This window comes from Micromonospora zingiberis (assembly GCF_004331455.1).
Lineage (GTDB): Bacteria > Actinomycetota > Actinomycetes > Mycobacteriales > Micromonosporaceae > Micromonospora > Micromonospora zingiberis.
The window spans coordinates 1-56,526 of sequence record NZ_SJJR01000017.1; the positions used below are offsets into that span (position 1 = coordinate 1).

The 56,526-nt window shown below is 72.1% G+C and carries 53 protein-coding genes; 20 read left to right on the forward strand and 33 right to left on the reverse strand.

Translation table 11 applies throughout. From position 1 onward, the window contains the following. Together E0H26_RS30080 and E0H26_RS21520 are read right to left on the reverse strand one after the other, a co-directional pair. On the reverse strand, window positions 1–283 hold a 283-nt coding region (locus E0H26_RS30080; RefSeq protein ID WP_131306558.1), incomplete at its 3' end, for a hypothetical protein. 181 nt (window positions 284–464) lie between these two features. Continuing rightward, window positions 465–1,841, reverse strand: coding sequence for an MFS transporter (locus E0H26_RS21520; RefSeq protein ID WP_165521947.1), 1,377 nt, complete (start codon window positions 1,839–1,841; stop codon window positions 465–467). A gap of 100 nt (window positions 1,842–1,941) precedes the next feature. Here E0H26_RS21520 and E0H26_RS21525 point away from each other — a divergent pair, with 100 nt between their 5' ends. Next, window positions 1,942–2,679, forward strand: coding sequence for a PIG-L deacetylase family protein (locus tag E0H26_RS21525; RefSeq protein WP_240742302.1), 738 nt, complete (start codon window positions 1,942–1,944; stop codon window positions 2,677–2,679). 54 nt (window positions 2,680–2,733) lie between these two features. On the opposite strand, the gene E0H26_RS21530 is transcribed toward E0H26_RS21525, so the two are convergent. The 7 genes from E0H26_RS21530 to E0H26_RS21565 all read right to left on the reverse strand — a co-directional run bounded on the left by E0H26_RS21530 (window position 2,734) and on the right by E0H26_RS21565 (window position 7,368). Further along, entirely contained in the window at window positions 2,734–3,162 is a 429-nt protein-coding gene (locus tag E0H26_RS21530; protein WP_131306564.1) for a DUF2267 domain-containing protein, read from the reverse strand. A gap of 404 nt (window positions 3,163–3,566) precedes the next feature. Next, window positions 3,567–3,965, reverse strand: coding sequence for a TraR/DksA family transcriptional regulator (locus E0H26_RS21540; protein ID WP_131306568.1), 399 nt, complete (start codon window positions 3,963–3,965; stop codon window positions 3,567–3,569). A 122-nt stretch (window positions 3,966–4,087) separates the two neighbouring features. Continuing rightward, window positions 4,088–4,729: a nucleoside/nucleotide kinase family protein gene (locus tag E0H26_RS21545; RefSeq protein WP_131306570.1), complete on the reverse strand. Its 642-nt coding sequence runs from the start codon at window positions 4,727–4,729 to the stop codon at window positions 4,088–4,090. A gap of 116 nt (window positions 4,730–4,845) precedes the next feature. After that, entirely contained in the window at window positions 4,846–5,457 is a 612-nt protein-coding gene (locus tag E0H26_RS21550) for a winged helix-turn-helix domain-containing protein (protein ID WP_131306572.1), read from the reverse strand. A 342-nt stretch (window positions 5,458–5,799) separates the two neighbouring features. Then, entirely contained in the window at window positions 5,800–6,327 is a 528-nt protein-coding gene (locus E0H26_RS21555; protein WP_131306574.1) for a winged helix-turn-helix domain-containing protein, read from the reverse strand. Between the two features lie 44 nt (window positions 6,328–6,371). Next, window positions 6,372–6,863 (reverse strand): rhodanese-like domain-containing protein, encoded by a 492-nt coding sequence (locus E0H26_RS21560; RefSeq protein ID WP_131306576.1) that lies wholly within the window; start codon window positions 6,861–6,863, stop codon window positions 6,372–6,374. A 43-nt stretch (window positions 6,864–6,906) separates the two neighbouring features. Continuing rightward, on the reverse strand, window positions 6,907–7,368 hold the full coding sequence (locus tag E0H26_RS21565; protein WP_131306578.1) for a cysteine dioxygenase: 462 nt from the start codon (window positions 7,366–7,368) through the stop codon (window positions 6,907–6,909). Between the two features lie 207 nt (window positions 7,369–7,575). On the opposite strand from E0H26_RS21565, the gene E0H26_RS21570 reads away from it, so the two are divergent. Beyond that, complete coding sequence (locus E0H26_RS21570) at window positions 7,576–7,971, forward strand: ankyrin repeat domain-containing protein (protein WP_131306580.1); 396 nt, start codon at window positions 7,576–7,578, stop codon at window positions 7,969–7,971. Window positions 7,972–8,001: 30 nt separating this feature from the next. Here the strand turns inward: E0H26_RS21570 and E0H26_RS21575 are convergent, their stop codons facing one another. The 5 genes from E0H26_RS21575 to E0H26_RS21595 form a co-directional block, all read right to left on the reverse strand. Next, window positions 8,002–8,502, reverse strand: a complete 501-nt coding sequence (locus tag E0H26_RS21575) for a DUF2231 domain-containing protein (RefSeq protein WP_131306583.1) — start codon at window positions 8,500–8,502, stop codon at window positions 8,002–8,004. Window positions 8,503–8,696: 194 nt separating this feature from the next. Further along, window positions 8,697–9,437: a GAF and ANTAR domain-containing protein gene (locus tag E0H26_RS21580; RefSeq protein WP_131306585.1), complete on the reverse strand. Its 741-nt coding sequence runs from the start codon at window positions 9,435–9,437 to the stop codon at window positions 8,697–8,699. A gap of 206 nt (window positions 9,438–9,643) precedes the next feature. After that, window positions 9,644–11,938 (reverse strand): accessory Sec system translocase SecA2, encoded by a 2,295-nt coding sequence (secA2, locus tag E0H26_RS21585; RefSeq protein WP_131306587.1) that lies wholly within the window; start codon window positions 11,936–11,938, stop codon window positions 9,644–9,646. An 86-nt stretch (window positions 11,939–12,024) separates the two neighbouring features. After that, window positions 12,025–13,113, reverse strand: coding sequence for a zinc-binding dehydrogenase (locus E0H26_RS21590; RefSeq protein ID WP_131306589.1), 1,089 nt, complete (start codon window positions 13,111–13,113; stop codon window positions 12,025–12,027). Further along, window positions 13,106–14,113 (reverse strand): Gfo/Idh/MocA family protein, encoded by a 1,008-nt coding sequence (locus E0H26_RS21595; protein WP_131306591.1) that lies wholly within the window; start codon window positions 14,111–14,113, stop codon window positions 13,106–13,108. The genes E0H26_RS21590 and E0H26_RS21595 overlap by 8 nt, the downstream gene beginning before the upstream one ends. Before the next feature lie 275 nt (window positions 14,114–14,388). Here E0H26_RS21595 and E0H26_RS21600 point away from each other — a divergent pair, with 275 nt between their 5' ends. The 4 genes from E0H26_RS21600 to ctaD all read left to right on the forward strand — a co-directional run bounded on the left by E0H26_RS21600 (window position 14,389) and on the right by ctaD (window position 19,418). Next, window positions 14,389–15,315, forward strand: coding sequence for a glucosyl-3-phosphoglycerate synthase (locus E0H26_RS21600; protein ID WP_420812864.1), 927 nt, complete (start codon window positions 14,389–14,391; stop codon window positions 15,313–15,315). Window positions 15,316–15,346: 31 nt separating this feature from the next. Then, on the forward strand, window positions 15,347–16,507 hold the full coding sequence (locus tag E0H26_RS21605) for a glycosyltransferase (RefSeq protein ID WP_131306594.1): 1,161 nt from the start codon (window positions 15,347–15,349) through the stop codon (window positions 16,505–16,507). A gap of 92 nt (window positions 16,508–16,599) precedes the next feature. Continuing rightward, window positions 16,600–17,328: an ATP-binding protein gene (locus tag E0H26_RS21610; protein ID WP_131306596.1), complete on the forward strand. Its 729-nt coding sequence runs from the start codon at window positions 16,600–16,602 to the stop codon at window positions 17,326–17,328. Between the two features lie 86 nt (window positions 17,329–17,414). After that, window positions 17,415–19,418 (forward strand): aa3-type cytochrome oxidase subunit I, encoded by a 2,004-nt coding sequence (gene ctaD, locus E0H26_RS21615; RefSeq protein WP_131306598.1) that lies wholly within the window; start codon window positions 17,415–17,417, stop codon window positions 19,416–19,418. 59 nt (window positions 19,419–19,477) lie between these two features. Here ctaD and E0H26_RS21620 read toward each other — a convergent pair whose 3' ends face one another. From E0H26_RS21620 to E0H26_RS21640, 4 genes are all read right to left on the reverse strand, one after another. Then, window positions 19,478–20,356 carry a SigB/SigF/SigG family RNA polymerase sigma factor gene (locus E0H26_RS21620; protein ID WP_131306600.1) on the reverse strand — a complete coding sequence of 293 codons (879 nt, stop codon included), beginning with the start codon at window positions 20,354–20,356 and terminating at the stop codon, window positions 19,478–19,480. A gap of 221 nt (window positions 20,357–20,577) precedes the next feature. Continuing rightward, on the reverse strand, window positions 20,578–21,990 hold the full coding sequence (locus E0H26_RS21625; protein WP_131306602.1) for a hypothetical protein: 1,413 nt from the start codon (window positions 21,988–21,990) through the stop codon (window positions 20,578–20,580). Between the two features lie 429 nt (window positions 21,991–22,419). Continuing rightward, window positions 22,420–23,652: a thiamine pyrophosphate-binding protein gene (locus tag E0H26_RS21635; protein WP_165521948.1), complete on the reverse strand. Its 1,233-nt coding sequence runs from the start codon at window positions 23,650–23,652 to the stop codon at window positions 22,420–22,422. Beyond that, window positions 23,645–24,763, reverse strand: a complete 1,119-nt coding sequence (locus tag E0H26_RS21640) for a baeRF2 domain-containing protein (RefSeq protein WP_131306604.1) — start codon at window positions 24,761–24,763, stop codon at window positions 23,645–23,647. The genes E0H26_RS21635 and E0H26_RS21640 overlap by 8 nt, the downstream gene beginning before the upstream one ends. Window positions 24,764–24,911: 148 nt before the next feature. Between E0H26_RS21640 and E0H26_RS21645 the strand changes: the two genes are divergently transcribed. After that, window positions 24,912–25,451, forward strand: a complete 540-nt coding sequence (locus tag E0H26_RS21645; protein WP_131306606.1) for a hypothetical protein — start codon at window positions 24,912–24,914, stop codon at window positions 25,449–25,451. Window positions 25,452–25,525: 74 nt separating this feature from the next. Continuing rightward, complete coding sequence (locus tag E0H26_RS21650) at window positions 25,526–26,107, forward strand: alpha/beta fold hydrolase (RefSeq protein WP_240742303.1); 582 nt, start codon at window positions 25,526–25,528, stop codon at window positions 26,105–26,107. On the opposite strand, the gene E0H26_RS21655 is transcribed toward E0H26_RS21650, so the two are convergent. Continuing rightward, the gene (locus E0H26_RS21655) at window positions 26,070–26,414 is read right to left on the reverse strand and encodes a DUF3817 domain-containing protein (protein ID WP_131306608.1); all 345 of its coding nucleotides are present in this window, start codon (window positions 26,412–26,414) and stop codon (window positions 26,070–26,072) included. The two genes, E0H26_RS21650 and E0H26_RS21655, sit on opposite strands and share 38 nt — an antisense overlap. 154 nt (window positions 26,415–26,568) lie before the next feature. On the opposite strand from E0H26_RS21655, the gene E0H26_RS21660 reads away from it, so the two are divergent. Beyond that, a complete protein-coding gene (locus E0H26_RS21660) occupies window positions 26,569–28,047 on the forward strand; it encodes a glutamate-cysteine ligase family protein (RefSeq protein ID WP_131306610.1) in 1,479 nt (492 codons plus the stop codon). Window positions 28,048–28,132: 85 nt separating this feature from the next. Further along, the gene (locus E0H26_RS21665) at window positions 28,133–29,206 is read left to right on the forward strand and encodes a carboxypeptidase-like regulatory domain-containing protein (RefSeq protein WP_131306612.1); all 1,074 of its coding nucleotides are present in this window, start codon (window positions 28,133–28,135) and stop codon (window positions 29,204–29,206) included. A gap of 30 nt (window positions 29,207–29,236) precedes the next feature. On the opposite strand, the gene E0H26_RS21670 is transcribed toward E0H26_RS21665, so the two are convergent. From E0H26_RS21670 to E0H26_RS21680, 3 genes are read right to left on the reverse strand one after another with little or no spacing between them, the layout of a single operon-like run. Beyond that, window positions 29,237–30,880, reverse strand: a complete 1,644-nt coding sequence (locus tag E0H26_RS21670) for a CotH kinase family protein (protein ID WP_131306614.1) — start codon at window positions 30,878–30,880, stop codon at window positions 29,237–29,239. Then, window positions 30,880–31,557, reverse strand: a complete 678-nt coding sequence (locus tag E0H26_RS21675) for a DUF4956 domain-containing protein (RefSeq protein ID WP_131306616.1) — start codon at window positions 31,555–31,557, stop codon at window positions 30,880–30,882. The genes E0H26_RS21670 and E0H26_RS21675 overlap by 1 nt, the downstream gene beginning before the upstream one ends. Before the next feature lie 2 nt (window positions 31,558–31,559). Further along, a complete protein-coding gene (locus E0H26_RS21680; protein WP_240742304.1) occupies window positions 31,560–32,384 on the reverse strand; it encodes a polyphosphate polymerase domain-containing protein in 825 nt (274 codons plus the stop codon). Window positions 32,385–32,706: 322 nt separating this feature from the next. Here E0H26_RS21680 and E0H26_RS21685 point away from each other — a divergent pair, with 322 nt between their 5' ends. From E0H26_RS21685 to E0H26_RS21695, 3 genes are read left to right on the forward strand one after another with little or no spacing between them, the layout of a single operon-like run. Beyond that, window positions 32,707–33,135: a hypothetical protein gene (locus E0H26_RS21685; protein WP_131306620.1), complete on the forward strand. Its 429-nt coding sequence runs from the start codon at window positions 32,707–32,709 to the stop codon at window positions 33,133–33,135. Next, window positions 33,129–33,362, forward strand: coding sequence for a helix-turn-helix transcriptional regulator (locus tag E0H26_RS21690; RefSeq protein WP_131306622.1), 234 nt, complete (start codon window positions 33,129–33,131; stop codon window positions 33,360–33,362). Before E0H26_RS21685 ends, E0H26_RS21690 begins: the two co-directional genes overlap by 7 nt. Next, entirely contained in the window at window positions 33,359–34,336 is a 978-nt protein-coding gene (locus E0H26_RS21695) for an NAD(P)-dependent alcohol dehydrogenase (protein ID WP_131306624.1), read from the forward strand. Before E0H26_RS21690 ends, E0H26_RS21695 begins: the two co-directional genes overlap by 4 nt. A 98-nt stretch (window positions 34,337–34,434) precedes the next feature. Here E0H26_RS21695 and argG read toward each other — a convergent pair whose 3' ends face one another. Then, window positions 34,435–35,886 carry an argininosuccinate synthase gene (gene argG, locus E0H26_RS21700; RefSeq protein ID WP_131306626.1) on the reverse strand — a complete coding sequence of 484 codons (1,452 nt, stop codon included), beginning with the start codon at window positions 35,884–35,886 and terminating at the stop codon, window positions 34,435–34,437. A 226-nt stretch (window positions 35,887–36,112) separates the two neighbouring features. Here argG and E0H26_RS21705 point away from each other — a divergent pair, with 226 nt between their 5' ends. Continuing rightward, window positions 36,113–36,694 (forward strand): hypothetical protein, encoded by a 582-nt coding sequence (locus E0H26_RS21705; RefSeq protein WP_131306628.1) that lies wholly within the window; start codon window positions 36,113–36,115, stop codon window positions 36,692–36,694. Window positions 36,695–36,814: 120 nt separating this feature from the next. On the opposite strand, the gene E0H26_RS21710 is transcribed toward E0H26_RS21705, so the two are convergent. From E0H26_RS21710 to E0H26_RS21720, 3 genes are read right to left on the reverse strand one after another with little or no spacing between them, the layout of a single operon-like run. Beyond that, window positions 36,815–38,032, reverse strand: coding sequence for an ABC transporter permease (locus E0H26_RS21710; protein WP_131306630.1), 1,218 nt, complete (start codon window positions 38,030–38,032; stop codon window positions 36,815–36,817). Then, window positions 38,029–38,709 (reverse strand): ABC transporter ATP-binding protein, encoded by a 681-nt coding sequence (locus E0H26_RS21715; RefSeq protein WP_131306774.1) that lies wholly within the window; start codon window positions 38,707–38,709, stop codon window positions 38,029–38,031. The genes E0H26_RS21710 and E0H26_RS21715 overlap by 4 nt, the downstream gene beginning before the upstream one ends. A gap of 35 nt (window positions 38,710–38,744) precedes the next feature. Then, a complete protein-coding gene (locus E0H26_RS21720; RefSeq protein ID WP_131306632.1) occupies window positions 38,745–39,962 on the reverse strand; it encodes an efflux RND transporter periplasmic adaptor subunit in 1,218 nt (405 codons plus the stop codon). 90 nt (window positions 39,963–40,052) lie between these two features. On the opposite strand from E0H26_RS21720, the gene E0H26_RS21725 reads away from it, so the two are divergent. From E0H26_RS21725 to E0H26_RS21740, 4 genes are all read left to right on the forward strand, one after another. Beyond that, on the forward strand, window positions 40,053–40,754 hold the full coding sequence (locus tag E0H26_RS21725) for a response regulator transcription factor (RefSeq protein WP_131306634.1): 702 nt from the start codon (window positions 40,053–40,055) through the stop codon (window positions 40,752–40,754). Continuing rightward, on the forward strand, window positions 40,751–42,559 hold the full coding sequence (locus E0H26_RS21730; RefSeq protein WP_240742305.1) for a sensor histidine kinase: 1,809 nt from the start codon (window positions 40,751–40,753) through the stop codon (window positions 42,557–42,559). Before E0H26_RS21725 ends, E0H26_RS21730 begins: the two co-directional genes overlap by 4 nt. Window positions 42,560–42,696: 137 nt before the next feature. Then, window positions 42,697–43,695, forward strand: coding sequence for a hypothetical protein (locus E0H26_RS21735; protein WP_131306636.1), 999 nt, complete (start codon window positions 42,697–42,699; stop codon window positions 43,693–43,695). Between the two features lie 93 nt (window positions 43,696–43,788). Next, window positions 43,789–44,337, forward strand: a complete 549-nt coding sequence (locus tag E0H26_RS21740; RefSeq protein ID WP_131306638.1) for a hypothetical protein — start codon at window positions 43,789–43,791, stop codon at window positions 44,335–44,337. Between the two features lie 10 nt (window positions 44,338–44,347). Here the strand turns inward: E0H26_RS21740 and E0H26_RS21745 are convergent, their stop codons facing one another. After that, window positions 44,348–44,923 (reverse strand): hypothetical protein, encoded by a 576-nt coding sequence (locus tag E0H26_RS21745; protein WP_131306640.1) that lies wholly within the window; start codon window positions 44,921–44,923, stop codon window positions 44,348–44,350. 225 nt (window positions 44,924–45,148) lie between these two features. Between E0H26_RS21745 and E0H26_RS21750 the strand changes: the two genes are divergently transcribed. Further along, a complete protein-coding gene (locus E0H26_RS21750; protein WP_131306642.1) occupies window positions 45,149–45,499 on the forward strand; it encodes a UBP-type zinc finger domain-containing protein in 351 nt (116 codons plus the stop codon). 63 nt (window positions 45,500–45,562) lie between these two features. On the opposite strand, the gene E0H26_RS21755 is transcribed toward E0H26_RS21750, so the two are convergent. The 6 genes from E0H26_RS21755 to glgX all read right to left on the reverse strand — a co-directional run bounded on the left by E0H26_RS21755 (window position 45,563) and on the right by glgX (window position 54,502). After that, window positions 45,563–46,717: a helix-turn-helix domain-containing protein gene (locus E0H26_RS21755; RefSeq protein ID WP_131306644.1), complete on the reverse strand. Its 1,155-nt coding sequence runs from the start codon at window positions 46,715–46,717 to the stop codon at window positions 45,563–45,565. Further along, window positions 46,701–46,871 carry a hypothetical protein gene (locus E0H26_RS29405; RefSeq protein WP_165521950.1) on the reverse strand — a complete coding sequence of 57 codons (171 nt, stop codon included), beginning with the start codon at window positions 46,869–46,871 and terminating at the stop codon, window positions 46,701–46,703. The genes E0H26_RS21755 and E0H26_RS29405 overlap by 17 nt, the downstream gene beginning before the upstream one ends. A 133-nt stretch (window positions 46,872–47,004) precedes the next feature. Further along, the gene (locus E0H26_RS21760) at window positions 47,005–48,198 is read right to left on the reverse strand and encodes a helix-turn-helix domain-containing protein (protein WP_131306646.1); all 1,194 of its coding nucleotides are present in this window, start codon (window positions 48,196–48,198) and stop codon (window positions 47,005–47,007) included. 158 nt (window positions 48,199–48,356) lie between these two features. Continuing rightward, the gene (gene treZ, locus E0H26_RS21765) at window positions 48,357–50,081 is read right to left on the reverse strand and encodes a malto-oligosyltrehalose trehalohydrolase (RefSeq protein ID WP_131306648.1); all 1,725 of its coding nucleotides are present in this window, start codon (window positions 50,079–50,081) and stop codon (window positions 48,357–48,359) included. A gap of 16 nt (window positions 50,082–50,097) precedes the next feature. Continuing rightward, a complete protein-coding gene (treY, locus tag E0H26_RS21770) occupies window positions 50,098–52,383 on the reverse strand; it encodes a malto-oligosyltrehalose synthase (protein WP_131306650.1) in 2,286 nt (761 codons plus the stop codon). Window position 52,384: 1 nt separating this feature from the next. After that, window positions 52,385–54,502: a glycogen debranching protein GlgX gene (glgX, locus tag E0H26_RS21775; RefSeq protein ID WP_131306652.1), complete on the reverse strand. Its 2,118-nt coding sequence runs from the start codon at window positions 54,500–54,502 to the stop codon at window positions 52,385–52,387. Between the two features lie 398 nt (window positions 54,503–54,900). Between glgX and E0H26_RS21780 the strand changes: the two genes are divergently transcribed. Next, the gene (locus tag E0H26_RS21780) at window positions 54,901–56,304 is read left to right on the forward strand and encodes a glycosyltransferase family 4 protein (protein ID WP_131306654.1); all 1,404 of its coding nucleotides are present in this window, start codon (window positions 54,901–54,903) and stop codon (window positions 56,302–56,304) included. Window positions 56,305–56,526 lie beyond the last annotated feature (222 nt).

Consider the following 56,526-nt stretch of genomic DNA (forward strand, 5'->3'; position numbering starts at 1 on the left):
CACCGTCGTGCTGACCGGGCGTCGCGCCGCCGTCAGCCGGGCCCTCGGCACTACCGTCAGCGCCACCGTCGTGCTGACCGGGCGTCGCGCCGCCGTCAGCCGGGCCCTCGGCACTACCGTCAGCGCCACCGTCGTGCTGACCGGGCGTCGCGCCGCCGTCAGCCGGGCCCTCGGCACTACCGTCAGCGCCGCCATCGTGCTGACCGGGGGTCGCGCCGCCGTCGGCCGGGCCTTCCAGCCGGCCGCCGCTGGTGCTCTGGATGTCGTCGTCGTTGAGTGGCATCGTGCTCCCTCGGATGGACCCGCCCCCGCCGTCGGTGGGGTGCGTCGTGTCGCGGGTGGTACCCCGCGCCCGATCTTCTCTAACCACTGCACCCCACCGTAGACGTCCGCGCCGACCGACACGCCGGTTCGCCGCCCCACCGCCGGCACGTCGGCGCTGAGGGCGGCCGGCGGCCACCTGCTCAGCGGCGCCGGCCGGGTCGGGGGACGATCAGGACGGCGGCGGCTCCGGCGAGGACGGCGGCGGCCAGGAAGGTGGTTCCAGCTGAGCTGGCCGGGTGGAGCGGACCGAACAGCAGGGGCGCGCCGAACTGGCCGGTGAATCCGGCGGTGGCCAGCAACGCGATGGCCTGCGCCCGCCGTCCGGGTGGCGCGTGATCGGCGGTCAGTACGGTCAGAGCCGGCACGGCCAGGCCCATGCCGAGGCCGAACAGGGGCGGCGCGGCGAGCAGCAGCACCGGCACGTCGACAAGGGCCAGCACCAGCAGCGCGACGGCCCACGCGGTGAAGGCGTGCCGGAGCAGCGCGGGTGGGGCCAGCCGGGCTCGAAGGTGGACGTACCCGAACCCGGCCGCGCTCATGGCCAGCGACAGGCTGGCGGCGACCGCCGCCACGACGGCCGTGTTGGTGATGTCCAGCTCGGCGAGCCGGACCGGCAGGAAGACCAGGACGACATAGAGCAGCATGGTGGCGAGGAACTGGAGGGCGTAGACCCCCAGGAGCCGCCGGCCGTCGGTGACCAACACCGCCAGCCGGCGCGGCGCGGTCCTCCCATCAGGTCCAGCCGGCGCGGCCAGCCCGGTCGAGGCGTCGGCCCCGGCCGGCGAGTCCGACCCAGCCGGCGCGGCCAGCCCAGCCGAGGCATCGGCCCCGGCCGGCGAGTCCGGCCCAGCCGGCGCGGCCCGCCCGGTCGAGGCGTCGGCGCCGGCCGGCGCGTCCGGCCCAGCCGGCGCGCCGGGCCCAGCCGCAGGGCCCGGCGCGGTTGGCGGACGGGGTTCGTCGGGTAGGCGCAGCGCGAGCAGGGCGAGCGGAATGCCGAGCAGGTACACCAGGAACGGCGCCCGCCAGGAGAGCACCCCCAACACCCCGCCGATCAGCGGCCACACCACCCCGCCCAGGCTGATGGCGGTGGACCGCCAGCCCATCACCCGGTCCCGGGCCGGGCCGGCGTACCGGTCGAGCAGCCCGACGGTGGTGCCGGTGAAGACCAGCGCGGCGCCGACGCCGAAGACCAGCCGGGTGGCGATCAGGAGCGGGTACGACTCGACGATCGCTCCGGCGCCGCCGGCCAACCCGTAGAGCAGCAGCCCGATGGCCAGCGGCCGGCGGACTCCGTACCGGTCCACGAGGTGGCCGGTGGCCGGGGCGGCCACCGCCAGGGAGATCCCGTGCACGGTCACGACCAGGCCGGCGGCGGTGGCGGTGAGCTGCCGCTCGGTGATGAGCAACTGCACCACCGGGGTCAGTACCGCGCCCGCCAGCACGGTCAGCGTGGAGCCGATCAGCAGGACGGTGAGTTCGGGAGCCCGGCGAGTGTCGGACGAGAGCGTCGACGTCACCCGGCCAGCATCGAACCTCAACCATGGTTGAGGTCAACGGTCCGGTGCCGTACGGCGGGTAGTGACAGGATGGGGTGGACGCAAGCAGACGGAGGTGGCGATGACCGAACCGCTGGAGCCGGTGACCGAGGACTGGCAGCGGGCCCTGGCGATCGTGGCCCACCCCGACGACCTCGAATTCGGTGCGGCCGCCGCCATCGCCCGCTGGACCGGGCAGGGCAAACAGGTGGTCTACTGCCTGGTCACCAGCGGCGAGGCCGGCATCGACGGGATGGCACCACCGCAGGCCCGGGAGGTACGCGAGCAGGAGCAGCGGGACTCCGCGGCGCTGGTCGGGGTGGACACGGTGGAGTTCCTCGGCCTGCCCGACGGGGTGCTGGAGTACGGCGTGGCACTGCGCCGGGAACTGGCCGCGGTGGTCCGCCGGCACCGACCGGAGATCGTCATCACGAACAACTTCCGGGAAACCTGGGACGGGGCGCTCGCCCTCAACCAGGCCGACCACATCGCGGTCGGGCGGGCCACCCTGGACGCGGTCCGCGACGCCGGCAACCGGTGGATCTTCCCAGAGCAGCTCACCGACGGCGTCGCGCCGTGGGGCGGCGTACGCCAGGTCTGGGCGGCCTCCTCCCCCCGCTCCGCGCACGGGGTGGACACCACCGAGACGTTCGACAAGGGGGTGGCGTCGCTGCTGGCGCACGAGGCGTACCTGACCGGGTTGGGCGACGGCAGCTTCGACGCGGAGGAGTTCCTGGAGGGCGGCGCCCGCCCGGTCGGCACCCGGCTGGGCGTACGCTATGGCACCTCGTTCGAGGTGTTCCACTTCGATCTCTGGTAGGCCCGCGCGGGGCCCGTCCCACCGGTGGCGGGACGGGCCGGGAACACGCGACGGTCAGGGCATGATCTGGGCGAGGTCGGCCGGCATGGTGTCCTTCACGTCATCCCATTCGCCCTGGGTGATGTGCCGGCGCAGGGTGTCCAGGACCACCTGGACCACCCGTTCCGGGCCACCCTGGACGTCGTAGGGGAAGCCCTGACGGACCTCGTAGAGGAAGTCGTCCCGGTTGAGCTTGATCGGGACGTTCTGCGGCTGCCAGCCGTCGAAGTAGATGCCCCGCACCAGCATCGGCAGTTGCGCGGAGAACTCCACGCTCTCCTGCACCGGCATCCGGTCGCGCAGCAGGTGCAACACGGTACGCAGCGCCGCGTACGACTGGTTGCGCTGTTGCTTCGGCCAGCCGTACGCCTGCTCGATGTCCTTGAGAATGAGGTTGGTCTTGTCCACCGAGGACTCAATTGCCGACTCGAACTGCTCAGCCATCTGTCCACCCCCGTAGGTCGGTCTCCCACCGTCGGTCGTCGTGACGTCCCGGCGGACCCACCGGGCCCCGCCGTGACCGGATCGGGCTGGCCCGCCCGACACGTGGTGCCCGCCGGGCCTGGTCGCGGGCGCCGACGACGTGCAGGACGCCCTCCCGCCGCCGGTGCAGTACCACCGTCATCGCCAACCACCCCCCGTGGTGTCGCCCCCACACTCCGCACGCCCAGGGTGAACCCCCCTCACCCCCACCGGGCGAAATACCACCCGGCAGCGCCGGCACCCGCCCCCCTCGCCGCTGATCAAGAAGTTTGAGCGCGTATCCGGGCCGTTCCCAGACCAAAACCTCTTGATCAACCCCAGCCTGGGTGGGCCTGGGTGGGGTGGGTGGGTGGGTGGGTGGTGGGTTAGGCGGCTCGGCGTTCGCGGGTTTGTTTGCAGGTTACGCAGGTGGTGGCGGAGGGGAAGATTTCCAGCCGTTCCACCGGGATGGGTGCCGAGCAGCCCTCGCAGAAGCCGTAGGTGCCCTCGTCGAGCCGGGTCAGCGCGTGCTCGTACTGGGCGCGCCGGTCGAGGATGGTGCGCAGCAGCGACTGGGCGGTGTCCCGCTCGGCGGTCTTGGTGCCGCTGTCGGCCTGGTCGTCGCCCGCGGTGTCGCCGACCTCGACCAGCCGGAGCACCTGGCTCTGCTGCACGGCCTGCTCGTACTCCTCGGACAGTTCGGCGTACCGGTCCTGGAGGGAGAGTCGGATCTGGTCGATCTCCGCCTGGGATCGGCCCGTGCCGACTGTGTCGTGGACGAGCATGGCTGCCTGCCTTTCCTGGGCCTCATCGTCATCGCGGGTGGGGCCTCCCCACCCGGTCATACCGCCCAGGTGGTGATCACCAGGACGCTGTGAGCCCCGCGATTACCCTCCTGCCCCGGGGATCAAACCGGGTCGTCCACGGATTCCACGATCGCCGGGCGGCGCGGGTCGTCCACCCGGACCACCAGGTCGGCGAAGGTGGCGGGGGCGACCTCGGCGGCGTACCGGGCGTACGCGGGCAGCGTCCAGGCCAGATCGGGGGCGGTGTGCCGGCTCAGCGCGGCGGCGGACAGTTCCAGGTGCACGGTGACGTCGAACGGTAGTCCGCCGCCGAGCAGGAACGCTCCGCTGACCAGGACCACGCCCCCGGATGGCAACTCGACGTACCCGGCCCGGCTGGCCCGGTCCGCCCGGGCGTCCCACAGCGAGGGCAGTATCCGGCCGGTGCCCGCCGGCCCCGCCGGGTCGAGGACCTCCCGGCGCAGCCCGGCCTCGTCGACCCAGCCTTCGTAGTACGCGTCCGGGTTGGTCCGGCCACGCTCCAGGCGCACGGATGCGGGACGCAGGAAGTCCTCGGCCCGGATGTGCCGGGCCGGACGGCCCAGGGCCCGCAGCGGGTCGACCAGGGCGGCGGCCAACTGGTCGGGGCGGGCGGCGGCAGGACCGTCCACGGCGACCCGCAGCCGCCCGGCCGACTCCGTCCGGGCCAACCGCTGCGTCAGCTCGGTGACCAGCCGCTGCGGTGAGATGGGACGCACGCGCATCCGACCATCGTGCCCGGTGCCCGACGGATGCCGCCGCCGACCACCGGGGTACGCGCCGCTCAGCCAGCCAGGGTGCCAGCGGAACGAGCGCGTGGTCGGCCGACGCTGCGCGCCGCTCAGCCGGTCTGGTCGAGGGTCACCCGGGCATCGTCGGCCAGCCGGTATCCGACGCCGTAGACCGTGGTGACCAGGGGCACGTCCACTCCGACCTTGCCGCGGAGCCGACGTACGTGCACGTCGACCGTACGCACACCCGCGTGTTCGTAGCCCCAGACCGCGTTGAGCAGTTGGAGCCGGGTGAACACCCGACGGGGGTGCGCCACCAGGTGCAGCAACAGGTCGAATTCGAGCCGGGTCAGCGGCAGCGGATCGCCGTCGCGCAGCACCGACCGCGAGGCGGCCAGGATGTGCAGGGTGGGAATGGTCGGGGCGAGTGGCCGCGCCGGTGGCCGCCCGGCCGGCAGGGCCTCGGTGCGCCGCTCCGGCGCCACCGGGCCACCGTTGGCGATCGTGCCCTCGCCGCGTTCCAGCAGTTCCCGAGCGGCCTCCAACAACCGGCGCGCGGCCGGCGTCAGGGACTCCTCACAGGCCAACGGAATGGACAGGGTGACGGTGATGACCGGGGCGGCGGTGCTGGTGGGACGACGCTGGCCGCCCGGTGGTCGACCGGGAACCGCGGGTTGGGACGTATGCCATCCGGCGCGCGACGAGGCGGGGCTGACCGACATGGTCCTCCTAGGCTGGTCCGGGTTTTCCCCACGGCCCCGGTACGCCGCTTTATCGATGTTTCCCGGCGCCGGTGCAAGGGTCAAGGGGCGACTGCGTTGCGTGAATGTGACAATTGGCCGACACATCGGAGCCGGATGCTCGCTCTGCGTACGAGGCCAGATGATTACAGCAGAGTCGCCAAGTTGACCGAATACGGGGGGTCGGCACCGGAGTTCACCTTTCGCGAGGGTCTCGTCGCCGATCCGTCGTGACGTCCACTGGTCACGCTCCCAGGCGAACGGGTGTCACGTCCACGAGACAGCGTGGCGCGACCCGGACGGGCCTCGCCACGCTGGATGACGTCAGCGTTCGACGCTCACCCGTGCCTCGTCGGCCAGCCGGTAGCCGACACCGTGGACCGTGGTCAGCAGCGGCGTACCGCCGCCGAGCTTGGCGCGCAGCCGGCGTACGTGCACGTCGACGGTGCGCGCCACGGCGTGGTCGTAGCCCCAGACCTGGTTGAGCAACTGGAGCCGGGTGAAGACCCGCCGTGGCCGCTCGGCCAGGAAGAGCAGCAGGTCGTACTCGATCCGGGTCAACGGGATCACCCGATCACCCTGCTGGACCACCCGGGGTCCGGTGAGGATGCGTACGACGCTCGGATCCGCCGCGGCCGCCCGGTGGTCGACGTCGTCGCGCGACAGCCGCCCCTCGCCCGACTCGGCCAGTTCGCCGAGCAGTTCCAGCAGCCGGTTCAGCCGTGGGCTCGCCGACCCGGCGGCGAGGTCGACGGTGATGGTCAGGGTGGGACCGGTGCGCTGCCGCGCGAGGCGGGCCCGGTGGGCCCGGCCGGGCGGGTGTTGGCGCGGGCTGATGGCGACGACGGACACGGCGGCCTCCTGGGACTACCGCCACGCCGGGTGGGCGTGGCTGATCAGTGGGACACCCGGCCGGCGGTCGCCGGGGGCGCGGGGATGGACGGGCGGAACGGCGGGGTCGGACCCAGCACGGGCAGGCCGGCGATCCGCCAGGCGGCGAAGCCACCGATCACGTCGGTGGCCCGGAACAGGCCGAGGTCCTGCAACGAGGCAGCGGCCAGGGACGAGGTGTAGCCCTCCTGACAGAGCACCACCACCGGCAGGTCGTAGCCGACCGCCTGGGGTAGCCGGGCCGGGCAGCGCGGATCGAAGCGCCACTCCAGCACGTTGCGCTCGACGGCGAGGGAACCGGGCACGGTGCCGTGGGCGGCCCGCTGCGCGGCGGGTCGAATGTCGACCAGCAGCGCGCCGGCCCGGTACGCCAGGTGCGCCTGCTCCGGGTCGAGGCGGTCGAGCCGGGCCCGGGCAGCGCCCAGGATCTCGTCGATCCCTCGCGAGCCCGGCGGCGGCACCGGACACTGGGCGGCGGGGTCGGTCTGCGGCATCATCGGTTCCTTCCAGATGGTTCGACTCGGGCGCCGTACGCGGGACTCACCATGCCACGCCGGCCTCGGCCACCTCGGCGACCAGCAGCCGACCCCCGGTGAGCTGATAGCGCGTCATCCGGCGCAGTGCCGGGCGGTAGACGTGCACGCTGACCGCGGGCTCGGCGTGCCGGTTGGTCACCACGTGCACGTGCCGGGAGCCGAACCGGCGGCCGGAGCCGGCGGCGAGCAGGTGCGGGCGCAGCCGGCCCCCGCTGACCGTCTCCTCGGTGAGCACGCCCGAGGCGACCAGGAAGGCGCCGGAGGAGCCGCCGTGGTCGTGCAGGTCGGTGCCCTGACCGGGCAACCAGCTCAGCGCCCACACCTCGTGGTCGTCGTCCGCGGCGAGCCGGGCGTACCACCGGCTGGTCGGGTCGAAGCGCAGCGGCACCGGCCAGCTTGCGGGGTCGGCGGCCCAGCGCCGGGCGACGGTGAGCAGGTCCGGCTCGATGGCGGGCAGGGCAGGCATGTGGTCCTCGCGAACAGTCAACAGCTACGGTCCCGGCCAGTTTAAGCGTCAAACCCTATAGGTTTAGTAGGTAATCTCAGATGTCGGGACGGCGATGCCGGGTCCCACCCGGTTGAGCTGCGCCGGGGCCACCGCACACCCGGCCGGTACGACGGCTTCGGGTGGCCGTGCTGCACGCGACCCGACGACGCCGACTAGCCTGAGCCGGTGAGTGAGGAACTCGACGCCGAGACCCTGGAGTTCGCGCACCGGATGTTCGACCTGGCGCGCGACGGTGCGACCGCCGAACTGGCCGGATACGTCGACGCGGGGCTGCCGGTCAACCTGACCAACGACAAGGGCGACAGCCTGCTGATCCTGGCGGCCTACCACGCTCGCCCGGAGACGGTGGCCGCACTGCTCGATCGGGGCGCCGACTTCTCCCGCACCAACGACCGGGGGCAGACAGCGCTGGCCGCGGCGGTCTTCCGCAGCAGCACCGACGCCGTACGCGCACTGCTCGCCGCCGGTGCCGACCCCGACGACGGCAGTCCGTCCGCAGTGGAGACCGCCCAGTTCTTCGACCTGCCGGAGATGCTCGCCCTGCTGCGCCCCGCGGCCTGAGCCGACCCCGCACGACCAGCGCGAGTGGACCTACGGACGGGGGCGGACGACCTCGACGGTGCGAGCGTCGACGCCACGCAGCGCGTCGAAGTTGGTCGCCTCGGCCCGGCCGACCTCGAAGTGGCGCATCAGCCGCGCGCCGAGGTGCACCCCCAGCCCACCGACGGCGAGGGCGAGCACTTCGGTGACCAGCAACACCGGGGTGGCACCCCGGTTCGTTGCGTCCGCCCGGACCAGGCAGGAGAGCAGGAAGAGCCCGGCCATGCCCGCGTTGACGAGGTTGAAGCTGATCGCGGTGCGGCGGGTGCGGTCGGGCGGCACGTCCCACAGGTCGACCATTCCGGCCACGGTGGTCATCGCCGCGGCCACCAGGGCGGCCACCGCCGTCCAGTAACCCACCTCGCCGAGGAAGGCCGGCCCGCCGGCCACGTCGGCGAAGTCGAAGATCGTTGCGCAGACGAAGAGCCCGTACGGGAACGTCACCAACATCGGTTGGACGGGGTGCCCCTGCACCCGCAGCCGGCTCTGCATCGGTTCCCCCCTGGGATCGGATCAGCCACCAGCCCAGGGTGCTACCCGGTGGCCAGCGCGGCGAAACGACACTCGGTGGCCGGGCAGGAAACGGCGATGGCCGGGCAGGAAACGGCGATGGCCGGGCAGGAAACGACGGCGGCCGGGGCAGGGAGGCGACGCCGCGCGGCCAGCGGCGGGACGAGGCCCGGCGGTCAGTTGTCCCGTGGCCGGGAGACCGTGCTGACCAGCCGCTCGGCCACCTCTCGCAACGGGATGGACAGCGACGACGCCGCGCTGCGCAGCACGTCGAGAGCCTCCTCCGCCGGGCAGCCGCGCTGCGTCATGATCACACCGATCGCCTGCCCGATCACGCCGTCACCGAGCAGCGCGGCGTCCTGCTCGTCGGCCTGCGCGGTGCGCCGCTGCCGGTCACGGACGGCGGCGAGCAGCAGGCCGGCGTGTTCGGCGAGCAGCATGGCGGTCAACTGGTGACCGGTGGTCAGCGCGTCGGACTCAGCGGCATAGAGGTTGATCGCACCGATCACCTGCTCGTCCACGTCGACCGGCGCGGAGATCACCCCGCGTACGCCCAACTCGCGGGCGCGGGGCGTCCAGTCCGGCCAGCGGGGCTCGGCGGCGAGGTCCTCCGCGCCGACCATCTCCCGCCGCCGGATGGCATCCATCGCCGGGGTGTCCGGGCCGCAGCGCAGATCGTCCAGCCCGCTCACCGGCGCGTCGGAGGCGGCCACCCCGACCGGCTCACCGGCCCGTAGGGCGGTGAACCCGCACCAGCTCACCCCCGCGATGGCGTCCCGGGTGATCCGGACCAGCGCGGACAGCGCCTCGTCGAAGTCGTCCAGCGCGATCAACCCGGCGGTCAGTTCCCGCAGCAGGGCCGCCGTCTCCAGTACGCCGAGGGTCTCCGCCAGCGGTGGACTCGTCTCCAGGTTCACCGGCCCCCAGCCCCCGTACGCCTGGCCAGCGTCCTCACCTGTTTCCTCCTCGGTCGAGCCGGGCGAAGGGCAGCCCCGACGGCAGTCTGGACGTCACGACCCGCCCTACTACCCGCCGCAACAACGGTCGAAACGGTGCAAAGCGGAGCCCCTCCCAGGGTACGGGTACCGCTGGAAGGGGCCGCTACCGGCTCAGTGTGCGGGCCTCAGCGGGCGCCTGCCCCGCTGAGTCGCCGGCCGACCGAGGCGATCAGCCGGTCCAGTTCGGAGCCGAACGGGTTGTCGTGCACCAGGTACGTCCAGGTCGCGCTCGGCCGGACCAGTTCCGCCTCGTCCGGCTCCCAGTCCTCGTCGAACTCGGTCTCGGTGAAGGTGGCGAGGGTACGCGCCTCGATCTCCGGCACCAGGTTGGTGAACGCGGGCACCGCCGCCCGGTGGAACTCGTCGAGCGGGTCGAGTCGGCCCAGCGCCCGCAGGTGCACGCCCTCGCGGACCTCCGACAGCTCGGCCAGGTGCTGCGCCCAGAGCCGGTCGAGGTGGTAGAGGGCGATCGACCGGGCCACCCGGGCGAGCAGGTCCTCGTCCATCTCGCCGGCCTTCTCCGGCATCTTGTCCAGCAACATCAGGGCGGCGATGTCGCTGGTCAGCAGCCGCTCCCGACGCTCGGCCAGCGCCTTGCGCTGCTGCTCGACGACCACGCTGTAGCGCCAGGTGTTGCGGTGGATCTCGTGGTTGACGCCCTCGGCGACCCGCTGGGCGTGCTCCACGGCGTAGTCCACCTGCGGGTCGGTGACCAGGCCGTCGGCGTTCATCCGGGGCGACGGCGGCACGGTGTCACCGGCGTGCCGGACGACCAGGTCGTCCTCCAGGCTGACGAAGAAGACCGACCCGCCCGGGTCACCCTGCCGGCCGGCCCGCCCGCGCAACTGGTCGTCGACCCGGCGGCTGTCGTGCCGGCCGCTGCCGATCACGTAGAGGCCGCCCAGCTCGGCGACCCGGTCCCGGTCGGCCTGGTCGCTGCCGCCGAGCCGGATGTCCACGCCCCGGCCGGCCATCTGGGTGGAGACGGTCACCGTGCCGTACGCGCCGGCCTCGGCGATGATCGCCGCTTCCTCGTCGTCGTTCTTGGCGTTGAGCACCACGCACGGCACACCGGCGGCGTTGAGGCCGGCGGCGAGTTGCTCGGACTCCTTGACGTCGAGGGTGCCGACCAGCACCGGCCGCCCGTCGGCGTGGCAGCGCTTGATCTCGTCGATCAGCGCCTCCTCCTTCTCCGCCAGGGTGGCGTAGATGCGGTCCGGCTCGTCCACCCGCACACACGGGGTGTTCGGCGGGATCACCGCGACCTCCAGGCCGAAGAACTCCCGAAGCTGGTCACCGACCAGCACGGCGGTGGCGGTCATCCCGCACACCTTCGGGTAGAGGCCGATGAAGGCCTGCACGGCGACGGTGCCCAGCACCTCACCCTCGGCGGTGGCGTCCAGGCCCTCCTTGGCCTCGACCGCCGCCTGGAGCCCGTCGGGCCAGCGGCGGCGCTGGGCCACCCGGCCACGCATCTCGTCGATCAGCTCGACCGTGCCGTCGCGCACGATGTAGTCGACGTCGCGGTGCAGCAGGGCGTGCGCGTGCAACGCCACGTTCACCGCCGAGAGCTGCTCGACGTTCTCCTCGTCGTACAGGTCGATGCCGAGCTTGGCCTCGACGGCGGCCAGGCCGGTCGAGGTGAAGGCCACGCTGCGGCCGTCCTCGGCGACCGTGAAGTGCCGGCCCTTGCGCAGACCACGCACCAGCGCGGCGGCGGCGTGCACCGGGTCCTGCTCGCCGGGGACCGAGCCGGCCAGCACCATCGGCACCCGGGCCTCGTCGATCAGGATCGAGTCCGCCTCGTCGACGATGGCGGTGCGCAGCGCCGGCTGGACCCGGTCCTCGACGTCGGTGACGAGCTGGTCGCGCAGGAAGTCGAAGCCCGCCTCACTGACCGCGACGTAGGTCACGTCGCAGGCGTACGCGGCGCGTCGCTCGATCGGGGTGGACGCCTCGTTCACCCAGCCGACCCTGAGCCCGAGCAGCGTGTAGACCGGCTCCATCCACTGGGCGTCGCGGCGGGCCAGGTAGTCGTTGACGGTGAGCACGTGCACCGGGCCGTTGCCGAGCCGCACGTGCCCGTACGCGGCGATCGCCGCGGTCAGCGTCTTGCCCTCACCGGTGGCCATCTCCGCGACCTTGCCGGACAGCAGTGACATGGCGCCGAGCAGCTGGACGTCGTACGGCCGCTGGTCGAGGCCGCGCCGGGCCGCCTCGCGGCCGAGTGCGCAGATCTCCTCGTAGGTCGACGCCACGGCGGCGGCCTCGGTGAGTTCGGCGTCGTCGAAAGCGGAGACCGCCTCCTCACGTGCCTCGATGGCCGGCAGCAGCTTCTCCAGCGGGGCCAGGTCGACCGTGGTTCCCGGGCGCTGGAGGAACCGGCGGAACCTGGTCTTCAACCGTTGCGACACACCCATGAGCGGCAACGGTACGCGACCGGAGGCCCCTTTCGCGCCCTCCCCCGCGCACCGTTGCTTCCGGAGCCCACCGACGGCCCCGCCGCTCAGCCGCTCAGCACCACCTGAAGCTCCTGACGGCGGCGCTGAGCGAGGTCGACGAGCAGGGCCGGAGCCTGGACAAACGGCACCACGGCCGACACCAGGTGGGTACGGATGGCCGCGCCGTCGGCGCGCAACAGGTCGATCGTGGCGGCGGAGAGCCGTTCCCGGTCCCAGGCCGGTGCGAGCCCTCGGGGCACCCGGCCGATCTGCGCGCAGCGCACCGACAGCCCGTTGTGGTGGAACTCCTCCCCGAGCCGGACGGCGTCGGCACCGCCCTGGTAGAAGGCCAGGTCGATCACCGTGCCCTGGGGCCGTAGCAGGCGCAGCGCCAGGTGCAGCGCCCAGTCCTGCCCACGGCACTGGAACACCACGTCCGCGCCCCGGTCGCCGGGGCCGTGCGCCCAGCGGGTCTTGAGCAGCCCGGCCGGATCGCCGTCGCCGGGGTCGAGGGGGTCCAGCCCGAGGGCCCGGGTCACCTCCCGGCGGGCCGGTGTCGGGTCGAGCACCACCACCGAGGCGGCACCGTGCCGCCGGGCGAACAGGGCGGTGAGCAGGCCGACCACCCCGGCGCCGACGACGGCCACCCGCCGGCCGCGTACCCCGTCGCCCAGATCCCGCGTGGCCGGGCCGTACAGGTCGGCGGCGGCGTGCAGCAGCCCGTTGGCACAGATCGGCCCCAGGTGGGCGACGTAGACGCCGAGCAGCGGTTCGAGGTCGTCGGGCAGCGGCACGAAGCGGGTGGTGACCGGGTCGGCCACGGCGGCGCTGCGGTGGCCGTAGGTCATCGCGGCGACCGTGCCCACCGGCACCACCGGCGTGTCACTCTCCACCACCCGGGCCACCTGCATGTAGCCCAGGTTCCGCACCGGATACGGGGTGCTCGGCGGGCCCGGCTGGAACAGGCCGAGGTCGGCGTTCCAGGTGGCGGTGAGGTACGGGTTGGTGCCCTTGACGTAGCTCAGTTCGGTGCCGGCGGAGATCCCGCTGTAGAGGGTCTGCACCCGAAAGCCGCCGGGCGGCAGCACGGCCGCCTCCTGGTCGACCAGTTCCACCTGGCCCGGGCCGCTGACCACCAGCGCCTGTTCACGCATCGCGGGCCGCCCCGACGGGCGCCGTCCGGGTGGCACCGGCGGTGAGGCGGACGGTGCGGCCGGTACGGGCCGACTCGGCCACCGCCACGGCCAGCCGGTGGGTGCGCAGCGCCTCCGCGTACGGCACCCGTACGTCGTCGCCGACACCCCGCACCGCGTCGATGAACGCCCGGTCCACCGCCACCCGGGCACCGTCCGGGTCGGCCTCGAACCGGCGCTGCCCGTCGGCGTCGCGGACCGTCAGGGCGTCCTCGGCGAGTTCGAGCGCCAACCCGTCGGCCACGATCTCCACCCCGGCCCGGTGCTTCCAGTCCAGCACGCAGGTGGCGCCGAGGGTGCCCACGGCGCCACCGGCGAAGCGCAGCGCCGCCACGGTCACCGAGTCGACGTCGGCGCCGTCCACCGGCGGGGCGACTCCGTCGCCGTACGCGGTCACCTCGGTCACCTCACCGGCCAGCAGCCGGATCAGGTCCAGGACGTGCACGGCCTGCTCGACCATCGGCCCGCCGGAGCGCTCCCGCCGGCTCCACCACGGCACCGGTGGCACCCGGTCCAGCCAGGCACCGCTGACCAGGCGGGCCGCCCGCCCGACGAGCAGTTCGCGGGCCCGGGTCACCGCGTGCAGGTACCGCCAGTGGTGGCCGACGGCGGTGAGCAGTCCCCGCTCGGCCACCAGGCCGGCGATCCGCTCGGCGGTGGGCAGCTCCACGGCCAGCGGCTTCTCCACGAACATCGGTATCCCGGCGGTGACGACCGCCTCCTCGATCGGACCGTGCGCGAACGGCGGTACGCAGACGTACACCGCGTCCGGCCGGGCGTCGAGCAGCTGCCCGATGTCGCCGTACGACCGGGCTCGGTGGGCGCCGGCCAGCTCGGCTGCGGCGGCCTCGGTCACGTCGACCACGCCGATCAGCTCGACGTCGGCGAAACCGGACAACACGCGCGCGTGCCGCTGGGCCACCCCGCCCGCGCCCACCAGCCCCACCCGGCAGGTACGCATACCCTTCGCCTTCCCGTCCCGTTCCGGTCTGGCTGGCCCGTTGCCCGAGCTGGGCGCAATCAAACGTTCATCAGTCGGGAACGTGCCCGGAGCAGGGTCGTGATCAAGCTGGTGGGATCGATCCGGTTAGCTAGCGCGAAGTACTGGGAAATCCCACTCCCGGTCTTCCCGCGAAGGGGGTGCCTGTGCGGAACACCGAATCTCTGGTCTCGCCCGTGGTCGAGGCCTGGGCCACCTATCGCACCAGCTCGGCCGTTGACTGGCCGACCCGGCGACTGCTCCAGGCGAAGGGGGACAACCGGGTCAGCGTGGTGCTGCCGGCCCACAACGAGGAGGCCACCGTCGGGGCGATCGTCTCGACCATCCGCGAGCATCTGGTGGACCGGGTTCCGCTGGTCGACGAGCTGATCGTGGTCGACTCGCGCTCGACCGACCGCACCGCGCAGGTGGCCCGGGCGGCCGGCGCGGAGGTGGTCAGCCAGGACGCGATGACCCGTGGGCTGCCCCGGCTGGCCGGCAAGGGCGACGCGCTCTGGGCCGGGCTGGCCGCCGCCGAGGGTGACGTGGTCGCCTTCGTCGACGCCGACCTGCGGGAGTTCCGCCCGCACTTCGTCACCGGGCTGCTCGGCCCGCTGCTCACCGACCCGTCGGTGGACTTCGTGAAGGGGTTCTACCACCGGCCACTGGTCGGCACGACCGGGGTGGAGGCCGACGGCGGTGGCCGGGTGACCGAGCTGATGGCCCGCCCCATGCTGAACCTGTTCTGGCCGGAGCTGGCCGGTTTCGTCCAGCCGCTGGCCGGCGAGTACGCGGGCCGCCGCGAGGTGCTGGCGCAGGTGCCGTTCGTCTCCGGGTACGGCGTCGAGACCGCGATGCTGATCGACCTGCTCGAACTCGTCGGGCTGGACGCGCTGGCCCAGGTCGACCTGGGCGAGCGCAAGCACCGGCACCAGGACACGGCGGCGCTGGGCCGGATGTCCGCCCAGATCATGCTCACCGTCTGGTCACGGTTGCAGCAGCGCGGCTGGGCCAGCCCGGACCTGCTGCCGACCCCTCTGTTGACCCAGTTCCGCCGAGGTGGCTCCGACGCGCTGCCGAACCTGGACCGGGAGATCGTGGTCAGTGACGTCGCCGTCGAGGAACGGCCGCCGCTGGCCGAACTGCGGCATCGGGTGCCCCGCCGGCGGTTCGCCGCCGCATGACCCAGGCCGCCGGCGAGGAGGAGCGACAACGATGACGCTTACCGTCCTGATCAACGCCGGTCCGTGGCTGCCCGTGCCACCGGCCGGTTACGGCGGGATCGAGAACGTGGTCGCCACCCTCGTGCCGGAGCTGCGCCGCCTCGGCGTACGGGTGGTGCTCGCCTCGGTGGACAGCAGCACCCTGCCCTGCGACGAACGGATCTCGGTCTTCGCCGACGGTCAGTTCGCCGCCCTGCAACGACCGTACAACCAGGTGTCCGGCATCGCCCAGGCGCACCTGGCGGGGGTGGTCCGCGAACTGCGCGGCCGCGACGACATCGATCTGGTGCACGATCATGTGGAGGCGGTGGGCCTGGCCACGCTCGCCGCGTTGGGCCCGGACGCGCCGCCGGTGCTGCACACCCTGCACTGGGATCTGGCCAAGCATCCCGAGCTCTACGGCGGCCTGGACGGCGGCCGGCGGGTCCGGGTGAACGGGGTCTCCGCGGCGCAGCTCGCGCGGGCACCGCAGGCGTTGCGGGACCACTCGGTCGGGCACGTACACCTGGCCACCCCGCTGGCCGTCGACCCGCACCGTCGCCCACCGGTGGCCCAGGGCGGGTACGCGCTGGTGCTCGGCCGGATCAACCCCGGCAAGGGGCAGGACGTCGCGGTCCGGCTGGCTCGGCGGGTCGGGTTCCCGCTCGTGCTGGCCGGGCCGGTCGGCCCGTACCACCGGCCGGCGGATCTCGCCGCCGCCGGTGCGCCGGCCCGGCAGAACCCCGACGTGCGGTTCTTCCACGACGAGGTGGCGCCGCACCTGGACGGCGACCGGGTGCGCTGGATCGGCACGGTGGCCGGTCGGGACCGGGACGACCTGCTCGCCGCCGCCCGCGCCACGCTGTTCCCGCTGCGCTGGGAGGAACCCGGCGGTACGGCGGTGGTGGAGTCGCTGGCGCTGGGCACTCCGGTGGTGGCGACGGCCCGGGGCTGCCTGCCCGAACTGGTCGAGCACGGACGCACCGGGCTGCTCACCGACGACGAGCAGGAGTTGGGCGATCTCGTACTCGCCGCCGACCTGCTGGAGCCCGACGAGTGCCGCCGGGAGGCCGCCGCCCGGTTCACCCCGGCGGTGATGGCCCGCCGCTACCTCGCCCTCTACGACCGGGTACGCCGCCTCGGCAGCGCCGCACCCGCGCTGCGCGCGGCCTGAGCATTCCGGTGCGGCGGTGCGCACACCGCCGTTTCGCCGGGCCGGACGCCGGGTAGTTGCAGGCTCTGCGACACGGCGGAACGAGGGCGGAGATGGCGAGCCGGATCAGCTGCGAGGTACGCGACGGATCACCCGTCAGGGTCGTACGCCTCGCCGGCAGTCTCGACCTGACCACCACCCGGCAGGTGTACGCGGTGCTGGACCGGTGTCTGGCCGACCAGCCCGACGCCCTCGTGGTGGACCTGACCGGGCTGACCGTGCACGACCAGCTGGCGGTCGCGGTCTTCACCGCGGCGGCGCGACGGGCGGCGGACTGGCCGGTGGTGCCGATGGTGATCTGCGCGCCGCAACCGGAGCCCGCCACGGCGCTGGCCTCCTCCACCGCCGGCCGGGTGGTGCCGGTGCGGCACGACTGCGCCGAGGCGACCCGGGTGGCGGGTGCCGCGGCCGTACCCCGGATGCGGGCCCGGCTCGAACCGGTCGCGGCGGCCTGCCGGCGGGCCCGGGAGCTGGTGGTCGATGCCTGCACGCGGTGGGATCTGCCCGCGGCGGTCGAGCCGGCCTCGGTGGTGCTCAGCGAACTGGTCGGCAACGTGGTCCGGCACGCCGGCACCCCGATGCAGGTGACGGTGACGCTGCGCCGGCCGTGGCTGCACCTGGCCGTGGTGGACGGCAGCCGCGACGCGGCCGAGCCCGGCCGGCCCGACCAGCGCGACGAGGGCGGGCGGGGCCTGCTGCTGGTCCGCGAACTGGCCGAGCGGTGGGGCAGCGCGCCGGCCGGCGACGGAAAGGCCGTCTGGGCCACACTACCGGCGAATTGACCGAAATTCCCCCTCTCGCCTGGTTACATGGTCGACGGGGCGGGTAGCCACGCCCGTCCTTTTCGTCGTCAGCGGGGTGAGAGCAGATGCCCAAGCGGGTACCCACCGAACCTGGACAGGACCGGGGGCCAGCAATCCTTGCACCGGCCCGGTTCGGCGGCTATCCGGGCTCGGTGAACAAACCCGTACGCGGCGGCAAGCTGCTCCGGTTCCTGGCCACCACCGATCACAAACAGATCGGCCTGCTCTACCTGCTGACCTCGTTCGGCTTCTTCCTGGTGGCCGGGATCGAGGCGATGCTGATCCGCGCGGAACTGGCCCGGCCGGGCATGCAGTTCCTCTCCCCGGAGCAGTACAACCAGCTGTTCACCTCGCACGGCGCGGTGATGCTGCTGCTGTTCGCCACCCCGGCGGCGTTCGGATTCGGCAACTACATCGTGCCGATCCAGATCGGCGCGCCCGACGTGTCGTTTCCCCGGCTGAACGCGCTGGCCTACTGGCTGTACCTGTTCGGCGGGCTGATGGTCATCGGCGGGTTCTTCACCCCGCAGGGCAGCGCCGACTTCGGCTGGACCGCGTACACGCCGCTGAGCAACCCCGAGCACTCCCCCGGCGTCGGGGCGAACATGTGGGTGGTCGGCCTGGTGGTCTCGGGTCTGGGCACCATCCTCGGCGCGGTCAACCTGATCACCACGATCCTGACCCTGCGCGCCCCGGGCATGACGATGTTCCGGATGCCGATCTTCACCTGGAACATGCTGTTCACCAGCGTGCTGGTGATCCTGGTCTTCCCGTTGCTGGCCGCCGCGCTGCTGGCGCTGAGCGCCGACCGGCTGCTCGACGCGCAGGTGTTCGAGCCGGCGACCGGCGGGCCGATGCTCTGGCAGCACCTGTTCTGGTTCTTCGGCCACCCCGAGGTCTACATCATCGCGCTGCCGTTCTTCGGCATCATCACCGAGGTCATCCCGGTCTTCTCCCGCAAGCCGATCTTCGGTTACACCGGGCTGGTGCTGGCCACCATCGCGATCACCGTGCTGTCGATGACGGTGTGGGCGCACCACATGTTCGCCACCGGCCAGGTGCTGTTGCCGTTCTTCAGCATCCTGAGTTATCTGATCGCCGTACCGACCGGGGTTAAGTTCTTCAACTGGATCGGCACGATGTGGAAGGGACAGCTCACCTTCGAGACGCCGATGCTGTTCTCCATCGGCTTCCTGGTGACCTTCCTGCTCGGTGGCCTCACCGGCGTACTGCTGGCCAGCCCGCCGGCCGACTTCCACACCCACGACACCTACTTCGTGGTGGCCCACTTCCACTACGTCGTCTTCGGGACCGTGGTGTTCGCGCTCTTCGCCGGCTTCTATTTCTGGTGGCCGAAGATGACCGGGCGACTGCTCGACGAGCGACTCGGCAAGCTGCACTTCTGGACGATGTTCATCGGCTTCCACGGCACCTTCCTGGTGCACCACTGGTTGGGTAACGAGGGAATGCCCCGGCGGTACGCCGACTACCTGCCCACCGACGGATTCACCACGCTGAACACCATCTCCAGCATCTTCTCGTTCGTGCTCGGCGCGTCCACCCTGTTCTTCATCTGGAACGCCTGGAAGTCCTGGCGGTTCGGCGCACTGGTCACGGTGGACGACCCGTGGGGCTTCGGCAACTCGCTGGAATGGGCCACCACCTGCCCGCCACCGCTACGCAACTTCGACCGGATGCCCCGGATCCGTTCCGAACGCCCCGCGTTCGACGCCAAGTACGGCGAACTCGTCTCCGACCTGGGCCGCGACCTGCCACAACGGACCACCCGGCCACCACAGGAACTGCACGAGGAACTGCACCCGGAGGAGCATCTGCCCGAGTCGCCCAGCGCCGAGGGTGCCGGCGGTGCGCGGGAGGCCGTCGCCTACCACCCGGCGCCACAGTCCGGGGCCCGACCGGTCGAGGTGCCGGAGCCGGAAGACGTACGCCGGCCCAGCTTCGAGGAGACCGACGAGCCGGAGCAGAACCCGCTGGGCGGTGACCGCCGCCCGCAGGCCAACGACCGGTGGCGGCATCCCCGTGGGCATCGCGACTCACCCGAGAACTGACTGACCGCACCGCAGGTGGGGCGGCACCGGGCCGGTGCCGCCCCCACCTTGCGGATCGGCTATCGCGCGCGGGCCGAGGCGGTCCGTGGCGGGTTCGCCGTGGTCGACTCGGACTCGGCGGCCCCGTTCTGCCAGGGCGGCGGCGCATCGGCGAGCATCGCCTGGCGCAGCCAGGTCAACGCCCGCGAGAGCAGCCGCGACACGTGCATCTGGGAGATGCCGAACCGGGCGGCGATCTCCGCCTGGGTCTGGTTGCCGTAGAACCGCATGGCCAGGATCCGCCGCTCCCGCCACGGCAGGCGGTGCAGCAGCCCGCTGACCGTCACCCGGTCGTCGACCGATTCCAACGCGATGTCCGACTCGCCGACCAGGTCACCGAACTCGGCGGAACTCTCCCCGCCCACCGGGGCGTTCAGCGACGCCGGGCTGTAGCCGGCCGCGGACTCCAAGGCGGCGAGGATCTCCTCCTCCGGCGTCTCCAGCCGCTTCGACAGCTCGGCGACGGTCGGCGCCCGCGACAGCTCACTGGTCAGCGCCGCCGTCGCCTGCCCGACCTCCAGAATCAGGTCGCGCAACCGGCGCGGTACGTGCACGCCCCAGGTGCGGTCCCGGAAATGCCGCTTGATCTCACCCACGATGGTGATCGCCGCGTACGCGGTGAACGAACCCCGTTCCGGGTCGTACCGGTCGACGGCGTTGACCAGGCCCAACCGGGCCACCTGTTCCAGATCCTCCAGCGGCTCCCCGCGTCCCCGGTAGCGGCGGGCCAGGCGACCGGCGAACGGCAACGCGAAGCGGACCAGGTCGTCGCGCGCCTCATGGCGGCGCTCCGGTGGCAGCCCCTCGATCCGTGCCGCGTACGCCAGCGCCGCCGCGTCGAGGTCCTCCAGGCCCCGATCGGTGGATGGTGGTGTGGTTGTGGTGGTCTGTCCGAACATCCGCGCCTCCCTCAGGAAGGACCCCGCCCGGATTCGGCCGGCACCGGACACGCGCTTGGACACGCACGGGCCGGTAAGTGGGTTACGTGATTGGGATGCGAACGGGCGACGGCGCCGTGCCACGCCAAGGTGATCAGCCTGTCGCAGCCGGCGGTGTTCCCGCTCCGTAGGTACTCAATCACGGGATCGCGGCTTCGCGAGGATGTTTCGCCAGCCCGGTGTCAACAGACCAGCAGGCCGTGCTGGGCGCCGCCGTCGCGTAGCGCGGCGAGGGCGTCCGCCACCCCGATCGGTGCCGGGGTGGGCAGGTCGTACGGTTGGCCACGAAGCACCTCGGTGGCCCGGCGGGTGGGTACCGAGGTGACCGGGTAGCCCCGGGCCGACGCCCGGTCCAGGGCCCGACGGCGGCGGCCGAAACCGGCGATGGCCAGCCACTGCGGCAGCCCGGCGAGCGCCGGCGAGCGGACCCCCGGCGGTTCCGGCAGCACGTCCACCGAACTGAACGGTTCACTGCCGGCCAACCACCACTCGGCCTGGTCGACGCAGCGCCGGGTGGCGTTCTCGCACCAGTACGGCACCAGCCCGGCCCGGAGCACCTGCCACGGGTCGAGCAGCCGGCCGCACTCGACCACCAGCCGGTCACCGGTCTTGCCGGCGGCCCGCAGCCACCGGCGGTACAGGTCGGCGGTGGCCGCGCTGAGCGCCGCTGGCGTCGGAACGACGATCTGGTGCAGGGAACGTCCCGCCCGGGTCGCCCACTGCCGGACACCGCTGTCGAAATCGGATTCCACGCCGTGTTCGGCGATCCCGGGCGGGGTGGAGATCTCCGGCGGCTCCCAGTGCGCGCCGTCGCCACCGGCGGACCGCAGCACCTGGCGCAGCGCGTGGCTGTCCGGGTGGAAGTCCACCGGGTCGAGTCCGCTGGCCGGACAGCCGACCTGGAAGCTGTGCCCGTCGGCGGCGTCGAACACCGGCCAGGTCCGCGCGTCGCGCAGCACCACCACCGGGGCACCCGGCTCCAGCCGCTCGGCCAGGAACCGCCGGTACGCCCCCGGAAGGCCGCGCCAGCGGCCCGCCAGCGCCACCGTGGCCCCGGCCAGGGCACCCCGGCTGGCCGGACAGTGCACCTGGCGTACGTGCAGGTCGGGGTTGCCGGCGAGCAGCCGTCCGGCGAGCGCGGCACCATGGTCCAGGGCGGCCCGGGGCCGGTCCACCGAGCCCTTCGACCAGTGCGCGACCATCTCGAACCCGGCGGGCAGCCACGGCACCCCGAGCGCCACCGCCAGGTGCGCGGCGGCGCCGTGCGGCGACCCCAGCAACACCCCCGGGTAACGGCCGGACGGGTACTGGTCGACGAACCACTGCGCGACCCGGGCCGCGTCCACCTCCGCCGCCTGCGCCGGGGTCAACGCGGCCCGGCCGGCGGAGCGTACGGCCACCGCCCGGCGGACCGGATCCGGGGCGCCGAAGAACCGTGACGTCGGTCCGACCTGGCCGAGATCGGCGCAGTCCGCCCCGCGTAGCGCCCGGCCGATGGCCGCGACGAGGATCCGGGCGGTACTGCCCACCGCCACCACCCGATCGCCGGCCAGACCGGCGCCTGCCGCGGCGAGTTCCCGGCGCACCTTCCGCACCGGCCCCACCCTGCCCCGTTCGCTCACGCGGCCCGGCTTCCCGCCCGTATGCGGGTTAAACAGGGCATCACCCCACCGAGCGGCATCAACCAGCTGATCTTGTTCGATCCCCCCGACACCGTCCACCCCGCCCTCGCCGACGACTTCCCGACGCCCCACCCCCTCCCTCGCACCCCCACCACCCACCCCCCAAACCCCCCGCGCCACCCCCGCGCCGCCCCCGCGCCGCCCCCGCGCCGCCCCGCGCCGCCCCCGCCCGCCCCAGCGCCCGCCGATCATGCACTTCGTGTCGGGTCATAACGGCATGAAAGCCACATAAGGGAGACTGAAAGTGCAAGATCGCCGAGCAGGGTGGGGTGGGGTGGGGTGGGGTGGGGTGGGGCGTGAGGGGGGTCGGCGGTCGGAGCGGGGCGTTGCCGCGCGTGGGGGTCAGGCGGGGGTGTGGGAGTGGAGGGGGGTGGGGATGGGCGGAGGGGAGGGGTGGGGGTGCAGGGCGCGCGGGTCGACGAGCAGGTCCAGTACGCAGGGGCGGTCGGCGCCCAGCGCCTCGTCCCAGGCCGCGCCGACCAGCTCGGGCCGGTCGACGCGTACGCCGTGCAGGCCCAGCAGCCGCGCCCAGCCCGCGTACGGGACGTCGTCGGCGACCGGCCGGCCCGGGTAGCCGGCACGGGTGTTGAGGACCAGCACCACCAGCCGGGGGTCGGCCCAGGCCGGCCAACGACGGGCGATGGTGACCAGTTCGGACAGGCCGTGCGGGCGCATCCCGTCGTCGCCGAGCAGGGCGAGCACCGGCTGCTGCGGGGCGGCCAGCTTGGCGGCCACCGCGGACGGCAGCGCGGCACCGGCCGCCTCGTGGGCGTCGCAGGTCAGCACGGCCGTCCCCGCCGGCAGGTGATGGGCGTACCGGGTCAGGCCGGGCTCCCCGTCGAGCGTCACGGCGGCCCGCGCAGGCAGTCGCACCGACAGCTCGTCGAAGACCGACCGCAGGTCGACTCCCCGACCGGCGGGCAACTCGGCGGAGGGCAGCCGGGCGTCGGCCGCCAGGCCAGCGGGCAGCCCGTTGGCGAGCAGCCGGAAGTCGGCGGCCTGACCGGCGGGGCGCGGCTGGGAGTCGGCGGCCTGACCGGCGGAGCGCGGCTGGGAGTCGGCGGCCTGACCGGCGGGGCGCGGCTGGGAGTCGGCCGGTTGGCCGGCGGGCTCGGGGTCGGGGTCGGGGTCGGGCAGCACCAGGCAGACCGGGCCGGGACCGGCCAGCGCGCTGCGGACCGCCTCGTCCAGCAGGTCGGCGCTGCGCCGTACACCACTGAGGTGCCACACCCGCCGGCACATCCCGGCGAAGACGCGGTCGGCGTCCACCGATGGTTGATCACTGACGATCGCCAGCAGGGGCAGGGCGGCCCGGCGGGCGGCGGCGAGCCCACCGAGCAGCCCGAACGCGGCCGATCCTGCCGGTGCCAGGCAGACGCCGAGGCCACCGGTGAGGCGGGCGTGGGCGAGTGCCATGGCGGCTGCCGCCTCTGCGTGCCGTACCGGCACGAACTCCGGGTCAGCGACCGCGTGCAGCGCCTCGGCCAGCGGCGCACCCGCGATGCCGAAGACCCGTGGTACCCGCCAGGCCGCCAGCCGCGCGACGAGCGCCTCCGCCAGACCCGGGTCAGGCACCGCCCCGTCCCGGGGTGGACGGATCGACGTAGCGCAGCACCGCGCCGACCCCGTCCGTCAGTTCCGGCGCCTCGTCGGGGCCGAGCACGGTCAACTCGGCGTCGGTGCCGACCAGGGCGCGGACCAGCGCCGCGTCGGCGCGTACCCGGGCCGGGTCACCGACGCTCGCCAGCTGGCCCGGGTCGGTGGCGATGTCGGTGGCGGCAGGGCCGATCCACAGTTCGCCGTCGGCGGACGGGTCGTCCACGATCAGCATCGTGTCGACCTGGTTGCGCTGCAACGCGGCCACCACGGCGTCGAGCCCAGCGCCGACGTCCTCCTGCATGCCGAAGCGGTCCAGGGCGGCCGTGATCCGCTGGTCGGCGACCTCGGCGATGGTCTGCACGGTGAGATCGTCGAGCAGGGTCTGGTCGGCGCCGCCGGCCCGCGAGCCGGCGTCGGTACGGACCACCATGTCCTGCCAGCGCTCCGGCATCTGGGCGGCGATCATGCCGGTGGCGCGGACGTCGCCGGCCACCACGACCACCTCGGCGCCCACCCGTTCGGCCAACTCGACGGTGGCGGCGGTGACGTCACCGGCGTTGTGGTGCCACGCCTCCATCGCCGCCCGCTGGTAACGCGACTGCGACCAGCCGCCCGGCTTGACCCGACGCAACTGGTAGCTCTCCCGACCGACGACGTGGGCCCGGCGCGGTACGCCACCGGCGCTGACCGACATCGCGTCGGCACCGGTCCGGTCGGCCACCACCCGCACCCAGGCCACCTGCTCACCGCGTTGGGCCAGCAGCGGCATCACGTGCGGCAGCGGAGCGTACGCGGCCAGGTCGCGGCGCGGCGGTGCGGACAGGTACTCGGAGAGCACCACCCGACCCCGGGCGCCGAAGACCGCCAGCCCGTAGTCGCCGGGCATCGGGTCGTGTCCCCGGATCACCCGGTCGATGGCGGCGACCGTCGGCTCGTCGGCCCCCTGCTCGGCCAGCTGCCGTTGCAGGCCGCGCCACCGCAGATCGAGCGCCGCGTGCGCGTCCTCGGTGTCCAGCGAGGCGTCCAGGTAGACCGAGCACCACGGACCGGGACGTTCGTAGAGCGGACGCAGGAAGGACAGCTGCATGCTCGACCCCTTTCCAGCTCGACCCACCGCTTACCCGCGTCATCCGACTTGTCACCTGCCCGCCACCGCATGACCGGATTTCATTCACGTCGTTCAACCCGAAGGATCGATACGATCTGTGCACAGACGCGGACTCTGGGTGGTGGACATGGACACGACATCGTATTCCCGGCGCAGCCTCCACCCCACCGGCCGCGTCCTCACCGCCCGGGTCGTCCGCCTGATGGACGGCTACCCCCGCGAGGTACGGGTGGGGCAGCCGGTACTGGTGCTGGTGCTCGCCGCCGCCGGGGTGATCGGCCTGCTCGCCAAGGTGGTTCGCGCCGCGCTCTCGGCCGGCTCCGGCACCGGCCGACGCAAGTTCAAGGAGCTGAAGAAGGGCCCGGAGTACCTGGTCACCCCGATCCGGCTACGCGACGACAACGGCCGGCTGTACGAGGTCGAGCTGCACGGGCACCTGCCGCAGAGCGCCCTGCACCCGGCCGACCTGGTCCAGCTGACCCTGCGCGACCAGGGCGACCCCGACCTGGCGCCGAAGATCGACCGGATCGTCAACCTCACCACCGGGCAGTTGCTGCGCCCGCGTACCGCCACCATGTGGTCGCATCTCGGGCCGCCGCTGCTGTTGCAGGCGGTGCTGGGCGTGCTGCTGCTCGCCGGCCTGGCCGCCTGCACGGCACTGACCTGAGGTTTCCGACCGGCCGGGTCCGGGCACCGCAGGCCGCATGTTCCCCGGTTTCACCCTGGAGTACGTCGATCTCGGTGCGGTTCGGCTGCGGGTACGCCACGGCGGCTCCGGGCCACCGGTGGTGCTGCTGCACGGGCACGGCGGACCACGCGACCTACTCGAAGCGGGCGATGGCCGCCGACGTGGTGGGGCTGCTGACCGCGCTCGGCCACGACCGGGCCGCCGTGATCGGCCACGACCGGGGGGCGTACGTGGCGATGCGTACCGCCCTGGACCATCCGCAGCGGGTCAGTCGGCTCGGGGTGCTCGACGGGATCCCGATCGGCGAGGCCCTGGCCCGCTGCGACGCCCGGTTCGCCGCCCGCTGGTGGCACTGGTTCTTCCTCGGCCAACTCGGCAAGCCCGCCGAGCGGGTGATCAACGCGGATCCGGACGCCTGGTACGGCGGTTCGCCCGAGCAGATGGGCCAGGAGGCGTACTGGCGGGACTGGGCCGACGACGTGCGGGCCGCACCGATCGAGTCGGGTCACCACATGGCCGAGGAGGCCCCGGAGCAGTTGGCCGGCGCCCTGCGGGCGTTCCTGGCCGACGGGCCGGAGCAGCCGGGTCAGGCCGGGGTCAGCCGACCGGGGCCGGTTCGCGGGTCGGCTGGGTGACGGAGAGCATGCCGCGCCGACGGGCCCAACGCTCGAAGGCGATGGTGGCGAACGGCGGCACCGCGCAGGCCAGCGCCACGGCGGTAGCCAGCAGGCTCCACCGGTGCAGCCGGGCCACGGCGAGCACCAGTGCCCCGTACGCGACGAAGAGCGCGCCGTGGATCGGGCCGAAGATCTGCACCCCCAGTTCGTTGCCGGGCGGGCCGTACTTGACCGCCATTCCGGCCAGCAGGCCGGCCCAGGAGATCGCCTCCGCGATCGCCGCCACCACGAACAACCGGGTCACCGTTTCACGCACGACGGCCATGTTAGCGGCGCGGCCGGTTCGGCTCGGGCCGCCAGGGCCGCAGAGGCGACGCCGGTCACCGCGCGCCGGATGGTGGACAACCGGACGCGAGGACTTTTCCCGGGGTGCATCAACATGCGACGTTTGGGGTACCAGCGGTGACAGGGTGGTGACCATGGGCGAGGAAGTCGGCGTACAGACGTTCAGCCGCCAGGATCGGGCTCGCTACCGGGACAAGGTCCGTCGTTGCCTCGACGTCTTCGCCGAGATGCTGCGCGAGTCCCGGTTCGACGTCGACCGGCCGATGACCGGGCTGGAGATCGAGCTGAACCTGGTCGACGGCGACTCGATGCCGGCGATGCGCAACGCGGACGTGCTGCGGGCGGTCGCCGATCCGAGCTTCCAGACCGAGCTCGGCCAGTTCAACATCGAGATCAACGTGACGCCCCGGCGGCTGGTCGGCACCGGCACGGTCGAGTTCGAGGAGCACGTACGGGCCAGCCTCAACGCCGCCGACGAACGGGCCCGCACGGTCGGCGCGCACCTGGTGATGATCGGCATCCTGCCGACCGTGCTGCCCGAGCACCTGACGGCGGCCACACTGTCGGCCAATCCCCGGTACGCCCTGCTCAACGAGCAGATCTTCGCGGCCCGGGGCGAGGACCTGCGGATCGCCATCAACGGGGTGGAGCGGCTGGCGGTCACCGCCGACACCATCACGCCGGAGGCGGCCTGCACCAGCACCCAGTTCCACCTCCAGGTGGGCCCGAACCAGTTCGCCGACTACTGGAACGCGGCCCAGGCCATCGCCGGGGTCCAGGTGGCGCTCGGCGCCAACTCACCGCTGTTCTTCGGTCGGGAACTGTGGCGCGAGACCCGCATCCCGCTGTTCCAGCAGGCCACCGACACCCGCTCGGAGGAGATCAAGACGCAGGGCGTACGGCCCCGGGTGTGGTTCGGGGAACGGTGGATCACGTCGGTGTTCGACCTGTTCGAGGAGAACGTACGGTACTTCCCGGCGTTGCTGCCGGTCTGCGACCCCGAGGACCCGTCCGAGACGCTCGCCGCCGGTGGCGTACCCGCGCTCGCCGAACTGCGGCTGCACAACGGCACCGTCTACCGCTGGAACCGGCCGGTCTACGACGTGTTCCGGGGTCGCCCGCACCTGCGGGTGGAGAACCGGGTCCTGCCGGCCGGGCCGACCGTGCTGGACACCATCGCCAACGGCGCGTTCTACTTCGGCCTGGTGCGGGCGTTGGCCGAAGCCGACCGGCCACTGTGGTCGCAGATGTCGTTCAGCGCGGCCGAGGAGAACTTCAACACCTGCGCCCGGCACGGCATCGAGGCGCACGTCTTCTGGCCGGGTCTGGGCTACCTGCCGGTCACCGAGTTGGTGCTGCGCCGGCTCCTGCCGTTGGCCCAGCACGGCCTGGACCGGTGGGGGCTCGACCCGGACGAACGGGACCGCCTGCTCGGCATCATCGAGCAACGCTGCCTGACCGGGCGTAACGGGGCGACCTGGCAGGTGGCCACGCTGCACCGGCTGGAGTCGGCCGACCAACTCGATCGCCCGACGGCGTTGCGCGAGGTGGTGCGGCATTACGTGGAGCTGATGCACACCAACCGCCCGGTGCACGAGTGGCCGATCCCCTGACCAACTCCCGACACTCTGCGTGACGAACCGGGTACGGCAACTACCGTGGGTGCGATTCCATCCGCCGGGTCGAGAGGATCCGCCGATGTCACCGCTGCCGCGTCACACCATCGCCCTGACCGTCCTCACGCTCGTCGTCGGGCTCGGCCAGCCGCTGCCCGCCCTGGCCGGCCCGACCGGCCAACCCGCCCCCAGTACCCAACCGGCGGTGCCCGGGCCCACCGGTCAGCCCGCCACCACCGGCGGGGTGCGTACCGTCGTCCGCGCCGCCGCCACCGGTGCCGCCGTACGGGCCTGCCTGCACCTGGTGCCGGCCGACCGCAACCCGCTCACGGTGGTGGGTCTGGGCGAGGAGCAGGCCGGCCGGCACGGCGCCTGCACCGGCCCGAACGGCGGCGAGGTGGTCGCCACCGACGTGCTGCCCGGCCGGTACCACCTGCTGGTCCGCCCGTACGACAGCGACCGGTACGGCGCGCAGTGGGTCGGCCCGCACGGCGGTACCGGCCAGCGGGAACGGGCGGTCACCGTCCAGGTGCGGACCGGCCGGACCGTCGCCGCACCCCAGGTCCGGCTCGACCCGCCCGGTACGGTCACCGGCCGGCTGACCCGGGCGTCCGACGCCACGCCCGTCTCCGGCGGGTACGTGAAGGCGTTGCCGTCGGTCCCCCACCCCAAGGACGGCGACTCCGGTGTGATCAGCGACGACGACGGCCGCTACACGTTGGCCGGTCTGGGGCCGTACCACTGGCCGTTGTTCTTCACCGGTCCCGGGCTGGCCAGCCAGTGGTCCGGCGGTACGGCCGACCGGCTGCTGGCTCGCACGGTGCGGGTACGCCCCGGCGCGACCGTCACCGCCGATCAGACACTCGTCGGCGGCACCCTGGTCCAGGGCACCATCACGATCGCCGAGATGCCGTACTACTCCCAGGTCGTCGCCTTCCACGCGCGCACCGGTGACGTGGTGGGCGTGGCCGACGCCGCCGGCAGCTACACGCTGCGGCTGCTGCCCGGGCAGCGGGTGCTGTTGCGCTGCGACTGCGCGTACACACCCAGCCGGTGGTATCCGAACGCCGACGGAATCGGCGCGGCCAGTTCGCTTCGGGTGGGCCCCACACCGCTCACCGCCGACTTCGACCTGAGCGGCCCCGCCGCACCCTGACCCACCGCGACTCAGCGAACGCCTCACGGCTCAACTCCGCGAGATCACCTCGTTGCTGGCCAGGCTCTCGGTGCGTTGCCGGATCAACGTACGCAGGCTCTCGGCGTCAGCACTTGTCGTTCCGGCGTCGGATCCGTCCACGGTGGACAGCATCTCGGCTGTCGCGTCCACCGCGGCCAACGCCGCACCGTCGGCAAAGAGTCGCTGGTAGAGGTCGCGGTAGGCGTCCTCGTACACCTGCTTGAACGTGGCGCTGGCCAGGAAGCGTTCCTTGAGCAGGTGACCGTTGCCGCCAGGCCCACCGTCGCCACCACCGGGAGCACCGTTGCCACCGGGAGCACCGTTGCCGCCAGGGTCGGCGTTGCCGTCAGGGAGGGTGTCATCCGGGTCGGGCGGGGTGAAACCGGCGGGAGGTTCAGCCGCCGGCGCGCCGGCGACACCGCCCGCCCGGAAACCCCCGCCGAGCCGGCCCTGCTCGTGCGGGCCCTGGGTGGCGCTGCCGCTGAAGGCGAGGTTGTAGTCCCAGCCGATGACGGTGAACCGTTTCGTGGCGAGGTCGTACCAGAGGTAGTAGTTGCGGCCGGGGCCGGCCATGTCGTCGAAGTTGAGCAGCAGGTTCTGCCAGGCCGCGTACCGGGCGAAGGATTCGACGTCGATCCGGTCGGCGAGTTGCTCGTCGAACTCGGCGTCGCTGGCGGTGTCCACCCATCTGATCAGGTCGATGACCGGTTGCAGGTCCTGGCTGCCCTTCATGGTGATCTGTTTGAAGTCGTCGGCGTACGCAGTCTGGTCGTCGCCCTGGTCGGTGAACTGGCTGGTGGCCAGCGACTTGTAGAGCACACCCGCACCGTCGAAGTCCTCGGCGAAGTGCTCGTCGGGATGCTCCACGATCAGTCGCGCGGTGGTGGGCCGGTCGTTGACGGTGAAGCTGGTGTACGCGTACTCCTGGGCCACCTCGCCGGCCGCGGCCAGCAGGTTCAGGGTGACCGCCTCGTTGAGCACGGTCGAGCCGCCGCCCATTCCGCCCACCCGCACCGCGATCTCCCGGTGGCCCTGATAGCGGCGGCCGTCCACGAACTCGTCGAAGCGGATCAACCACGGCAGCGTCTCCGGCTCCTCGGCCTTCAGCGAGGTCTGGGAGAACGCACCGCCATCGGTTCGACCGGCGCGCCCGGCCTGACCGTCGGTCCGGGTCTGGCCATCGGGCCGGGTCTGACCGTCGGGCCGGGTCTGACCATCGGGCCGGGGCTGACCGTCCGCTCCGGCCGGGCCGCCGGAGCGCTGCGGGGTTTCGCCGTTGCGACTCAGGCTGCGCAGGGTGGAGTTGCCCTTCAGCCGGATGCCGACGCTGGGGATCGTGGTGCCGTCGATGACCAGGTCGGCCTCGATGTACTCCTTCTCCCCCTCGGCGTAGAAGGCGTCCAGCATGCGCTCGTAGTCGGCGTCGCGGAAGACCAACTCGATGCGGTGCGCCACCGTCTCGTCGAACAGGTCCACGGTGCCGGCGATGTCGTGCGTCACCACGTCACCGCCGGTGTCGCTGGTGCTGGTCACGTACGGGCGGACGGGTACCGAACTGAGCGTGACGGTGAGCACGAGCAGGAACGCCAGGCAGCCGACCAGGAACCTCCAGTAGTGCCGGATCCGGATCGGGATCCGGTATTTCCCGCGCATCACAGGTCCGTCTGGTCGTAGCCGGTCAGCACGGTCACCCGCTGGCCGCCGGTCCGCTCGGCCAACGCGTTGATCAGCTCACCCGGTTCGGTGCCCTTCTTCAGCCGGACCGTGTACATGATCTCGGTCAGGGCGCCGCCCCGGACGGTCTCCATGCTGACCAACTCGAACTCACTGGTGAGGCGGATCAACACGTCCTGGATGTACTCGGTGTAGTTGCCACTCGGCGGCACCTGCACCTTGACCACCTGACGCTGTACGTGGGACGCGAACCAGTTGAAGCGGTACATCAACACGATGATCAGGCTGATCGCGACGGCGGCCACCACGCCCAGCAGGTAGAACCGGGTGCCGCAGGCCATGCCCACGCCCATCACCAGGAAGATGAACCCGACATCGCGGGTCTCCTTGATGGCGTTGCGGAACCGCACCACCGACAGGGCACCGACCAGGGCGAAGGCGCGGGCGATGTTGGAGCCGACGACGAGCATGATCAGCGAGATGAGCATGCCGAGAATGACAAGCGTCTGCACGTACGACTGGCTGTACGACACATTGCGGTGGGTGAACCGGTAGACCCAGCCGATCATCGCGCTGAGCAGGAACGACAGCGACAGGGTCAGGGCGATGTCGCCGACGCTGAACGTGCCGGACAGATCCTGGAACTCGAACGGCATGGTCAGGCCTCACTTCTCGCGTAGGGGGAGGTCGACCCGGCGGCAGCCGGGCCGGATGACGCAACGGCGTCGTCGTCGGCGACGTGGTACAGGGAACGGGGAGCGCGGCCGAACGCCTCGACGCTCTGGCAGTACTTCGACATGCGGACGATGGCCAGGTTCGTCCGGGCGGCCAGGTCGGTCAGCCAGTACGGCACCCGCTCGTTGGCCTTGATTTCCAGCACGGAGAACTTCGCCGGCACGATGAGCCGGTTCTCGGCGTCCGCGCCGAGGTGGAAGTCGCGGTCCCGGCCGCGTACCCGGTGGTCGAGGGTGACCCGCAGGCCGAGGTCGGATTCCCGGCCGACGAACGCCTCCCGCTGGTAGCCGGTCATCGCCACGGGACGCAGGTCCAGGCCGCAGAGCAGTTCCAGCACCTCGTCGAGGAAGGCCCGCTGCTGCGGGGCGTGCTCGACCATCTGCCGCCGGTCGCACAGCTCGCGGGCCAGGTGGTACGGCATGGCCACCCGGCGTTTCTGGGTGACCCGGTTGACCCGCTGCTTGATCTCAACGTGCACGACGCTGTCGTCGGTGACGGTGGACCGGTCACCGTAGTGCCGCACCCGCAGCTTGCGGCGGAACTTCAGCCCTTCGATCTTCTCCCAGTAGAAGCGCAGCCCGGTGGTGTCGTAGTAGACGCTCCACACGCCGTACCCGGTGCTGCCGCCGTGGCTGTCGCGCTCCATCCGGGCGGCGAACTGCTCGCGCAGGGCCGGCACGTCGCCGGTGGGCACCAGATACTTGATCTCGTACCGGTTGAAGGCATGCAACCGGCTGGCCGCCCGCAACGCAGGCCCGCCCCGGTCGTCACCACCCTCCGGTCCGGTATCGGTAGTGAACGGTGCTTCGAAGGACGACGGTAGGTCTGGATCGCGGGACGAAGCCCGACGGAGCCACGAGCGCATACGAGTCGGCCGATCTCTGTGGGAGCAGGGACCAGCACATACAAGCGGGCCGGGCTATGAACCAGCTTTGTGTTCCGGATGAACCAGCGGTGAACCGCCGCAGGCCGTACCGTCGACAACAACCCGCGATGTAAAAGTTTCTAGACACGGTGTCAAACACACCTTACCCTGAGCCTGTCAAGGATTCTTTACATCGGGAGCGGTCATGACCCATCAGGAGAGACGCGCCTGGATCATGCTGGTGGTCAGCGTGATCGCGTACGCCGGCTACGTGACGGTCGTCCTGGGCCGGCGCGACGGCGGCTCGCTCGTCGCGGTGCCCTATGTCGGCGCGCTGCTCTGGACGGTGGGCGGCGCCATGGTCGCGAGCATGGTGGCCGAGATCGTGATGGGCATGGCCAACCCCCGGGCGTCCCGGGTTACCGACGCCCGCGACCGGGAGATCGGGCGCCTCGGCGACCACGTCGGCCAGGCGTTCGTGATCATCGGCGCGGTGTCGGCGATGCTCATGGCGATGGCCGAGTGGGACCGGTTCTGGATCGCCAACGTCATCTACCTCTGCTTCGTCCTGTCGGCCGTGATCGGCTCCCTGGCGAAGGTGATCGTCTACCGCAGGGGCGTGCCGCAGTGGTGAAACCGACCCGCGTCACCAACAACATCCGGGCGCTGCGTTTCGCCCACGACGAGATGACCCAGGCCGATCTCGCCGAGCGGATCGGTGTGACCCGGCAGACCGTGATCGCCATCGAGCAGGGCCGCTACTCGCCCTCCCTGGAGATGGCCTTCCGGATCGCCCACGTGTTCCACGTACGGCTCGACGACGTGTTCCAGTACCCCGACCAGGAGGAGGTGGCACCGTGAGGGCCATCGTTCAGGACAGCTACGGCCCGGCCGACGTACTGCGGCTGCGCGAGGTCGACCGGCCGACCGTGGGCGACGACGAGGTGCTCGTGCAGGTACGCGCGGCGGCGGTCGACCCCGGCGTATGGGTCTTCATGGTCGGTCAGCCCTACCTGGTGCGCCTGGCCAGCGGGCTGCGCCGTCCCCGGGTGCCAGTACGCGGCCGGGACCTGGCCGGCGTGGTGGCCGAGGTCGGTGCCCGGGTGACCCGGTTCCGGCCGGGCGACGAGGTGTTCGGCACCTGCCTGCGCGGGTCGTACGCCGAGTTCGCGAGCACCTCGCAGCGACGGTTGGCCCACAAGCCGGCCAACCTGTCGTTCGCCCAGTCCGCCGCGGTCCCGGTCTCCGGGATGACGGCGCTGCGCGCCGTGCGCGACAGCGGCCGGGTGCGCCCGGGGCAGCGGGTCATGGTGATCGGGGCGGCCGGCGGCGTCGGATCACAGGCGGTGCAGATCGCCAAGGCGTACGGCGCCACCGTGACCGGCGTCTGCGCCCCCGTCAAGACCGACTTCGTCCGCTCCCTCGGCGCCGACGACGTGCTCGACTACACCCGCGAGGAGGTCGACCGGGACGGCCCGGTGTACGACGTGGTCATCGACACCGGCGGCGACCGCCCGCTGTCGCTGATGCGCCGCGCGCTCACCCCGCGCGGGACGCTGGCGTTGGTCGGCGGCACGTACACCCGGGGTGGGCTGCTCGGCGGGTACGGCCGGCAGCTGTTCGGCGCACCGCTGCTGTCCCTGTTCATCGGCCAGCGGCTGCGCAACGTCAGTGCCGTGGAGCGCACCGAGGACCTCGACGAACTGCGCGACCTCATCGCCTCAGGCGCGCTCACCCCGCCGGTCGACCGCTGCTATCCGCTGGCCGAGACGGCCGACGCTCTCCGCCACCTCCGCACCGGGCACCCGGCGGGCAAGATCGTGGTCACCATCTGACACCTCCCGGCCACCGCCGCGAGGTCTCGTTCACCGGCGACTCCCCCGGCCAGCCGCGACAGGGCTGGCCGGTGACGAGTCAGTCCCGGCGGCGCCGGTCAGTCAACGCCGAACTCCATCGCGGCACGGTCGAGCGCCTCGTCCTCGGCCGAAGGGACGCCCCGGGACGCGATGGCCTCGGCGCCGCCCTGCGGCATGGCACCGATCAGCCCGGTGGAGGCCGCCTGCGCGGCGCCGACCATCCGCTGCGGGGTGGCGCCGCCGACCATGCCGAGGTTCGCGTACTGCTCCAGCTTGGCCCGGGAGTCGGCGATGTCCAGGTTGCGCATGGTGAGCTGGCCGATGCGGTCCTGCGGGCCGAAGGCCGAGTCCTGGGTACGCTCCATCGACAGCTTGTCGGGGTGGTAGCTGAAGGCCGGTCCGGTGGTGTCCAGGATCGAGTAGTCCTCGCCCCGGCGCAGCCGTAGCGTCACCTCGCCGGTGACCGCCGTGCCGACCCAGCGCTGCAACGACTCGCGCAGCATCAGCGCCTGCGGGTCCAGCCAGCGGCCCTCGTACATCAGCCGGCCCAGGCGGCGACCCTCGTTGTGGTAGTTGGCCAGGGTGTCCTCGTTGTGGATGGCGTTGACCAGCCGCTCGTACGCGGCGTGCAGCAGCGCCATGCCGGGGGCCTCGTAGATGCCCCGGCTCTTGGCCTCGATGATCCGGTTCTCGATCTGGTCGGACATGCCCAGGCCGTGCCGGCCGCCGATGGCGTTGGCCTCCAGCACCAGGTCGACCGCGCTGGCGAACTCCTTGCCGTTGATCGTCACCGGGCGGCCCTGGTCGAAGCCGATGGTGACGTCCTCGGTGGGGATCTCCACCGACAGGTCCCAGAACTTGACGCCCATGATCGGGGTGACCGTCTCGACGCCGGTGTCCAGGTGTTCCAGGGTCTTCGCCTCGTGCGTGGCGCCCCAGATGTTGGCGTCGGTCGAGTACGCCTTCTCGGTGCTGTCCCGGTACGGCAGGCCGCGCTCCAGCAGCCACTCCGACATCTCCTTGCGCCCGCCGAGTTCGGTGACGAAGTCACCGTCCAGCCACGGCTTGTAGATCCGCAGCTGCGGGTTGGCCAGCAGGCCGTACCGGTAGAAGCGCTCGATGTCGTTGCCCTTGAAGGTGGAGCCGTCGCCCCAGATCTGCACGTCGTCGGAGACCATGGCCCGCACCAGTAGCGTCCCGGTGACCGCCCGCCCCAACGGGGTGGTGTTGAAGTACGCCCGGCCGCCCGAACGGATGTGGAAGGCGCCACAGGTCAGGGCCGCCAGCCCCTCCTCGACCAGGGCGGCCCGGCAGTCGACCAGCCGGGCGAGTTCCGACCCGTAGTTGAGCGCGCGACCGGGCACGGAGGCGATGTCGGGCTCGTCGTACTGGCCGATGTCGGCCGTGTAGGCGCACGGAATGGCGCCCTTGTCGCGCATCCACGCGACCGCGACCGAGGTGTCGAGGCCGCCGGAGAAGGCGATGCCGACACGTTCACCGATGGGCAGGGAGGTCAGAACCTTGGACACAAGGAAGAGTATGCACCACGCCGCATACCCATGCAAGCCGAGTGCAAGGAAGGGCACCCTGTTAACGCCTCTGGTAGAGGAAGGTGCCCTTGTTAACACTCCACTCCGCTCCTCGCGGCGCCGGCCGGCACCACGGCCAACCTGACAGCTTCCTCACGTCCGCCCGACAGGCTGTCCGCGCGGCCCGGGACCGTCCCGGGGCCGTCCGGGACAGAGAGGCGTCGTCATGCGGAGAAATCGTGCGCTTCTGGCGAGTGCGATCGCGCTGGTCGCGCTGTCGGCATGCGGTGCGGCAGACAGCGAGAAGGAGATGGCGGGCGGCACCCCGCAGGTGCCCACGCTGATCACCGCCGAGCCGGACCGCAGCGGATCGGCACTGCCGAAGGACCAGCGTCCACGCGAGCGGCTCGACACCACTGCGGAGGAGTTCCAGGCGCTGCTCGGGCCGTACAACAAGTGCATGAAGGAGCAGGGAATCACCGACGAGGCCGCCATCGGCGCTGGCAGCGACCAGTTGGGAATCGCCACCCGGGAGGAGACGGAGCGGTTCGAGGCGGCCAACCGGATCTGTGAGCCGCAGTTCTTTCCGCTGCCGCCGTGGGAGAAGGATCCGGCCAACCCGGAGGCCCGGGACTTCGCGCTCGGCGTGGTGAAGTGCCTCAAGGACAAGGGCGTCAGGTACGTCGAGGTCGCCGAGGACGGCATCGCCATCGCCTTCGGCGGTGACCGGAACGACTCCCGCTCGATCAGCATGGGCCTGGATCTGGCGCCCGAGTGCGAACGCGAGATGGCCGCCAAGTCGAAGTGACGTGGGTAGGAACGAGCGCGGCTGCCGCAATCCCGGCCGCCGCGCTCGTTCGTGTCGGTGCCCTGCCCCGTTCTCCCCCACCCGGCTGGGAAGAGGTCTGGGAGCATCGCCCCGACGGCCTCAGCCGGCGGCGAGGGCCTGCGTCGGGGGCAGCCGGGCCGCGCGTACGCACGGATAGACGCCGGCGAGCATCCCGATCACGACGGCCCCGCCCACCCCGACGACGGCCGACTCGGCGGGTACCACCAGCGGCCAGCCCTGCCAGTTCGCGTACCCGACGGTGGTGAGCAGGCCCAACGCCGTGCCGGCCAGCCCGCCGAGCGCCGCCAGCACCACCGACTCGGTCAGGAACTGTCCTCGGATCTGCCCACGGGTCGCCCCGAGTGCCCGCCGCAGGCCGATCTCGGCCCGCCGTTCCAGGACCGAGACGACCATCGTGTTGGCCACCCCGATCCCACCGACCAGCAGGGCCACCCCGGCCAGCGCGAGAAAGAGGACGGAGAAGCTGCCCTCGGAGGCCCGCTTGGCGGCCAACGCGTCCGAGGGTCGGCTCACCACCACCTGACCGGGCCGCTCCGGTGAGATCGTCGCCGCCAGCACCCCCCGCACCGCCTCCAACTGCGACTCCTCGCACCGCACGTAGATCACCGTCGGGTGACCGTCGAACCGCAGCTCGCTGCGGGCCGCCGCCCAGCCGACCAGCACCGACCGATCGATGTCCGGCGACAGCGGTGTCTGCGCCAGGATGCCGATCACGGTGAACCGGCGGTCGGAGATCATCACCTGGGGCGCCGGCTGGCCGCCGGGCAGCTCGGTGATGCCGAGTCGGGTGGCGGCGACCGAACCGAGCACGACGGTGGGAAAGCTCGCGGTGGCCGGATTGAGCCAACTGCCGACGCGGATCCGTGCGTTGATCGTGGGCAGCAGGTCCAGGTGGCTGGCCAGCACGGTGAGGCCGGCGCCGTCGCGGGGGTCGACGCGGTCGTTGCGGCGTACCAGAGTGTGGGTGTTGCCGACGGCGCTGACCGCCGTGACCGGGCCGATGCGCCGGACCATTCCGACCGCCGATTCCGGCAGCTTGGTCGGCGGGTCGCGGTCCGGTGCCGCCATCGCCTGGAGGCGGTTCGTGCCGAGCGCGGTCAACTCGGTGAGCAACGCGGCCTGGCTGGACGCGGGGATGCCGGTCACCACGATCATCGTGGCGATGCCGATCGCGATGCCCAGTGCCGACAGTGCCGCGCGCAACGGGCGGGTCCGCAGGCCCGTCGATCCGAGCGCGAGCAGGTCCGGTATGGACAGCCGGACCGGACCGGGTGCCCGGTCGGGTTGTCCGGTCACCGGTCCGCCGCCACGGCGGGGACCGTTCGCCCGGTCGGCGACGTGTCGTCGCGGACCAGCCGCCCGTCACGGATCTCGATCCGCCGGGGCAGGGACGCCGCGATGTCGCGGTCGTGGGTGATCAGCACGATGGTGGTGCCCTCCTCGTTGAGCCGGCGCAGCAGCCGCAGCACGGACTGTCCGGTGGCGCTGTCCAGCGCGCCGGTGGGTTCGTCGGCCAGGACCAGCGACGGCCGGTTGGCCAGGGCGCGGGCGATCGCGACCCGCTGCTTCTCGCCACCGGAGAGCTGCGGTGGGCGGTGCCCGGTGCGGTGCGCCAGGCCGACCCGGGCCAGGGCACGCAGCGCGTGTTCCCGCCGCTGCCGACGGGGCACCCCGGCATAGAGCAGTCCGGTGGCGACGTTGTCGGCCGCGCTCAGCCCGTCGGCGAGGTGGAACTGCTGGAAGACGAAGCCGATCTCGCGGGCCCGCAGCGCCGACAACTGCCGGTCCCCCAGCGTGGCGACGTCCTGCCCGGCGATCTGGACGTTGCCGGAGGTGGGGCGGTCCAGCGTGCCGATGATGTTGAGCAGGGTCGACTTGCCGGACCCGGACGGCCCGACGATGCCCACCAGCTCACCGGCGGCGACGTCCAGGCTCACGTTGGCCAACGCGGTGACCCCACCCGGGTAGACCATGGACGCGGCGCGCACCGAGAGCACGGGTGGTCCGGTCACGCGGGCACCACCAGCTCGGTGCCCTCGGTCAGCCCGTCGCCGGTGATCTCGACCCAGCCGTCGGCGAACATGCCGGTACGCACCGCGACCAGGCCGGTCGGCGTCTGCACCGCGTAACCGCCCTCACGCAACGCCACCAGCGCCTCGACCGGCGCGACCAGCACGTCGGCGGCGGTACGCCCGGCAAAGCGCACCTGCACCTCGCCGGAGTCGAGGTTGGCGATGGTCTGTGGCTTGTCGACGGCCACCGTCACGGCCAGCACCTGCGGGCCGGTGCCCACACCGTTGTCGGCCGTGACGAGATCACGGCCGACGGCAAGGACGCGGGCGGGCACCGTACGCTCGTCGGGCAGCTCGACCTTGACCCGGTCGCCCCGCTTGATCGAGGCGGCGTCGGCGAGTTCGGCACCAACGGTGATCACCTTGCGGACGGCGGTCACCGACAGCAGTGGCGTGTTCGCCGGGGCACCGGGTTGTCCGGTGACCGCCTCCACCCGGATCGCCCCGCTGGCGACCTCGACGTGGCCCATCGGAATCGTGCCGGTCGCCGGCACCCCCAGGTCGGTCTGCCACCGTTTGATCGCCGCGATCAGCGCCGCGGTGAGTACGCCCTCGCCGCTGCGTACCCGCTGCTGTTCTCCCCCGGCGCCGGCACCGCTCTCGCCGTCGCCGCCGGTGGACCTCGCCGGCGCGTGGGGCGGCACCAGTTCGCCGGTCGACGGCTGCCGACCGATCGGATAGCCGAGCGTGCCGAGGTTGTCCGCGACGATCCGCACGTCCCGGCCGACCAGGTGGAGCCCGGCGATGTCCCGGTACATCGGCATGCCGCCGTAGAAGAGCACCACCGGCCGGTCGTCGGCCCGCCACAGCTGCCCACCCCGCTTGATGGTGGCGCCGGAGCGCGGCAGCCAGGTCACCGTCGCCGCCAGGTGACCGGCCAACGGGCGGGCCGCGCCGTACCCGATGGCGCCGGGCAACGTCCTGGTGGTGGACAGATCACGACGCTCGATCGCGGTGGTCGCCACGGTGTCCGTCTCCCCCGGTCCCGGCTCGGCGGCGGCCCGGTGCCGGGTCGCCGCGATCCCGGACCCGACCAACGCCAGGCTCGCCAACACGAGGCCCGCGACGAGCCACCGGAGCGCGCCGCGCCGCCGCACCGGCGGATCGGACACGCGGGGGATGAACTCGGTCGGGTCGTCACGCTTCGAATGCATACCGACGAGAGTTGCCAGCGGTCGTTAGGAACCTGTCAGGTATCGCGCCAGCGACCGCTGCCGCGGAGCAGCGGACCTATCATCGCCGCCATGTGTGCGCAGGTTCTGGTCGCCGACGACGACCTCCGCCAGGCCGAGGTGGTACGCCGGTACCTGACCGCCGAAGGCCACGACGCCGTGGTGGTACACGACGGCCGGGCGGCGTTGGAGACGGCCCGTCGGCTCCGGCCCGACCTGCTGGTGCTGGACGTGATGATGCCGGTGCTCGACGGCCTACAGGTGTGCCAGACCCTGCGCCGCGAGTCGGACGTGCTGGTGCTGATGCTGACCGCCCGGACCACGGAGGACGATCTGCTGATCGGCCTGGAACTCGGCGCCGACGACTACCTGACCAAGCCCTACAGCCCACGGGAGCTGATGGCCCGGGTCCGCACCCTGCTGCGACGCGCGGGCCGGGGCGCGCCGCCGGCCGGGGCCGAGCTGCGGCGGATCGGCCCCATCGAGATCGACACGGCCGCACACCAGGTGACCGTGGCCGGTGTCCGGGTGGACTGCACCCGTGGCGAGTTCGCCATCCTGGCGGCCATGGCGGAGCAACCCAACCGGGTGTTCACCCGGGCACAGCTGCTGCACCACACCCACGGCATCGACCGCAGCTCGACGGAACGGACCATCGACGTACACGTGATGAACCTGCGTCGCAAGATCGAACCCGACCCGCAGCGCCCGGCCTGGCTGGTCACCGTCTTCGGTGTCGGCTACAAGCTCGCCGCCGCGGCGGCGCCCCGGTGAGCGGCCGGCGGGTGCCGATCCGGCACAGCCTGGTGACCCGGCTACTGCTCACCTCGGTGCTCATCGCGGTCGCCGCGATCGCCGCCACCGCGTGGCTGGCCACCCGGACCGCCACCCGGGCGATCACCCAGGAGCAGGGCCGCTCGCTGGCCGAGAACACCAGCGTGTACGACATGCTGGTCGGCTACGCGGCCAGCCATCCGGACTGGTCCGGCGTGGCACCGCTGATCGCGCAACGCGCCGCCGAGCTGGACCGCCGGATCACTCTGATGACCGAAGACCGCACGGTCATCGCCGACACCACCCCCGGCCCGTCGCTGCGCACCGCGCGGCCGGCCGCCGTGGTGGATCCGCTGAACCTGGACCTCGGCCTCACCGGCGGCACCGACCGCATCGACCGACGAGCGGTCGGACCGTTCCGGGTGTCGTCCGCCGCCCGTGCCGAACTGCGTTCCGGGGCCGAGAAACAACTGGCCTGCCTGCGCGACGCGCGGGTCGACGGGAAGGTCGAGGAGCAGCCCAACGGCCGGTTCACGATCGTCCTGACCACGCCGGACCCGGTGGGTGCGGCACGCACCTGCGGCCTGGATTCGCCCCAGCGGGTCACCGCGTCGGAGGAGAAGGTGCTGCGGTCGCTCGGTCGGTTGGCGGGTCGCTGCCTCGACCTGAACGAGCGGAGCCAGCGCCTGGAGGTGCAGCCCGACTTCTCGGCGTACCTGATCGCCACCCGCTCCGGTCCGCCCGCCGTGCGGGAGGGCAGCCGCCACGACGTGGACGCGGCCCACGCGGCCCGGATCAACAGCTGCGTGGAAAAGTCCCGGCAGACCCTGTTGCAGCCGTACGTGGCGCCGGCCGTGTTGCTGTTCATCACCGCCCCGCAGACCGGCGCCGACCAGACCACGTTCACCCTGTCCGGCGAGAACACCATCCGCATCGTCACGGTGACCGGCGCGGTGCTGGTCGCCACCATCATCGTCACGGTGCTGGTCGGCCGCCGACTGGTACGCCCGTTGCAGGCGCTCACCGACGCCGCCGACCGGCAGCATCCCGCTCCGGTGTCCACCCCGGACGAGATCGGCCGGCTGGCCCGTGCCCTCAACGACTCGATCCACCGCCGCGACCGGGCCGAGGCGCAACGCCGGGCCATGGTCAGCGACGTGGCACACGAACTGCGTACCCCACTGACCAACATCCGGAGCTGGCTGGAGGCGGCCCAGGACGATCTCGCGCCGACCGACGCCCAACTGCTCGGCCTGCTGCACGAGGAGGCGGTGCTGCTCCAGCACATCATCGAGGACCTGAGCGATCTGGCCGCCGCCGACGCGGGCACGCTGCGGATCCATCCCGAGCCGACGTACGTGCGGGACGTGCTCACCCAGGTGGTGGAGAGCCACCGGGGTACGGCACAGGCGGCGGGCATCGACCTGACCATGCAGATCCGCGACGACCCGGTGCTGCCGGCCGACGCGGTACGACTGCGCCAGATCGTCGGCAACCTGGTTTCCAACGCGATCCGCTACACCCCGCCCGGCGGGTCGGTCACCGTCGGCGCGCAGGACAGCACGATCACCGTACGGGACACCGGCGTGGGCATCGCCGCCGAACACCTGCCGAAGATCTTCGACCGGTTCTGGCGGGTGGACGAGTCGCGCGCCCGGACGACCGGCGGCAGTGGCCTGGGCCTGGCCATCACCCAGCAGCTGGTCAAGGCACACGGCGGCGCCCTGTCGGTGCAGAGCACCCTCGGCGAGGGCACCCTCTTCACCGTCCGGCTACCCGACGCCCAGCCCACCGCGTCGCCGTGAGGTCGTCGGCGCTCCGCGCCGACAACCAGCGAGGAAGGGCGGAGCGTGCCGCTATCGAGCAATCGGAGAGAAATCCGCCGCTGGATCATCCAGCATCATCAGATTCTCACCCTCCGTGATGCCGAGGAGCGTTTTCCGTGACCCAGGCCGACCGACGCACCCGCCTGCCACAGGCCGCCGACGAGATCTCACTGCCGTCCGAGACCCGCGCCACCTCCGTGTTCGTCACCGGACACGTCCCGCGCCGCCGCAGGCTGATCATCCTGCTCAGCGTGCTGGGTGGCTTCCTGCTCACCGTCATCTGGTCGGCGGAGTTCGTCGACTCGACCATCGGCGACAACATCGCCAACACGATGCTGGGCCATGACGCCAAGGAGACCCCACTCACCGGCGTCGCGGCGGGCGTGCTCTTCGCGTTCGTCTCCGGCGTCGCCGGCACCTTCACCGCCTGCAACATCGCTGCCTTCGGCGCCATCGCCCCACTGGCCGGCACCTCCGGCGGCCGGCTCGGCCGCTTCCTGGCACCGCTGCGCCCGCTGGGCTGGATGGCGGTCGGCATGATCGTGGTGTCCGCCGTCTACGGCGTGATCGTCGGCCTGGTCGGCACGTCGATGCCCCAGTTCTCCACCGCCCCGAACACCCCCGGGTCCCTGTCGCCGCGCAGCATCCAGTCCATGGTGGTCTTCGGCCTGATCGGGCTGATCATGGTTTACCTGGGCCTGGCCGCGCTGAAGGTGGTGCCGGACCCGTTCGCCCGGATCGCCCGCCGGTACCCCAACGCGCCGCTGGTCTTCATGGGCGTGCTCATCGCCGGCTTCCTGATCGGACGGCCGTTCCCGCTGTTCCGCCAGATGTTCCGCGACGCCGCGGAGAGCGGAAACCCGCTGTACGGGGCCGCCGCGTTCACCCTCCAGTCGATCGGCAACATCATCATCATGGCGGTGCTGTTCCTGCTGCTGGCCTGGTTCGCCGGCAGCCGGCTGCAACGCTGGTTCGCCGCCCGACCGAGTCGACTGGCCGCCACCATCGCGGTGGCGTTCATCGTCGCGGGCGCCTTCACCTTCCTCTACTGGGACGTCCGACTGCTCGCCCGCCGCGAGATCATCCCCTGGTACCCGACCGCCCCCTGGGCCTGACCCGCGAACGGGGCGTGATGACGCGCGTTCGATCCGGAGGCCTCGCCACGAGGAGGCGACTCCTCCGGATCGAGCGCGCTCCGCGGAGCGACGATGATGATCGGTATGCGGGAGACGGTCGCCATCGCCTTGATCACGTCGCTGTCCACACTGACGGCCGCCGGCCTCACCGGGCTGGTCACCGCCCGCACCGTCCGCCGGCAGGTCACCGGCCAGCTCGCCGCCGCCCGGGAGGAACGCGCCGAGCAGCGTACGCTGCGCCGCGACCAGGAGCGGCGGGACACGTACGTGAGCTTCCTGGCCGCCTGTGACCGCGCGTACCGGGCGTTGGACACCGGATGGGTCGGTCCGGAGACCGCACCGGGCGAGGAGCAGCCGTACCCGGCGCTACGTGCCCTCGACGAGGCGTACAACCTGGTGTTGTTGGTGGGCCCGGACCCGGCGGCGAAGGCGGCCGGGGACACCGTGCGCAGCATCAACGAGGAGTACGCCCAGCAGCGCCCGCTGCACCGGGAGGCAGCGGGACCACTGGCGACCCGGCACCGTACCGAGCACCTTGCTGCGCTCCGGCGCCGGGCCGAGCGGCGCGACGCGTTCGTCACCATCGTCCGCACCGCGCTGGGAGCCGATCGGGTCGGCTGACGGCGGCAGCTCACCTACGCCGGGCGGTCGGGGCGGGGTGCCGTAGTCCGGGCAGGTACGGCGAGCCCTGCAAAGCCGACGGATCCCGCCGCGCGATCTTCTCGAACCTGGTGGACCGTAGCCGGGCGGCCCTGGCATAGGGATTCCGCCGCCGACGGGACGACCTGAGCCGGTCCATCCGCTCCTGCGCGGACCGGGCGTCCTTCATCACCTCGCGCACCAGCCCGCTTTCCTCCAGCAGACCGGCCAGCTGTGGGAAGTCGGCGAGCATCTCCCTCAGCACCTCCGCCCGCTCCACGGCGCTGGGCCGGACCTGCTGGCCATTCTTCAACCGACCCGAACCAGGGGTGCCACCGACGGGCGCCGCCGCCTCCCACTTGCGCACCATCTCCCTGTGCGCATCGGCGAGGTCCCGCCTGCGGTAGTCCCGCGGGCCCCCCAGATATCCTGTTTCGTTCCCAGCCTGGTTCGCGCGGTACCGCTCCTTTTCGAGCGCCTTGTCGACCATCCACCAGATCTCCTGCTCGGCGCGCCTCCTTGTCGGGGACTTGCTGTTCGGGGACGGATACGCACGGTTCGTTGACATCGCGGCACTCCGAGGTAGGCGGCAGTACCAGCCCAACGTCAGCGGAGACCGTGCGGTTCAACGCGCCGCCGAGTTGGAGGCTGCGTTCGGCGCCGGCGCGACACCTTCGCCCGGCGCGCGTGGCAGAAGTGGCCTGAGCCGGCGGGAGCCGCCGACCAGTCGACGTAGGGTAGCCAGGGGTCACCGCCGCCCGGTGACGAACCCGACCAGCGGAGAGGACCCACGATGGAGGGCATTGATCCCGCAGTGCCGCCCAGCGGCCCAGGCTGCGCCGACTGCACGGTGGCCGAACCGCCGGGCTGGTGGTTCCATCTGCGGCGCTGCGCCCAGTGCGGCCACGTCGGATGCTGCGACTCCTCACCCAGCCAGCACGCCAGCGCGCACCACGCCGCGACCGGGCACCGATTCGTCCGCAGCTTCGAGCCGGGCGAGGAATGGTTCTGGGACTACGCCGAGCAGATCATCTACGAGCAGGGCCCCGCGCTCGCGCCGCCCGCCCACCGCCCCGCCGAGCAGGGCGCACCGGGCCCGGCCGGCCGCGTCCCCGTCGACTGGCAACGGCACCTGCATCCGTAGCCTGCTCGCCGGCCACCCCGCCCGGCAAGCCGGGCCCCTGAGCATCGGGTGGTCCGGCTGGTGTCACCGGGTGAGACCGACCAGCGTGGCCAGGCGCGCCACGCCGGCCGGCGCCGGGTGCCGCTGAGCGACCTCGGCGATGACCGTACGCGCCAACGGCCGGCAGCGGACCTCGGCCGGCGCGACGGCGTCGGCGTCGACCAGCGCCCGCGCCGCAGCCCGCAGATCACCCACCTGGAGGTACGCCCGCGCCACGTCCACCAGGTAGGCGCCCCGGTGCTCGGCCGGCAGCCGCCGCCAGCCGTCCCGCCGCATGATCGCCGCGTGCCCGTGCACCGCCGCCCCGGCGTCCCCCAGTTCGATCGTCGCCACCACCCGCGTCAGCTCGACAGCCGCCGGCCCGAAACCGGTCCGCTGTGGATCGTCGTCACCCCGCACCTGGCCGGCAAGCCCGGCGGCCTGCCCGGTCAGCTCGGTGGCCCGCCGGGCATCACCACACCCTGCGGCAGCGAGCGCGGCCTGGAGCAGCAGCGTCCCGCGTACGGCGGCATCCTGCGGCCCGGCGGGAAGACGGCTCGCGGCGGCGAGGGTCGCGGCCTGGGCCAGCCGATGCCGGCCGAGTGCCCGCAACGCCTGCCCGACCGACACGGCCGCGGTGGCGGACAGCAGCGCGTCACCGCCCGCCGCCGCCATCGCCCGGTCTGCGGCCAGCCAACCCAGGTCCGCCTCACCGAGCTTCACCAACACCGACGCGGTGATCCGGTACGCCTGCACCAGCAGTTCCCGGCCCGGTGAACGCTGCACCACCTCCAGCAGCCCCGGCAACGCCCGCACCAGCTGCGCGTAGTGCGCATGCTGGTAACCCAGCCAGGCATGCTCGACCTGCCGCCGCACCTCGACGGCCGGCACCGCAGGGCCGGACGCGTGGTCGTAGCGGGCCAGCGCGGCGCGGATCCCGTCCACCCCGTCCGGCGGGCCAGCATCCTGCTGTCGCGGCGGGCGACGCTGGCCGAGCAACACCATCGGGTCGACCCGCAACACCTCGGCGATCTGCTGGATCGTCGGGTACCGGTCCAACCGCCGGGCCCCCCGCTCCACCTTGTCCACCCAGCTTTTCGACTTCCCCAACCGGTCGGCGAGCACCTGCTGGGTCATCCCCCGCCGTACCCGCCAGCGCGCCACCCGCCGACCGATCGGCAACTCACCGCTGCTGGTCACGCCGCCACCGCCGGTCCGGCACCGCCCGCGTGGTCTCCTCGACCGGTACGCGCTCCGCCTCGGCCTGCTCCAGCAGCCGCCGCCGGGCCGCCTCCCGCTCCGCCGCCTCGATCCGCTCGCCCCGACTTCCCGTGGCACCGTCCTGCCCGTTCATCCCACCTCCGCCGGCCTCGGCCGTGGAGACCTCGGTCAGGAGGGGCTGACCACCGTCTCATCAGGCCAGAGAGGACAATTTCCCCTCCGAACCGGACATTAGGACGAGCACGTGATGGTGTGATTACCACCAGTTATGCGCCCAGGCGGATGCCCATCCGGCCAGCGAGCAGCCGCAGATCGTCCGAGACGGCCCGACGCCTCGCTCGCTGGGCGAGGGCCACCACCGCATCGCGGGCGAGGGGATTCAGCGCGAACGGTACGGGTGCGGCTCGCTCGGCCTGCACGAACGCGCGGAGTGCCTCGGTATCGCGACGACCGCTGTCCGCCAAGGCCCGGCCAAGGTCGAGCCAGTAGGCCAACTGCCGGTTCTGCGCCGCAAGCACCTGGGGTCGCACCGTTCTGGACAGCTCGATCACCCGGCCCATCTCTCCCTGCTCCGCCGCGATGGACATCTGCCACAGGCCGACATTGGTCGGCCCGAACCCACAGCCGTTGAAGCCATCCCCGTCAGCGGGATCGCCGAGACTGGCTGCCTCCCGGGTCGCCTCGGCAAGGTGATCGCGAGCGGCATCCAGGCGACCGGCCACCGTTGACGTCAACGCAGCCGAGAGGTGCAGCTGGCCGAGCATCTGTCGCATCCGCACGTCGGCGGCGTCGGCCTGCAACTCGGCCAGTGACCGGTCGGCAGCCTTGGCCGCGAGCGATGCGGACTCGATCGGCAGGCTCTGCACGTAGGCAAACCGCGCCGCTGCTGTCCATGCCGAGTCCTCGACGCTCTCGGCAGCCGACATCGCGACCCTGGCCGCGTTGAGCGCCAGATGCCGGTATCCAAGATGCCGAAGGCACGTCGACGCCTGGTAGGCAGCCTGGACGAAGGACGGACCACCTACAGCGGCGGCCTCCAGCAGCAGGCTGGGGAGCATCCGAGCCATCGCCGGATAGTTGCAGATCATGCGAAGCTGATCGCTGCGCTCGATGGCGACGGCCAACTGTTCCGCCGCACGAGTCGGTGGCCGACGCTCGCCGTCTTCGATCTCGATCAGCGCCGACCAGATCGCTGGTACGCACTCCGCCGCACTCTCGCGGGCCGGGTCGCCGGGCTCGGTGCCCTGACCGAGCAGGTCGGCCACGGTCACCTGGAGGGCGGCAGCGAAAGCGACCAGCGTCGAGCGCCGGTCGATGGTCTTGCGCCCCGACTCGACCTGCGAGACGTACGACTGGCTGACTCCGGCAAGCCCAGCGAGGACGGCCTGGGACATTCCGCCTCGCCGCACCCGCCAGTAGCGGATCCTGGCACCAATTGTGTGACCGGCCCGACCGTCCATGATCTTTCCACCTCCCGGCGGCACCTCCGGCTTGCGGCTGCCCCAATCTCAACACGCTCAGGACGGGTCGTGCACGCGGAGTGGTCTTGGCCTCCGCGTTACCGCCCTCGACCAGGTCCCGCGTCGCCTCCACCGCCCTCCTGCCGGCCGCCGGCTTGTCAGAGCGCGACGATGGCTGCTGTTTCCGCTGGTAGTTCGATGCGGTCGCGTTGGACGGTGACGCCCTCGCCGGTGGCCAGGAGCACTCGGCGCGCCACGCCGGGCAGGGTCACCCGTTGGGGCTGGTGGGCGAGGTTGGCGGCGACCAGGCAGCCGCCGCGCCGCATCACCAGGAAGCGGTCGCCGTGGCGTACGTCGATGGCGAACAGGTGCGGGTCGGACAGTTCCGGGCGGGATTTCCGCAACGCGATGAGCCGGCGGTAGAAGTCGTACATCGCGCGGTGTTCGGGTTTTTCCAGCTCGGCCCAGTCCAACCGGGAGCGTACGAACGTCTGCTGGTCCTGCGGGTCCGGCACCTCGGCCGAGGACCAGCCGTGTGTGGCGAACTCCCGACGCCGACCAGCGACGACGGCGGTGGCCAGCTCCGGCTCGGGGTGGCTGGTGAAGTACTGCCAGGGGGTGGAGGCGGCCCACTCCTCCCCCATGAACAGCATCGGGGTGAACGGTGCGGCCATCAGCAGGGTCGCGCCGACGCGCAGCATCGCCGGTGACACGCTGGCGGTCAGCCGGTCGCCGGTGGCGCGGTTGCCGACCTGGTCGTGGTTCTGCAGGTAGGCGACGAAGCGGTGGCCGGGGGTGCGCTGGTCGACGGGGCGGCCGTGTTGGCGGTGGCGGAAGCTGGACCAGGTGCCGGTGTGGAAGAAGGCGCCGCGTAGCACCTCGGCGAGGCATTCCATGGTGCCGAAGTCGCCGTAGTAGCCGTGTTCCTCGTCGGTGAGCAGGGTGTGCAGGGCGTGGTGGGCGTCGTCGTTCCACTGGGCGTGCAGGCCGTAGCCGCCGGCCTCGCGTGGGGTGATCAGCCGGGGGTCGTTGAGGTCGGATTCGGCGATCAGGGACAGCGGGCGGCCCAGATGCACCGACAGACTCTCGACCTCGACGGCGATCTCCTCCAGCAGGTGGACCGCGCGGGTGTCGGGCAGCGCGTGCACGGCGTCCAGCCGCAGGCCGTCGACGTGGTAGTCGCGCAGCCACATCAGCACGCTGTCGAGGATGAAGCGGCGGACCCCGTCGGAGTGTGGGCCGTCCAGGTTGACGGCCTGTCCCCAGGGGGTGTTGCGGTCACTGAGGTACGGCGCGAACAGCGGCGCGTAGGCCCCGGAGGGCCCGAAATGGTTGTAGACGACGTCGAGGATCACCCCCAGACCCTTGGCGTGGGCGGCGTCGACCAGCCGTTTGAGGCCGTCGGGGCCGCCGTACGGTTCGTGCGGGGCGAACCAGCAGACGCCGTCGTACCCCCAGTTGTGCTCGCCGTTGAAGGCGTTGACCGGCAGCAGTTCGATCATGTCGACGCCGAGTTCGACCAGGTGGTCGAGCTTGCCGATGGCGGCGTCGAAGGTGCCTTCCGGGGTGAACGTGCCGACGTGCAGCTCGTAGAGGACGCTGCCGGGCAGTTGCCGGCCGGTCCAGGAGTCGTCGGTCCAGGTGAAGGCCGAGTGGTCGTAGACCCGGCTGGGACCGTGCACCCCGTCGGGCTGCCACCTCGACCGGGGGTCGGGCAGCGGCTGGTCGTCGTCGCCCAGCAGGAACGCGTAGTCGGGGCCGGCGCCCGGCACCTCGACCCGCCACCAGCCACCGCGGCCGGCTCTCATCTCGTGGTCGGCGACGCCGGGCAGGCGCAGCCGTACCCGTTTCGCCTCGGGCGCCCAGACCGTGAATTCGGACATGACGCAGCCTCCCGGGTCAGGTGGTGGGCACCAGCAGCGCGACGGGATAGTTGGCCAACAGATCCGCGACGCGGACCCGTCCATCACTGTAGACCCGCCCGGTGAACAGGCAAGACATCTGTTTAACGGGCAGTGACAGGGTGGTGTCGCGCCAGCCGCCGTCGGCGGTCAGGCGCAGCGGCAGGCGGGTGGCGACGGCGACCGCGCCGCCCCGGTCGAAGGCGACGGCGTGCCGGGCGGCGGGGCCGTGCACGACGACCGGCTGGTAGTCGCCGAACAGTTCCGGGCGGTCGCGGCGGGCGCGCAGGGTGCGGGAGACCACGAGCAGCTTGGCCGCGCCGGTGGCGTCCACCGCCGGCTGCCAGCCGGCGTCGAGCCGGGCCAGCAGTTCCCGGCGTACGGCGAAGTCCACCGGGCGGCGGTTGTCCGGGTCGACCAGGGAGTTGTCCCACAGCTCGGTGCCCTGGTAGGTGTCGGGTGTGCCGGGCATGGCGAGTTGGATCAGTTTCTGACCGAGGGAGTTGGACCAGCCGGCCGGGGTGATCTCGGCGGCGAAGGCGCTCACCGAGGCGTGCACCGCCGGATCGTCGTACACGGCGTCGACCAGGGCGTGCAGGGCCTGCTCGAAGGCCGGATCGGGGTCGGTCCAGCTGGTCGAGGCCGCCGCCTCCCGGGCGGCCTTCTCGGCGTACGCGTGCAGCCGCTCGCGGTCGACGGGCCAGGCACCGACGGCGGTCTGCCAGAGCAGGTGGGCCAGGGAGGCGTCGGGCAGCGGCACCGCCGCCATCCAGCCGGTGACCAGTTCCGCCCAGCGTTGCGGCACCTCGGCGAGGACGGCGAGGCGGGCCCGGACGTCCTCGCCACGTTTCGTGTCGTGGGTCGACAGGGTGGTCATGCTCGCCGGCCAGCGCTCGTGCCGGGCGGCGGCGAAGCGGTGGAACCGGCCGGGCCGGGTGCCGAAGTGGGCGGGGCTGCCGCCGACCTCGTTGAGCGCGACGAACCGGGTCCACCGGTAGTAGGCGGTGTCCTCCACCCCCTTGGCCATCACCGCACCGGTGTACTGCGGAAAGCGGCGGGCCAGCTCGTCGTCGGGGTCACGCAGCCGACGGGTGACCGCGTCCAACGCCCCGGTCAGGTCGGTGCGGCGGCGGCCGGCCTCGGCGCGGGCGTTGGCCAGGTGCCGGGCCCCGTCGGGCGGGTAGCCCCGGTAGACCGGGAACGCGGCGGCCAACTCGGCCAGGGCGGCGCGGGCGGCGTCGGTGTCGACGTCGGGGGCGAGCGCGGCCAGCCGGGTCAGTTCGGCGGCGAGCAGTCGGGTGGCGGCACCGAGTTTGGTGTCGTGGGTCAGGTCCGCCCAGGAGGTGGCCCGGCCTACCAGCCGGGTGTCCAGGGCGGTGAAGTCGGCTTCGGCGTCGCCGTCGACGAACAGGCCAGAGACCGCCGCGAGGGCGTCGTAGCCGGTGGTGCCGTCGACCGGCCAGGCCGGCAGCTCCTCGCCGTACTCCAGGATCTTCTCCACCACCAGCCAGGCGTCGGGGGCAGCGGCGCGCAACCGGGCCAGGTAGCCGGCCGGGTCGCGCAGCCCGTCGGGGTGGTCGACCCGGATGCCGTCGACCTCGCCGGCCGCCACCCAGGCCAGGATCAGTTCGTGGGTGGCGGCGAACACCTCGGGATCCTCCACCCGCAGCCCGGCCAGGCTGGACACGGCGAAGAACCGGCGGTACGTCAGCTCGGCGTCGCCGCGCCGCCAGGACACCAGCTCGTAGTGCTGCCGGTCGTGTACCTCGCGGGGGCTGCCCTCGCCGGTGCCGTCGGCGACCGGGAAGCGGTGCTCGTGGTAGCGCAGTTCCCCGTCGGCGAGGGTGAGGTCGGCCAGCGCGTCGGGGCCCTCGGCGAGCACCGGCAGCAGCAGCCGGCCCCGGTCCCAGTCGATGTCGAACCAGCCGGCGTACGCCGAGTCGCGTCCCCGGCGCAGCACGTCCCACCAGGCCGGGTTGGCGGCCGGTACGGCGACCCCGGCATGGTTGGGCACGATGTCCACGACCAGGCCCAGCCCGACGGTACGCAGCGCCCGCAGCAACCGTTGCCGGGCGGCCTCGCCGCCGAGTTCCGGGTTGACCTGACGGTGGTCGACCACGTCGTAGCCGTGCGCGCTGCCCGGGGCGGCGGTCAGCAGCGGTGCGCTGTAGAGGTGGGTTACCCCGAGGTCGGTGAGGTAGCCGGCGAGGCCGGCGGTGGCGTCCAGGTCGAAGTCGGGGCGCACCTGCACCCGGTAGGTGGCGCCGAGGGGCTTGGCGGTCATCTCAGGCGACCCTCTCCAGCACCACCAGGGAGCGGTCCGGTACGCAGACCGTGCCACCGGCCTCGATGGTGGTGCCCTTGTCCTGGTCGGGTTCGGCGGTGCTGATCACGATCTCCCAGCGGTGACCGAACTCGGCCGGCGGCGGGGTGAAGTCCAGGGGCGCGTCGTGGGCGTTGAAGCAGAGCCAGAACGAGGCGTCGTGGTGGCGTTGGCCGTACTGGCCGCGTTCCCGGATGCCCTCGCCGTTGACGAAGAGCGCCACCGAGCGGCCGAAGTCGTTGCCCCAGTCCTCGCCGGTCATCTGCCGCCCGTCGGGGGTGTACCAGGCCAGGTCGGGCAGGGGTTCGTCGACCTCCCGGCCGCGTACCGGCAGGCCGGTGAAGAAGCGACGGCGCTGGAACACCTGGTGTCGGCGGCGGAACTCGACCAGCCGGCGGGTGAAGTCCAGCAACTCGGTGTCGACGTTGTCCCAGTCGATCCAGGCGAGTTCGCTGTCCTGGCAGTAGGCGTTGTTGTTGCCCCGCTGGGTGCGGCCCAACTCGTCGCCGTGACCTATCATCGGTACGCCCTGGGACAGCAGCAGGGTGGCGATGAAGTTGCGCCGCTGCTTGGCCCGCAGGGCGAGCACCCCGGGGTCGTCGGTGTCGCCCTCGACGCCGCAGTTCCAGGAGCGGTTGTGGCTCTCCCCGTCCCGGTTCTCCTCCCCGTTGGCCTCGTTGTGCTTGTCGTTGTACGACACCAGGTCGGTCAGGGTGAACCCGTCGTGGCAGGTGACGAAGTTGATGCTGTGGAAGGGCCGGCGGCCGTCGTCCTGGTAGAGGTCGGCGGAGCCGGAGATGCGGGAGGCGAACTCGGCCAGGGTGGCCGGTTCGCCGCGCCAGAAGTCGCGGACGGTGTCCCGGTACTTGCCGTTCCACTCGGTCCACTGCGGCGGGAAGTTGCCGACCTGGTAGCCGCCGGGGCCGACGTCCCACGGCTCGGCGATCAGCTTGACCCGGCTGACCACCGGGTCCTGCTGCACCACCTCGAAGAAGGTGGAGAGCCGGTCCACCTCGTAGAACTCCCGGGCCAGGGTGGCGGCCAGGTCGAAGCGGAAGCCGTCGACGTGCATCTCGGTCACCCAGTACCGCAACGAATCCATGATCAGTTGCAGTGAGTGCGGGCTGCGGACGTTGAGGCTGTTGCCGGTGCCGGTGTAGTCGACGTAGTACTGCCGGTTCTCTTCCGACAGGCGGTAGTAACTGGGGTTGTCGACGCCCTTGAAGCTGAGCGCCGGGCCGAGGTGGTTGCCCTCGGCGGTGTGGTTGTAGACCACGTCGAGGATGACCTCGATGCCGGCCGCGTGCAGCGCCTTGACCATGCCCCGGAACTCCTGCACCTGCTGGCCGAGGTGGCCCAGCGCCGAGTAGGCGTGGTGCGGGGCGAAGAAGCCGATGGTGTTGTAGCCCCAGTAGTTGCGCAGGCCCAGGTCGGCCAGGCGGTGGTCGTTGACGAACTGGTGCACCGGCATCAGCTCGATGGCGGTGATGCCGAGCCGGGTCAGGTGCTCGATCATCGGCGGTGCGGCGATGCCGGCGTACGTGCCGCGCAGTTCCTCGGGGATGCCGGGCAGCCGCATGGTCAGCCCGCGTACGTGCGCCTCGTAGATGACCGAGTGGTGGTACGGGATGCGCGGCGGTGCGTCGTTGCCCCAGTCGAAGTACGGGTTCACCACCACCGACTTGGGCATGTACGGCGCCGAGTCGGTCTCGCTCATCCGCTCCGGGTCGCCGTGGGTGTAGTCGTAGACCGCCGGATCCCAGCGCACATCCCCGTCGATCGCCTTGGCGTACGGGTCGATGAGCAGCTTGTGCGGGTTGCAGCGCAGCCCGTTCGCCGGGTCGTACGGCCCGTGCACCCGGTAGCCGTACCGCTGCCCCGGCCCGAGCCCCGGGATGTACGCGTGCCAGACGTACGCGTCCACCTCGCGTAGCTCGACCCGGCGTTCGGTGCCCACGTCCCACTCGTCGAAGAGGCAGAGTTCGATCCGCTCGGCCACCTCGGAGAAGATCGCGAAGTTGGTGCCCATCCCGTCGTACGTGGCGCCGAGGGGATACCGCTCACCCGGCCAGACCTGCATGTCGCTCCTTAGGCCAAGAATCATGAGCGCGCGCCCGCACCATGAGCACATCGTCCGGCGGAGCCCGGGTGATGCGCGGGGCGGTAATGCCCCGCCCGGTCCGCCGCCAATCCATCCGATCGGGTGAATGCCGGGTATCCGCCCGACCGACCCCGAATGGATCCCTGTGGTGCCGTCTGTCACTGTGACCGTCCTCAAGGTGCGGAACCGGCCAGCATGACGTTTCCTTGTTTGCGGGCAACTGCCCGCGCGCCGGTGATCGTGCCGATCGGTCGGCGCGTGGTCGCGCGCCTCGATCCTCGCACCGCCGGACACGTCCGCGCGTGTCCGAAACCCAACGCTGTTCCTTCGCCGCCACCGACGCCGGCGCGTTCCCTCCTGCACGGACGGAGACTGATGTGACGACCCTGCGGGTCGGCGGGCGGACCGCCACCGCCACGGACCGGGTCCACCGGCCCACCCTCACCTCGCGACCCCAGATCCCGGCCCAGCCCGGCCCGGCCACCCCGCCGCGGACCCACCGCATCCTGATGCTGTCCTGGGAGTACCCGCCGGTGCTCGTGGGCGGCCTCGGCCGGCACGTGCACGCCCTGTCGGTGGCCCTGGCCGCCGCCGGCCACGAGGTCACCGTCGTCACCCGTCACGCCGAGGGCGCCCCGCTGGAGGAGTACGTCGACGGTGTCCGCGTCGTCCGCGCCGCCGAGGACCCGGTGACCTTCCCGCTGGCCACCGAGAGCCTGCTGGCCTGGACCATGGCGTTCAACCACACGCTCACCCGGGCCGCGTTGCGCGCCGCCGACACCGGCGGGTACGACGTCATCCACGCCCACGACTGGCTGGTCGCGCACACCGCGATGACCCTGCGCGAACACCTCGACCTGCCGCTGGTCAGCACCATCCACGCCACCGAGGCGGGCCGGCACCAGGGCTGGCTGCCCGGCGAGATGAACCGCACCATCCACGGTGTCGAGCAGTGGCTCGGCACCGAGTCGACCCGGGTGGTGGTCTGCTCCGGCTACATGCGCGACGAGGTGACCGGGCTGTTCGGCGTGCCCGCCGGCCGGGTCGACGTGGTGCCCAACGGGGTGGAGCCGCACCGCTGGCGGGTGCCGGCCAGCGCGGTCGCGCAGGCGCGGGCCCGGTTCGCCGGGGACGGTCCGCTGGTCACCTTCGCCGGCCGGCTGGTGTACGAAAAGGGCGTGCAGCACCTGCTCGCCGGGCTGCCCCGACTGCGGGAGCGGCACCCCGGGCTGCGCGCGGTGATCGTCGGCGACGGCCCGTACCGGGCCGAACTGGAGGCCGACGTGCACCGGCTCGGCCTGGCCGGCACGGTCAGCCTGCCCGGCTTCCTCGGCGGGACGGACCTGCCGGCGGTGATGGCCGCCTCGGACTGCTTCGCGGTGCCCAGCATCTACGAGCCGTTCGGCATGGTCGCCCTGGAGGGGGCCGCCGCCGGTGCGCCGCTCGCGGTCGCCGAGACCGGTGGGCTCGCCGAGATCGTCGAGCCGGGCGTCACCGGCATGACCTTCCGCCCCCACGACCCGCAGGCGTTGGCCGACGCGGTGCACACCCTGCTCTCCGACACCGAGCGAGCCCGGTCGCTGGCCCGCCGGGCCCGCGCCATGGTGCACGAGCAGTACGGCTGGGCCGCCATCGCCAGCCGCACCGGGGCCACCTACGCGGCGGCCATCGCCCAGGCGCCCGGCTTCACCGCCGAACGGGCCGCCCGGCAGATGGCGTACGGCCGGCAGGGCGCCGTGGTGCCGGAGGGCAACCTGCTGGTCGCCGCCGGCCTGCGCTGACCCCGCCCGGCCGAGTCCCCACCACCCCCGCCCGGCCGAGTCCCCACCACCCCCGCCCACGCTTTGCTCTGCTTCAACCGACGCAACGGCGCCTGAGCTGCATCAGGATGCCCGCCTCGCTGGCCGCGATCCAGATCGCCGCGGGCTTCGTCGACCGATCGGCAACGACCGCAAGTGCCGCACCGCGATGGACACGGAACGCGAGCGTTGCGTGGGGTGAAG

Excerpts from the sequence above, each read along its gene's own strand:
- E0H26_RS21725 (WP_131306634.1), top strand. The coding sequence starts at position 40,053 with ATGTGTGCGCAGGTTCTGGTCGCCGACGACGACCTCCGCCAGGCCGAG.
- E0H26_RS21645 (WP_131306606.1), top strand. The coding sequence starts at position 24,912 with ATGGACACGACATCGTATTCCCGGCGCAGCCTCCACCCCACCGGCCGC.
- E0H26_RS21655 (WP_131306608.1), bottom strand. The coding sequence starts at position 26,414 with ATGGCCGTCGTGCGTGAAACGGTGACCCGGTTGTTCGTGGTGGCGGCG.
- E0H26_RS21545 (WP_131306570.1), bottom strand. The coding sequence starts at position 4,729 with ATGCGCGTGCGTCCCATCTCACCGCAGCGGCTGGTCACCGAGCTGACG.
- E0H26_RS21660 (WP_131306610.1), top strand. The coding sequence starts at position 26,569 with ATGGGCGAGGAAGTCGGCGTACAGACGTTCAGCCGCCAGGATCGGGCT.
- E0H26_RS21575 (WP_131306583.1), bottom strand. The coding sequence starts at position 8,502 with ATGCAGAGCCGGCTGCGGGTGCAGGGGCACCCCGTCCAACCGATGTTG.
- E0H26_RS21550 (WP_131306572.1), bottom strand. The coding sequence starts at position 5,457 with ATGTCGGTCAGCCCCGCCTCGTCGCGCGCCGGATGGCATACGTCCCAA.
- ctaD (WP_131306598.1), top strand. The coding sequence starts at position 17,415 with ATGCCCAAGCGGGTACCCACCGAACCTGGACAGGACCGGGGGCCAGCA.
- E0H26_RS21740 (WP_131306638.1), top strand. The coding sequence starts at position 43,789 with ATGATGATCGGTATGCGGGAGACGGTCGCCATCGCCTTGATCACGTCG.
- E0H26_RS21540 (WP_131306568.1), bottom strand. The coding sequence starts at position 3,965 with ATGCTCGTCCACGACACAGTCGGCACGGGCCGATCCCAGGCGGAGATC.
- secA2 (WP_131306587.1), bottom strand. The coding sequence starts at position 11,938 with ATGGGTGTGTCGCAACGGTTGAAGACCAGGTTCCGCCGGTTCCTCCAG.
- E0H26_RS21665 (WP_131306612.1), top strand. The coding sequence starts at position 28,133 with ATGTCACCGCTGCCGCGTCACACCATCGCCCTGACCGTCCTCACGCTC.
- E0H26_RS21760 (WP_131306646.1), bottom strand. The coding sequence starts at position 48,198 with ATGGACGGTCGGGCCGGTCACACAATTGGTGCCAGGATCCGCTACTGG.
- glgX (WP_131306652.1), bottom strand. The coding sequence starts at position 54,502 with ATGCAGGTCTGGCCGGGTGAGCGGTATCCCCTCGGCGCCACGTACGAC.
- E0H26_RS21565 (WP_131306578.1), bottom strand. The coding sequence starts at position 7,368 with ATGCCTGCCCTGCCCGCCATCGAGCCGGACCTGCTCACCGTCGCCCGG.
- E0H26_RS21525 (WP_240742302.1), top strand. The coding sequence starts at position 1,942 with ATGACCGAACCGCTGGAGCCGGTGACCGAGGACTGGCAGCGGGCCCTG.
- E0H26_RS21720 (WP_131306632.1), bottom strand. The coding sequence starts at position 39,962 with ATGCATTCGAAGCGTGACGACCCGACCGAGTTCATCCCCCGCGTGTCC.
- E0H26_RS21715 (WP_131306774.1), bottom strand. The coding sequence starts at position 38,709 with ATGGTCTACCCGGGTGGGGTCACCGCGTTGGCCAACGTGAGCCTGGAC.
- E0H26_RS21670 (WP_131306614.1), bottom strand. The coding sequence starts at position 30,880 with ATGCGCGGGAAATACCGGATCCCGATCCGGATCCGGCACTACTGGAGG.
- E0H26_RS21675 (WP_131306616.1), bottom strand. The coding sequence starts at position 31,557 with ATGCCGTTCGAGTTCCAGGATCTGTCCGGCACGTTCAGCGTCGGCGAC.
- E0H26_RS21705 (WP_131306628.1), top strand. The coding sequence starts at position 36,113 with ATGCGGAGAAATCGTGCGCTTCTGGCGAGTGCGATCGCGCTGGTCGCG.
- E0H26_RS21590 (WP_131306589.1), bottom strand. The coding sequence starts at position 13,113 with ATGCGTGAACAGGCGCTGGTGGTCAGCGGCCCGGGCCAGGTGGAACTG.
- E0H26_RS21530 (WP_131306564.1), bottom strand. The coding sequence starts at position 3,162 with ATGGCTGAGCAGTTCGAGTCGGCAATTGAGTCCTCGGTGGACAAGACC.
- E0H26_RS21595 (WP_131306591.1), bottom strand. The coding sequence starts at position 14,113 with ATGCGTACCTGCCGGGTGGGGCTGGTGGGCGCGGGCGGGGTGGCCCAG.
- E0H26_RS21640 (WP_131306604.1), bottom strand. The coding sequence starts at position 24,763 with ATGCAGCTGTCCTTCCTGCGTCCGCTCTACGAACGTCCCGGTCCGTGG.
- treZ (WP_131306648.1), bottom strand. The coding sequence starts at position 50,081 with ATGTCCGAATTCACGGTCTGGGCGCCCGAGGCGAAACGGGTACGGCTG.
- E0H26_RS21745 (WP_131306640.1), bottom strand. The coding sequence starts at position 44,923 with ATGTCAACGAACCGTGCGTATCCGTCCCCGAACAGCAAGTCCCCGACA.
- E0H26_RS29405 (WP_165521950.1), bottom strand. The coding sequence starts at position 46,871 with ATGAACGGGCAGGACGGTGCCACGGGAAGTCGGGGCGAGCGGATCGAG.
- E0H26_RS21685 (WP_131306620.1), top strand. The coding sequence starts at position 32,707 with ATGACCCATCAGGAGAGACGCGCCTGGATCATGCTGGTGGTCAGCGTG.
- E0H26_RS21610 (WP_131306596.1), top strand. The coding sequence starts at position 16,600 with ATGGCGAGCCGGATCAGCTGCGAGGTACGCGACGGATCACCCGTCAGG.
- E0H26_RS21605 (WP_131306594.1), top strand. The coding sequence starts at position 15,347 with ATGACGCTTACCGTCCTGATCAACGCCGGTCCGTGGCTGCCCGTGCCA.
- E0H26_RS21620 (WP_131306600.1), bottom strand. The coding sequence starts at position 20,356 with ATGTTCGGACAGACCACCACAACCACACCACCATCCACCGATCGGGGC.
- treY (WP_131306650.1), bottom strand. The coding sequence starts at position 52,383 with ATGACCGCCAAGCCCCTCGGCGCCACCTACCGGGTGCAGGTGCGCCCC.
- E0H26_RS21750 (WP_131306642.1), top strand. The coding sequence starts at position 45,149 with ATGGAGGGCATTGATCCCGCAGTGCCGCCCAGCGGCCCAGGCTGCGCC.
- E0H26_RS21560 (WP_131306576.1), bottom strand. The coding sequence starts at position 6,863 with ATGATGCCGCAGACCGACCCCGCCGCCCAGTGTCCGGTGCCGCCGCCG.